The organism is Nonomuraea cavernae (assembly GCF_040655715.1).
Taxonomy (GTDB): Bacteria; Actinomycetota; Actinomycetes; order Streptosporangiales; family Streptosporangiaceae; genus Nonomuraea; species Nonomuraea cavernae_A.
In genome coordinates this window covers 127,774-176,656 of the sequence record NZ_JBFAKL010000019.1, presented here as the reverse complement: position 1 = coordinate 176,656, position 48,883 = coordinate 127,774, and the positions used below count along the sequence as shown (strand labels likewise).

Here is a 48,883-nt window from a genome sequence, read left to right as displayed (position 1 = left end):
ACGTCGCCCGCGAGGTCTACTCCATCATCAAAAAAGCGACAGCCGATCATCCCCCTGCCCCAGCCTGACCACTTGACGAACATAGGGGCATCCAAACGATCGCCGTGGAAGACCTGGCCGTCCGCACCATGGTCAAGAATCACAGGCTGGCGCGCGCCATCTCGGACGCGTCCTGGCGGGAGCTGCGCGGCATGCTGGAGTACAAGAGCCGCTGGTACGGGCGACGGCTTGTGGCGGTGGATCGCTGGTTTCCCTCCTCCAGGCTGTGCTCTGTGTGCGGGACACTCCAGCCGTCCATGCCGCTCCACGTGCGGACCTGGGTATGCGTCTGCGGCGCCTCCCATGACCGGGACGTCAACGCGGCCACCAACATTCTCGCCGCCGGGCCGGCGGAGAGCTGAAACGCCTGCGGAGCCGGCGTAAGACCTCAAGGGAAGTCCTCCTTCCTGGCGGGCGACCGGCGATGAAACAGGAAACCTCACGGGCGACCGTGGGAATCCCCCTCGTTCACGAGGGGGAGGAGGTCAAGGCAGCACCGTACTAAGCACACACAGCACCGTACTAAGGGAGGAGAGCATGATGGCCCAAAGGTGGATGACGGCGTGCCGAGCGTCAGGGAGGATGATTCCATGCCCGATCACCGCCCCATCCGCGAGGATCTCCAAGCGACGCTCGACGCCCGCCGCGACCTCGGCCCCGACTACGAGGCGGCGCTGGTCGACTCGTTCGCCGAACGGCTCGACGCGACGATCGCGGCCCGTGTGAGCGCCGAGCTGCAGCGCCATGGCCCCGCGCCGCACCCGTCCAAAGGCAACCCCGGCGCCGCCATGATCCCCATCGCGCTGGGCTCGATGGGCCTCGGCATCCCGCTGACCGCCATCGCCTCGGCCAACGCCGGTCTCCTCGGCCTCGCCATCACCTGGTTCGCCATCGCGGTCATCAACATGGCCGCCGCAGGGGCCATCATGCGCCGCGGCTGACCCAGCGGATCTCAGGTGTCGCGCTGACCTCGCGGACCTCAGGTGTCGCGGCCGTGGCGGAGCCGGACCTCGCCCGCGAGCGCCTCGTCCTCATGGTCGAGACCGTAGGCCCAGACGCGGTCGGCATCATCGAGCCGGCCGCGCAGCGGCAGCGTGCGGGCCAGCAGCTCGATGGCCAGGCCACTGGTGGCGGCGTCGCCGCCGTCGTCGACCGCCTGGGCGAACTCCGCGCAGGCGAGCTCCAGATGCGCGATGCCGAGCTGGACCCGGAGCCGGGCCACCATGTCGCCCGGGGCGCTCTCCAGAGCCTCCAGCAGCACCTCAGCCGCCGCTCCGGGCTCGCCTCGCTCCAGTAGCAGGTCGGCGAGCTGCTGCGCCGCGTGCACGCGCACCTCGTCGTCGCCGCCCGCCACCTCGGCGGCCGAGCGCAGCGCGCTCTCCGCCTCGTCGTAGTCCTCGGCCTCGGCAGCGAGCCTGGCCAGCGCGAGATGTGCCAGCGGGACGTAGGCGGGGGTGCCGACGCCGAGGACCGCCTGCCACGCGCCTCTGGCCTGCTCGGCCCGTCCCTCGCGTTCGAACCCCTGCGCCAGGTGACAGGCCGCCTGGGCGGCGAACTCGGGATGACCGGTGGCCAGCGCGGCCCTGGCCGCGGCGCGGGCGCCCTCGACGTCGCCGCGCTCCTCCAGGACCACGGCGAGACCGACGGCCGCCTGTGCCCGGTCGGGCCCGTCGGGGTCGGCGGCGAGCTCGGTGAGGATGGCCGCGGCCCCTTCCAGGTCGCCGTCCTCGGCCAGGCGGCGGGCGGTGTCGAGAGGCGGGGTCTCCAGCTCGGAAGACGTCAAGAGAGCTCCTTCGGCGGCGATCGCACCGAGCCTAACGACTCCGGCTGATCATGTCTGCCGACTTGACACTCCCGGACCGGAACGCCCCGCGGCCCTCCCCGGACGGGTGGGAAGGGCCGCGGGACGACGCGGAGGTCAGTCCTCGTACGCCTCGAGCGGCGGGCAGGAGCACACCAGGTTGCGGTCACCGTAGGCCTGGTCGATGCGGCGTACCGGAACCCAGTACTTGCCGTCGCGCAGCGAGGGCAGCGGGTAGGCCGCCTCGGCCCGGGAGTAGGGGTGCGCCCAGGTGTCGGACGTGACGGCCTCGGCGGTGTGCGGGGCGTTGCGCAGCGGGTTGTCGGTCCTGTCGTAGTCGCCGGAGGCGACCCGCGCGATCTCGCCCCGGATGGCGATCATCGCGTCGGCGAACCGGTCGAGCTCGGCCAGGTCCTCGCTCTCGGTGGGCTCGATCATCAGGGTGCCGGCGACGGGGAACGACATGGTGGGCGCGTGGAACCCGTAGTCGATGAGCCGCTTGGCCACGTCGTCGACGGTGACGCCGGTCTCCTTGGTGATCGGGCGCAGGTCGACGATGCACTCGTGGGCCACCAGCCCGCCGCGCCCGGTGTAGAGCACCGGGTAGTGCGGGGCAAGGCGCCGGGCCAGGTAGTTGGCCGACAGAATGGCCTGCTCGGTCGCCGCGGTGAGGCCGTCGCCGCCCATCATCCTGATGTACGCCCAGGAGATCGGCAGGATGCCGGCCGAGCCGTAGGGGGCGGCCGACACCGGGCCGACCGGCGAGCCGTCGCGCAGCGGGTGACCGGGCAGGTAGGCGGCCAGGTGGCCGCGGACCGCGACGGGGCCGACGCCGGGACCGCCACCGCCGTGCGGGATGCAGAACGTCTTGTGCAGGTTGAGGTGGGACACGTCGGCGCCGAACTGGCCCGGCTTGGCCAGGCCGACCAGCGCGTTGAGGTTGGCCCCGTCGACGTAGACCTGGCCGCCGGCGTCGTGCACCTTGGCGCAGATCTCGGTGATGGTCTCCTCGTAGACGCCGTGCGTGGACGGGTAGGTGACCATGATGGCGGCCAGCTCGGCGCCGTGCTTGGCGATCTTGGCGTCGAGGTCGGGCAGGTCGATGTTGCCGTCGGAGTCGCAGGCCACGACGACGACCCGCATCCCGGCCATGACGGCGCTGGCCGCGTTGGTGCCGTGGGCCGACGACGGGATGAGGCACACGTCGCGCCCGGTGTCGCCGCCCGCCCGGTGGTAGGCGCGGATGGCCAGCAGCCCGGCGAACTCGCCCTGGGAGCCCGCGTTGGGCTGGATGGAGACGGCGTCGTAGCCGGTCAGCTCGGCCAGCCAGCCCTCCAGCGTCTCGATCAGCTCGCGGTATCCGGCGGCCTGCTCCTCGGGCGCGTAGGGGTGGATCGCGGCGAACTCGGGCCAGGTGATGGGCTCCATCTCGGTGGTCGCGTTGAGCTTCATCGTGCACGAGCCGAGCGGGATCATCGACCGGTCGAGCGCGATGTCCTTGTCCTGGAGTCTGCGCAGGTAGCGCAGCATCGCGGTCTCGGAGCGGTGGCTGTGGAAGACCGGGTGGCTGAGGTAGCCGGACTCGCGGGCCAGCGTGCCGGGCAGCCGGTCGAACCCGGCGTCGGCGGCCAGCCGGTCGAGTTCGGACCGCGTGACGGCCTGGTGGCCGAGCACCTGGCCGAAGGCCGCGAGGACGTGTTCGAGCTCGGCCGTCGTGGTCTTCTCGTCGCAGGCGGCGGAGACGTGATCGGCGTCGGCGCGCCAGAGGTTGACGCCGCGTTCGGCGGCCTCGCGCACGACGTCGGCCGCGCGGCCGGGCACGCGGGCCAGCACGGTGTCGAAGAACTCGTCGTGCACGACCTCGACACCGGCCCGGCGCAGCCCCTCGGCCAGCACGGCGGCGTGCCGGTGCACCCGGGAGGCGATGCGGCGCAGCCCGTCGGGGCCGTGGTAGACGGCGTACATCCCGGCGATGACGGCGAGCAGCACCTGGGCGGTGCAGATGTTGCTGGTCGCCTTCTCGCGGCGGATGTGCTGCTCGCGGGTCTGCAGGGCCAGCCGGTAGGCGGGGTCGCCGTCGGCGTCGATCGAGACGCCCACGAGGCGGCCGGGCATCTGGCGCTGCAACCCCTCGCGTACGGACATGTACGCGGCGTGCGGGCCGCCGAAGCCGAACGGCACGCCGAACCGCTGGGAGGAGCCGATGGCGATGTCGGCGCCCAGCTCGCCCGGTGCGGCGAGCAGGGTGAGCGCCAGCAGGTCGGCGGCGGCCACCACGAGGGCGCCCGAGTCGTGGGCGGCGGCGGCGACCGAGCGGAAGTCGCGGGCCCGGCCGGAGGCGCCCGGATACTGCACGAGCACGCCGAAGCACTCGGGCAGGTCGCCGTCGAGGGAGTGCTCGACGAGCGTGATGCCGAGCGGCTCGGCGCGGGTGGCCAGCACCGCCTTGGTCTGGGGCAGCGCGTCGGCGTCGACGACGAACACGGCGCTCTTGGACCGGCCGGCCCGCCGGGCCAGCGTCATGGCCTCGGCGGCGGCGGTGGCCTCGTCGAGCAGCGAGGCGCCCGCCACGTCGAGCCCCGTGAGGTCGGTCACCACGGTCTGGAAGTTCAGCAGCGCCTCGAGGCGGCCCTGCGAGATCTCGGGCTGGTAGGGCGTGTAGGCGGTGTACCAGCCGGGGTTCTCCAGCAGGTTGCGCCGGATGACGGCGGGCGTGATGGTGTCGTGGTAGCCCAGCCCGATCATGGAGGTCTGGACGCGGTTGCGGCCGGCCAGGGCGCGCAGCTCGGCGATGGCCTCGTGCTCGCTCGCCGCCGCGGGCAGCGTCAGCCGGTCCTTCGTCCTGATGCCCTCGGGCACGGCCACGGCCACCAGGTCGGCGACCGACTCGAAGCCCACGGTCTCGAGCATGCGCTGCTGCTCGGACTCCGATGGCCCGATGTGCCGGGTCGAGAACGGCGGAAGTGACAGGTCGGTCATGGAGATGCCTCCCGAGGCTGTGGAGACCGGCGCCGGGGCGCGGGCGCGTGCCGGATCTCCCCCTCTGTCATGTCGACCTGAGAGCTTCACCCCGGAGGGCTTGCACCGTCGGTGAGACGCGCCTGGCGGACGCGCCTGCTTTCCAGAGTTGCCTCGCCCGAGCGGTACGGGTGCCTGAGAGATTCCGGGGAGGTTGCTCCTTCGGCGCCCCGGTCTGGCCGGGGACTCTCCCGCACGGGGTTGCCAGCTTGTCCTAGATTACTACCCTGTGCGGCGAGCCCGTCGCCGCTGGGCCAGCTCGTCAGCGGGGTAGTCGGCCGGGACGGTGTCCGCGACCGCCGCGCGTTCCCCCGGCAGCTCCGCGAGCGAGCCCTCGACCTCACGCCAGACCCGGCCGAGCGCGATGCCGAACACGCCCTGGCCGCCCTGGAGCAGGTCGATCACCTCGTCGGCCGAGGTGCACTCGTAGACGCTGACGCCGTCGCTCATCAGGGTGATCTGCGCGAGGTCGCCCACCCCGCGGTCACGCAGGTGCTGGACGGCGGTGCGGATCTGCTGGAGGGAGACCCCGGTGTCGAGCAGCCGCTTGACGACCTTGAGCACCAGGATGTCGCGGAAGCTGTAGAGGCGCTGCGAACCGGAGCCCTGAGCGGCCCTTATCGTGGGTTCGACCAGGCCGGTGCGCGCCCAGTAGTCGAGCTGCCTGTAGGTGATGCCGGCCGCCGAGCAGGCCGTCGGGCCACGGTAGCCGATGTCCATCGGCAGCGTCGCCGGCTGCTCGTCGAAGAGCAGCCCCTGCTCTCCGGCACGCTGCCGCGCACTCTCACGCCGCACCGGATCTTCCTGGCCGGCCGTCTTTCCCTCGCCGCTGCTGACCGCCACGCGGACCTCCGGCTTTCTCTCATCCCATGGTCTGATCTGGGGGTTCGTAAAGGGCGACCACGGGTTTCACTTGCACCGTAGGACCGTGACCATGCCCAGTCAACGATCCGGCTCGGCGCGTCGTGAAGCGTAAATGCACTGAAATACCTACCCCGCCCTGCCGAAGTCCTCGGGAGTGATCGTGTCAAGAAACTCCCTGAACTTCTCCACCTCGTCCTCCTGGTCGTCAGGGATGATCACCCCGGCCTCCTGGACGACCTCTTCGCTGGCGAAGATGCGCGCTCCGGTGCGCAGGGCGAGCGCGATCGAGTCGGACGGCCGCGCGCTCACCTCCACGCCGTTGGAGAAGACGAGATCGGCGAAGAAGATGCCCTCGCGCAGGGCGACGATGTTGACGGCACGCAGGCCGACGCCCAGCGCGCTCAGCACGTCCCGGAAAAGGTCGTGCGTGAGCGGCCGGGGAGGTGGCTCCTCCGCTTGGGCCAACGCGATGGCCGTCGCTTCGGTCATGCCGATCCATATAGGAAGGAACCGCTCCCCGTGTGCCTCCTTGAGCAAGACGATCGGCTGATTTGTGGGCATTTCTACCCGAACGCCCACGACCTCCATCTGCAACACGGGCTGCTCCGTATCGACCGGCCGGTGACCCGGCACGGCTCATTTCTGGTCCGCTTCTGCAATTCAACGTAACACCCGGTGGGCCTCGAATGTCCCGCCGGTCCGGTTCATCGCCCCAGAACGCCGCGTACCCCCGCGCGCACAAGGGCGGCGTGCAGTTCGAGCAGCAGGGAGGACAACTCCCTGGCGACCTCGTCGGCCTCGCCGATAGCGCCCGGCGCGCGGCGTTTCAGGATCGGCGCGACCGCCTGCTCGACCAGGCCGCTCTCGCGCTCGGCCGCCGCCTTGACGGCGCGCAGGTGGCGGGCGTGCAGCCCGAACCGGGACAGCGCGCCGACGCTGCGCGCCACGTCGAGCGCGTCCTGGTCGTAGCGCCTGGCCCGCGCGGCGAGCAGGCCGTAGTCCTCGAGCTCGGCGAGGGTCTCCTCGTCGAGCCCGGCCGCCTCCAGCAACTCCGCGCGGCTGAGCAGCACCTCGCGGTTCTCCTGTACGGCACGCGGACGGCCTAGCTCCTCGGCCATCTTGTCCTTGATCACCCGCAGCGGGAGGTAGTGGTCGCGCTGCTCGGTGAGGATGTAGCGCAGTTGCTGCACGTGCAGATGGGTGAACTTGCGGTAGCCCGACGGACTGCGCTCGGGCTCGATGAGCCCCTCGCCCTCCAGGAAGCGGATCTTGGAGATCGTCACGTCGGGGAACTCGCCCTGCAGGAGCGCGAGCACCTCCCCGATGCTCATGTGCGAGCGTGCCGCCTGCGAGCTCATGCGCCGGCGGCGGTCCGCATCAGGAAGACCAGCCGGAACTTGCCGATCTGCACCTCGTCGCCGGAGTGCAGCGGCACCTCCTCGATGCGTTCCCTGTTGACGTAGGTGCCGTTGAGGCTGCCCACGTCACGCACCGAGAACTGGCCCCCGCGGTGCCGGTAGAACTCGACGTGACGCCGCGAGACCGTGATGTCGTCGAGGAAGATGTCGCTCTCGGGATGGCGCCCGGTGGTGGTCAGGTCCTTGTCCAGCCGGAACCGGCTGCCCTGGTTGGGCCCCCTGGTGACACTGAGCAATGCCGTGCCGGGCGGCAGCTGTTCCACCAGCGCCCGCTCGGCCAGGAGCATGTCTCCGGTCTCAGCCTCATACGCCTCGATTCCCGCGACGGAGATCGTCGAAGTGGTATCCCCGGCGACCTCGGGTCTGGTCAGCGGTGACCCACAACGGGAACAGAAACGGGCATCCTCGGGGTTGGCGTGCCCGCACTGCGTGCAGTAGACGCTCGGCATCGATCGGCTCGGCCTCCTACCGCGAAGACGCGGCGACGGTGCTCGGGGCGCGCCTCGCTTCGCTCTTCAAGTTTGCGAATGCCGCAACTTACGCTGCTGAACGGCAAAGGTCAAGGCGGGGCGCTGGACAACAGTTCGGACGGTGACAAAGCTACCGCCGCCCGAGCCTGAAGGTCCATGCCGCCGCGCGTTTCCCACAATACGATCATGCAAGCCCCGGCGCGAGCTACCGGTCAAGATCACAGACGGTGATATTACACTCAAGTGGCCGCGTCCTCGACGATCCTGGCCCATCGTTCCAGAAGCGACTGGGCGGTGTCGACGTCCTGAGCCTCGGCCCACAGGTCGGTGACGGGCTCGGTGGCGGCCGGCAGGATCAGCACCCAGCTGCCGTCGTCGCCCACGACCCGCACCCCGTCCGTGAGGTCGATCCGGTGCCCGTCGGAGCCCGCCTCGGCCGACTCGATGACCGAGCGCATCACCGCGCCCTTGGCCGCCCAGCGCGTCGGCACGGTCCGCTTGAGCAGCTTGGCCTCGGGGATGCGGGCGTCGATCTGGCTGAGCGAGAGCCGGGTGCGGGCGACCAGCCCGAGCAACCGCATGAACGCGGCCAGCCCGTCGATGGCCGGGGTGAACTCCGGCACGACGAAGCCGCCCCGGCCGTCGGCGGCGAAGATCATGTCTTCGCCCGCCGCCGCGGAGGTGAGCGCGTCGAGCGCGGTCGAGGTCCACTCCACCTGTACGCCGTGGAAGCGGCAGACCTGCTCGGCCACCCTGGTGGTGGTGACGGGCAGGGCCACCCGGCCGCCCCTGCGCTCGGCGGCGATCAGGTCGAGCACCACGAGCAGCGCCCGTTCCTCGCCGATCAGCTGGCCCATCTCGTCCACCAGCGCGATCCGCTCGCCGACCGGGTCGAAGCGGACCCCGAACGCCGCCCGTGAGGAGCTGACCAGCTCCGACAGCCGTTGCAGGTCGCGGCGGCGCTCGGCGAGCGTCTCAGTGGGCGAGGCCTCGTCGAGCCGGGCGTTGACCGTGAGCACCTCGACCCCGACGCGGCCGAGCAGGGTGGGCAAGACGAGCGAGGAGGTGCCGCCCGCGCAGTCGACCACCACTTTCATGTCGCGGATACCGGTCATGTCCACGCGGCGCAGCAGTTCGTACGCGTAGTCCTCGACGACCCTGGCCGGGTAGGCGAGCTCGGCGATCTCGCCGGGGAAGGCCCGGCGGAACTCCTGCCGGGAGAAGACCCGTTCGAGCTTGCGCTGGGCGGCGGCGGGCAGGTCGACCCCCCGGTCGTCCATGATCACGATGTCCACGCTCTGCGGGTCGCCGGCGCTGGTGCGCAGCGCGATGCCCCCGGCGGCCGACTCGCGGGAGGTGTGGAACCGGGCCACGGGCAGCGGCGCGGCCTGCAGGTCGAGCACGTTGATGGCGCTGGCGGTGAGCGCGCCGATCACGGCCCGCTTGAGCGCCCTGGCCGCCAGCGAGGAGTCGCGGGCGGTGACGACGTGCTCGCCCTTCTTCAGGGTCGTGGCGTAGGCGCTGGCCAGCCGTACGCACAGCTCGGGGGTGATCTCGACGTTGACCAGCCCGCTGACCCCCTTGGGCCCGAACAGGCTGCGCTGGCCGCGCGACTCCCAGATGACGCTGGTGTTGACGACCGAGCCCGCCTCGATGGTCTTGAACGGGTAGATCTTGACGCCGCTGGAGACGTACACCTCGGGCTCGATGACGCATTCGTCGCCGATGACCGCGTTCTCCTCGATGCGGGCACCGGTCATCACGTCGGTGTTCTTGCCGATGACGCAGCCGCGCAGGTGGGTGCCGGGGCCGAGGTAGACGTTGTCGTGCACGACCGCCCGGTGCAGGAACGCCCCCTCGCGGACCACCGCGTTGTTGCCCAGCACGGTGTATTCGCGCAGCTCGGCCCCGGCCTCGACCTTGGCGTAGTCGCCGATGAGCAGCGGGCCCTTGAGCACCGCGTCGGTGTCGATCGAGGCCGACTCGGCCACCCAGACGCCGGGCGAGAGCTCGAAGCCGCCGATGTCCAGCCTGACCCGGCCGGACAGGGCGTCGGCGTGGGCCTTGAGGTAGCTGTCGTGACTGCCGACGTCCTCCCAGTAGCCGTCGGCGATGTAGCCGTAGATGGGGGCGCCGGCGGCGAGCAGCTCGGGGAACACGTCGGCCGACCAGTCGACGGGCTCGCCGGCCGCGACCCGGTCGAGGACCTCGGGCTCCATGACGTAGACGCCGATGTTGACGGTGTCGGAGAAGACCTGGCCCCACGTGGGCTTCTCCAGGAAGCGCTGCACCCGGCCGGACTCGTCGACGATGATGATCCCGAATTCGAGCGGGTTCGGCACCCGTTTCAGGCCGATCGTGACAAGAGCCGAATTTTCACGATGAAACCGGACCATATCCGACAAATCGATATCGGTGAGAGCGTCGCCGGAGATGACGAGGAAGCGATCGTCGCGCAGCCGGTCGGCCGCGTTCTTGACGCTGCCCGCCGTGCCGAGGGGCAGCTCCTCCGTGGCGTACTGCAGGCTCATCCCGAGCTCGTCGCCGTCGCCGAAGTAGTTGCGCACGAGCGCGGCCAGGAACTGGACCGTGACGACGGTCTCGGTGACCGCGTGCCGCTTGAGCAGGCGCAACACGTGTTCCATGATCGGGCGGTTGGCTACGGGAAGCAGGGGTTTGGGCTGGTTGGCGGTCATCGGACGCAGCCGAGTCCCCTCCCCGCCCGCCATGACGACCGCCTTCACCCGATCACTCCTTAGAGGTCGCAGTTACGAGCTGACGCACCTGTATCACATACAGCAACCCCGCCCACCAGTACAGACCTGTTCCCCAGAGGGCGAAGGCCCACCCGACGATTCGGGCTATATCGGCATACCAACCAGTGTGCGAGGCGAGGAATAGGAGGGGGAAGGCGTACATGAGACTAAACATGGCGGCCTTGCCCAGGAAGTGCACTTGAAGTGCCTTATATCCGTGTTTGCGAAGCACGGGGATGAAACAGGCGACGAAGAGTTCGCGGCCCAGGATGGCGGCCACCAGCCACCACGGGATGATGTCGCGCACCAGCAACGCCAGGATCGTCGCGAAGACGTACAGCTTGTCGGCGGCCGGATCGATGAGCCGGCCGAGCCGGCTGGTCTGGTCGAATCTGCGAGCGATCACGCCGTCGAGCCAGTCGGTGATCCCGGCGAGGGCGAGGACGGCGATGGCCCAGCCGTCGGCCTTCGGCCCCAGAACCAGCCAGAGGAACACAGGCACGCCGAGGAGACGCAGGAAGCTCAACAGGTTAGGAATCGTCCAGATGCGGTCCTCGGCGGAAGTTTCGCTCACGCAGCAGACCCTACTGCGTCACCTGCGGCCCCAGCGGCCCGCCCGGTGGCCCATCACGGCCACCTCACCCACCCCGCGCGGGCACTCGGGACCCGCGCGAACGTCCTCGGCGGCGATCTCACTCCCCGGAGGCCGAAGCCGCTCAGCCCGAACCGCGGGCCGCCCGGACGAACTCCGCGATCAGCGTCGGATCCTTGACCCCGGGCGCCACCTCGACTCCGCTGGACACGTCGACCCCCCAGGGCGCGGCGGCGGCGACCGCCTCGGCCACGTTGGCCGGGCCCAGCCCGCCCGCGAGCATCCAGCGGCCGGAGGGACGGCCGCGCACGGCGGCCCAGTCCCACGGCTCACCCGAGCCGGGGCGGGGCGCGTCGACGATGAGCAGTTGCTCGTCGTAGGCGCCGCAGCGCAGGTCGGCCGCCGCGTCGACGGCCCTGACCAGGGTCAGGCCGAGGTCCTTCAGCGCGGTGAAGTCGTCGTGCGGATGGGCTCCGTGCAACTGGATCGCGCGCACCCCGGCCGCCAGGGCGACCGCCCGCACCGTCGCCGGGTCCTCGCCCCGGAAGACTCCCACGGTCAGCACGTGGCCGGGCACCGGCCGGGCCAGCTCGGCCGCCCGCTCGGGTGTCACCCGGCGAGGGCTCGCGGTCAGCACGAACCCGATGGCGTCGGCGCCCGCCTCGACGGCGGCCGTCACGTGGCCGGGCTCGCGAAGGCCGCAGATCTTTACGTACACACCGCCGAGGTTACTTGCGCCTGGCGGCCCGCGGCGACCAGACCCAGATCAGCACCGCGGTGATGAGCCCGAACATGACCACCCCATTGGGCAGGTGGGTGCCCAGTGACGCCCAGGTGACGTGCTGGGCCATCCCGGCCAGGAAGAGCGCGGTGCTGGCGAGCGCGGGCCAGCCCGCCCCGTGTCCGGGCCGCCAGACGAGCACGGCGAAGACGATCTGCGCCAGCCCGATCAGGTGCACGACCATTCCGGCCATGACGTGGGCCTCGGTCAGCGCCTCGCCGGAGGCCACCGACTGGCCGGCCAGCGAGGCGGCCACGAGAAGGGCCGCCGCGTGCGCGATGACCACGACGCGCAGGCCGTACAGGAGTCCGGCGGGCACCCGCCCGGCCTGTCCCTGCGTGGGGGTCGCGGCCGGAGCCGTGGTCTCGTGCATGGTGTGGTCCTTTCCTGGAACGGTGAGGACCACATGGTCGCGGCGCGGGGCCCCGCGGGTCGTCAGCCTGCCGGATTATCCGGCGGTCCGCCCCTGGGATGACGTACGGGCCGGAAGGCCTCGTCCACCAGACCGCTGCGGTGGGCGACGACGGCCGCCTGGATGCGGTTGCGCAGGCCCAGCTTGTCCATCGCGGCGCCGATGTGGGTCTTGACCGTGGTGACGCCGACGTGCAGTTCCTCGGCGATCTCGGCGTTGGACAGCCCGGTGCCGACCAAGACGAGCACCTCCAGCTCGCGCTCGGTCAGCCCGGCGGGCACGGACGTGGCGGCCCGCTCTCCGGCGGCCAGGAAGCCCTCGACGACCCGGCGCAGCGCGGACGGCCCGAGCAGCTGCTCGCCCGCCGCGGCCCGGCGCACGGCGTCGACCATGCGTTCGGGCTCGTCGTCCTTGACCAGGAACCCGACCGCGCCGGCGCGCAGCGCGGCGTAGACGTCGGCGTCCTCAGAGAACGTGGTGAGCACGACGATCCGGCTGCCCGGCCGGACGGCGAGCAGGCGCCTGATCGCCTCAAGGCCGTCGACCCCGGGCATCCGCAGGTCCATCAGGATCACGTCAGGCAGGTGCACTTCGGCCTGGCGCACGGCCTCGGCGCCGTCGTTGGCCTCGCCGACCACCTCCATGTCGCCGGCCGCCTGCAGCAGCATCCGCACGCCCGCCCGGACCAGGGCCTGGTCGTCGGCGACCAGCACCCGGATCACCTGGCGGCCCGGCCGGCGGGCACGCCGGTCGGCAGAGCGGCGGGCAGGCTCGCGGTCAGCCGCCAGCCGCCCTCCCCGTCGGGCCCGGCGGTCAGGGTGCCGCCGAGCGCCCGGACGCGTTCGCGCATGCCGGCCAGCCCGCGCCCCGAGGAGGGCAGGCGCTCGATGGCGGTGGGCGGGCGGCCGTTGCGGATCTCGATGGCCATCCCCTCGCCGGCGGCCGCGAGGGTGACCCGGACCTCGGTGCCGGGTCCGGCGTGTTTGAGCACGTTGGTGAGGCCTTCCTGGACGATGCGGGCGGCGGAGGCGCGCGCCACGAGCGGGGCCTGGTCGGCGGCCGGATCGAGGTCGAGGTCCACCAGCAACCCGGCGGCGGCCATCCGCTCGGCCGACTCGCGCACCACGTCGGCGGGGTCGGCGAGCAGGCCGGGCCGGCGTTCGGGGTCGCGCAGCACGTCGAGCAGGCCGCGCAGGTCCTGCAGCACCTGGTGGCCGGTGTCGCGGATGTCGCCCAGGGCGTCGGCGACCGGCCCCTCCGGCGCGGCGTAACGGGCCGCGCCGGCCCGCAGCACCATCGCGCCGACGTGGTGGGCGACGATGTCGTGCACCTCGCGGGCGATGCGCTCGCGCTCGGCCAGCTGGTCGGCGCGCACCTGCGCGACGGCCAGGCGGGCCGACTCGCCGGCGCGCAGCCGTTCGGCCGCTGCCACGGCCTGCCTGATGCCGAGGTAGCGGCCGATCGCGATGGGCGCGATCACCAGCGCCATCAGCACGGCCACCCGGAACGGCGTGACCTCGGTGCCGGCGTCGGTCACGACCGCCGCCGCGGTCAGCAGGCAGCCCGCGAGGTAGGCGGCGACGGTCCAGGTCCAGGAGGCCACGCGGAAGGCGAACACGCCGAGCGCGATCAGCGTCAGCACCAGGCAGGTGTTGACCACCTCGGCGAGGTAGCGGTCGGCGGCGATCAGCAGCGCGCCCTGGAAGAGGAAGACCAGCCCGGGCATCCTCCTGGCCACCCCGAGGGAGAGCCCGGCGATCACGGCGAACATCCCGGCCAGCCACACCGGCAGCACGTCACTGTGCCAGTCGGTCCAGGTGCTCAGCACGGCGACGGCCACCCCGCCACCGGCCAGCAGCACGTCGGGCGTGATGTCGTCGTTCTCCAGCCGCCCGGCGGGACCGCGCAGGTAGCCGCCGATCACGGCGGGCAGCAGGGGCACGAGCACCGTGAACAGCCAGCTGCTGGTGGTGAGCGCGATGCCGGGGTCGGCCAGGTTGATCGCGGTGGCGATGGTCGCGGCGGCCAGCGACAGGCCGACGGCGCGCCAGGCGCACCGGTGGGCGACCGATCCGACGGCGACGCAGAGCAGCACCTGGGCGGTGTTGGAGGTGAAGGAGTCGACCTGGTCGGTGAGGATCAGGAAGGCCGCTAGGTAGAGGCTCACCGCGAACGGCCACCGCCTGACCAACCCCATGGGAGCGCCGGCCAGGACGGCCATCGGGACCATCATGAAGACCGGCAGGTGCTGGTCGCCGCCCGCCTTGCCCGCCAGCAGCAGGTCGAGCACGACCCCAGAGACCGCCAGCAGGATGTCGAGCGGCACACCACGCCAACGCATGGTGCACACGCTATCTCGGGCGATAGGATTTCCCGATCCTCCGCCCGGAGGACCCGGCCTCCTCCTTGTGGCCGAAAGCACGTCCCCTTGGCGGAGTGGCCCCCTGCGATCTCCCCGCTACTTTCGGATCATGTCCAACGACACCGCATTGCTCTTCGGCCAGTTCCTGCGTGCTCCCACCCGCGTGGGGGCCATCGCGCCGAGCTCCCGGCGGCTGGCCGCGTCGGTCTGCGCCCCGGTTCCCGAGCGGGGCGAGCCGATCGTGGTCGAGCTGGGGCCCGGCACCGGGCCGTTCACCGCGGAGATCCAGCGCAGGCTCGGCGGGCGCGGCCACCATCTGGCCGTGGAGCTCAACGAGACGCTGGCGAGCCTGCTCGCCGGCCGCTTCCCCGACGTCGACGTGGTCCACGGCGACGCCGCCGAGCTGGCCCCGATGCTCGACCGGCGTGGGCTGGCCCACGCCGACGTGGTGATCAGCGGGCTGCCCTGGGCATCCTTCCCCGATGGGCTGCAGCACGACCTGCTCGGCGCGGTCGCCTCGGCGATGAGCCCGGCCGGGGCGTTCACCACCTTCTCCTACATCCACACGATCCCGATGAGCTCGGCGCGCCGCTTCCGCACGCTGCTCGGGGAGCGGTTCGAGGAGGTCGTGCAGGGCCGCACCGTGTGGCGCAACGCTCCCCCGGCCTTCGTCTTCCACGCGCGCAGACCCCGGCACTGAGCGCGCCCGCGGCTCGGACCCGGACGTGCGGGCCTCGACCGCGTACGCGTGCGCACCTCGATCCTGAGTGCGTGCGGTCCTCGACCCCGAACAGAACATGGTTCTACTATGGCGTGATGGATTTCACCCTTACCGAGAGCGCCCTGGCCGTGCAGCGCGGGGTCGGCGACATCTGCTCGCGCTACGACCTCGACTACTGGCAGCGGTGTGAGGCCGACAAGCGCTGGCCCGAGGAGGTCTGGGCCGACTTGGCCAAGGGCGGCTGGCTGGGCCTCGCCGTGCCCGAGGAGTACGGCGGAGGCGGCCAGGGCCTGCTGGAGCTGGCGGTGGCCACCGAGACGCTGTCGGCGTCGGGCGCGGCGGGCGGCTCGGCGTTCACGTACGTGCTCACCCCCGGGTTCGGCGCGCTCACCCTGGCCAGACACGGTTCGGCCGAGCAGCGAGCGGAGCTGCTGCCCAGGCTCGCCACCGGAGAGGTGGAGACCTGCTTCGCGCTGACCGAGCCCGACGCCGGCTCCAACTCGCTGGCCATCAGCACCTCGGCCCGGCGCGACGGCGACGACTACGTGATCAATGGGCAGAAGATCTGGATCACCGGCGTGCAGCGGGCCACCTGGATGCTGCTGGTCACCCGGACGATCCCGGCCGCCGAGGCCAGGCCGCGCACCAACGGGCTGACGGTGTTCCTGGTGAACGTGCCCGAGGCGGTCGCCGCCGGGCGGCTGACCTACCAGCCGATCCCGAAGATGGGCGCCAACACCACGCCGTCCAACATGGTCTTCGTCGACGACCTGCGGGTGCCCGCCTCCAGCGTGGTGGGCCAGGTCGACCAGGGCGCCGCCGTGCTCTGGGACATCCTCAACCCCGAGCGCGTCCTGCTGGCCGCCTCTGCGCTCGGCGGGGCCGAGGTGGCCCTGCGGGTCGCGGTCGCGTACGCCAAGGAGCGCGAGGTGTTCGGCCGCCCGATCGGCGCCAACCAGGCGGTCGCGTTCCCGCTCGCGCAGGTCAAGGCCAAGATCGAGCTGGCGCGTCTGATGCTGTACAAGGCGGCCTGGAGCTTCGACCGGCAGCTGCCCTGCGCCATGGAGGCCAACATCGCCAAGCTGACCGCGTCGCAGGCGGCCTGGGAGGCGGCCGACGCGGCCTTCCAGACGCACGGCGGGATGGCGTACTCGCTGGAGTATCCGGTGGCCAGGCTGCTCACCGACGCCCGCATCGGGAAGGTCGCACCTGTGACCGAGGAGCTGCTTCTTAACTACCTCGCGACCCAGGTGCTAGGGCTGCCCCGCAGCTTCTGACCTCCGGGCCCGGCCTGCCCACGGCCCTCGTGGTTTCGCGGAACGGCGTCGATGTCCGCGGTCATGGCGCCGTTCCCATCCCTGATCTCCCCCTCGCCGTCTCGTGCGCGGCCGGCGGCGGACCGTCTCTCAGCGCGCCCCCGTTCTGCCGCCGGGCCTGCCTTCTGGACCTCGGCCGACAGGCTTGCGTCACCGGAGGCCGGCGCAGCGGCAGGGCTGTGCTGACCTTGGCTCTCATGCTGACTGCGCCTACCCCGAGGCGCGGCCCAATCACCTCGTCACGAGAACGAGGGAGGTCGTTTCTCCCTCAGCGCACGCACACCTTCGGCCACGTCAGGGCCGGTGAACCCGAGAAACTCCATCGCCAGCGAGGCGTCGAACGAGGGCCCGGCCATCCGCAGCCAGTTGTTGAGCGCGTACTTGGTCAGCCTGATCGCCTCCTGCGCTCCGGAGGCCAGCTTGACGGCGATCTCCATCGCCGTCTCGTGCACCCGGTCGTCGTCGACGCACAGGCTGACCAGGCCCATCCGCTCGGCCTGCTCGCCCGTGACGGGCTCGCACAGCAGCAGGTGGTATTTGGCCTTGGCCAGCCCGCACAGCAGCGGCCAGACGATCGCGGCGTGGTCGCCGGCGGCCACGCCGAGCCTGGTGTGGCCGTCGATGATGCGGGCGGTTCGGCCGGCGACGGAGATGTCGGCCAGCAGCGCGACCGCCAGCCCGGCGCCGACGGCGGGGCCCTGGATGGCCGAGACGATCGGCTTGGAGCAGTTGAGGACGTTGTAGACGAGGTCGCGGGCCTCGCCGAACACGCGCAGCCGGGTGGCGTGGTCGCGGGTCATCTCCTCGATCATCGACAGGTCGCCGCCGGCGGAGAACGCCTCGCCCTCTCCCCTGACGACGACCGCCCTGACGGAGTCGTCGCGGTCGACGTCGCGCCAGATCTCGGCCAGCTCGCGGTGACCGGTCATGTCGACGGCGTTGCGCCTGCGCGGCTCGCTGATCGTGACGCGCAGCACGCCGGGCTCGGGCATGTCGGTCTTGAGCTTCTCGTACGTCATGCCGCCACCTTCGCGAAAGCCTCGCGCAGCCGTTCGGCCACGTAGGCGCGGGCCTCGATGGCCTGGTCGAACAGGCCGGGCAGACCGAAGAAGCCGTGCACGGCCCCCGCGTAGCGGCGCACCTCGGCGGGCACCCCGGCCTCGGCCAGCCGCTCGGCGTAGCGCTCGCCGTCGTCGCACAGCACGTCGCACTCGGCGGTCACCACGGTCGCGGGCGCCAGCCCGGCCAAGTCCGCGAGCCGCAGCGGCGACAGGCTCGGGTCTCCGGGATCGGCGTCGCGGGCGTACTGCTCGGCGAACCAGGCCATCTCCGCGGCGTCCAGGCCGAAGCCGGTGGCGAACGCGCGGTAGCCGGGGGTGTCCATCGCCAGGTCGAGCGCCGGGTAGACGAGCACCTGGTGGGCCAGGGCGAGCCCGGCGTCGCGGGCCTGCCAGGCGGCGACGGCGGCGAGGTTGCCCCCGGCGCTGTCGCCGAGCACCGCGACGGCGCCGTTGCTCTGGTAGAAGGCGGGGCGGGCGAACAGGTCGCGCACCACGGTCCAGGCGTCGTCGGCGGCGGCCGGGAAGGGGTGCTCGGGCGCCAGCCGGTAGTCGACCGAGACCACCACCGCGCCCGTGCGGATCGCCAGGTCGCGGCCGAGGGCGTCGTTGCGCTTGACGCTGCCGAACACCCAGCCGCCGCCGTGGAAGTAGACCACCACGGGCAGCGCGCCGTCGCCCCGGTCGGCCCGGTAGACGCGGATGGGCACCCCCTCGGCCTCCTCGTCGCGGACGAAGGGCAGGTGGGTGAGCGGCCCTCGGTGGGTGGCCAGCTCGTCGTGCGCCCGGATCTCCCGGATCCTCGCCAGGTCCAGCGTGGCCAGGTCGGCGCCGAGATCAGACGGATGGAGCGCGACGTACTCCCGCGCCTGGGGGTGCAGCGGCATGATCGCAGCCTAGCGGGCCGCCTCCACGAACGCATCGAACAAGCCGGTATCCTCGCCCCGCTCTGGATGCCACTGCACGCCCACACCGAACCGGTGCCCCTGCAACTCGACGCCCTCGACGATCTGGTCGTCGGCCCAGGCCACGGCGAGCAGCCCGCTGCCCAGCCGGCGTACCGACTGCACGTGCGGCGCGACCACCTCGACCCGGTCGCCCACGGCCTTGCCGAGCTTGCTGGAGACGCTCACCTGGATCACGTGGGGGGCGCCGGTCTCGCCGTGCCGGTCGTGGTCGAGCATCTCGGGCAGCCACGGGATCAGGGTGCCGCCCTGCGCGACGTTGAGCACGTGCATGCCCCGGGCGATGGCCAGGATCGGGACGTCGGCCTCCACGGCCGCCCGGGCCAGCGCCAGCTCGAACCGGTCGCGGTGGACCTGCGCCTCGGCCACCCGCTCGTCCTGCTCGTCGCCGTAGGCCGCGGCGCCCACCTCGACGCCTCCGGCCAGCACCACGCCCCGCAGCCCGCGCACGTAGTCGCCGACCGCGTGCAGGTTGAGCGGCGGCAGGACCACGGGGGCGCCGCCCGCCCGCTCGACCGCCTTGGCGTAGGCGGGAGGCGAGATCACCGCCTCGCGCACCCAGTCACCCCAGCGGGCGGCCTCGAAGTAGGCGGTGATGCCGATCAGCGGTCGGGACATGCGATCTCCAGGGGGCGTGCAGGAGGTGTGCCGCCATCTTGTCGGGCGACGGCCACTGTCCCATCATGGCGCACTCCATTTCGGTTATGTCACCTCTCTCGGAGATCCCCTTCCGTCACGGCCGTTCAAGACCGAAAACTGACCACAGATGACATTTCGTCAAATGATCCGGTCAGTGCCTCCCTGTGGCCGGAGACGCGGGACCGCCCACACGGCTCCGCGTGGCCCGAGCCGCGGAGCAAGGGACCGCCGGCCCGTACGGCCGCCGCGCGCCGGGCCCGATCGACCGGTCGGGCAGGGCGAGCAGGTCACCGGACCTGGGAAACCCGGTTGCCGGGCCCGGCGACCGGGTGCTGGGGTGAGCGGATGGATCAGGTGGATCGTGACGTGGTGCTGGCCCTGTTCGACCGGGAGATGCGGCGGGAGGTGCCGCCCGAGGGCTCCGGGGTCCGGGTCGAGCGCGCGGACGACGTGGTGCTGCAGACCGGCGACTGGAACGCGGTCGTCTGGTCGTGCCTCGACGAGGCGGGCGCGGACGCGGCGATCGCCGCGCAGGTGCGCCACTTCACCGCGCTGGGCGTCGAGTTCGAGTGGAAGCACTACGGACACGACCGTCCGGCCGACCTTGCGGAGCGGCTGCGGGCGGCTGGTTTCGTGCCCGAGCCGGCCGAGACGCTGATGGTGGCTCCGGTCGCCGCCCTGTCCACGGAGGTCCGGCCGCCGGACGGCGTCCGTCTGGCGCCGGTCACCGGCGCGGCCGGCGCGGAGCTGCTGGTACGGGCGCACGAGGAGGCGTTCGGCGAGGTCCGGCCCGAGATGGGGCGCCAGTTGCTCGACCGGCTGACGCGGGAGCCGGACACGGTGGTCGCGGTGGTGGCGCTGGCCGGGGATCGGCCGGTGAGCGGGGCGCGGATCGAGCTGACCCCCGGTGTCGCGTTCGCCGGCCTGTGGGGCGGGGGCACCGCGCCGGCCTGGCGAGGGCGCGGCGTCTACCGGGCCCTCGTCGCCTACCGGGCCCGCGTCGCCGCCGAGCGCGGTTACCGCTACCTCCAGGTGGACGCCTCCGACCAGAGCCGCCCGATCCTGGGCCGCCTCGGCTTCACCCCGATGACCACCACGACTCCGTACATCTACCAGCCTCGGCGCGTCCTCGAAGAATGATCCGGAGCCACGTCTCGCGGCGGCGGGACCGGCCTCAGCCGAACCGATCACGTTCGCGATACGTTCCGATAAACGTGATGGTGCGGATATTCGTGGCGTTTTCCCTGGTCGCGGCCCTGTTGATGGTTTCGGTGGATACGGTGGACGCCTGCTCGGGCTGCTCCTGCGCGACGCGTACGCCACAGCAGCACGTGAACGAGTCAGCGGCCGTTTTCTCCGGCACCGTCACGGACGTCCGCGTGGACGAACCGATCCTGAGCGGCGGCGTCACCGTCACGCTCCGCACCGACCACGTCTACAAGGGTGACCTCGACGCCGAGTTCGAGGTGTTCACCAAGGCGCAGGGCTCGGCCTGCGGATATGACTTCATGAAGGGCGCTCGTTACCTGGTGTTCGCCACCACGCGAAGCTCAGGGCTCGCCACGACGTTGTGCTCGGGCAACAGGCTCCTGCCCGCCGGTGACCGGCCGTTGCGGCTCTCCGACCAGACCCGGGGCATGGAGCCGCTCACTCCCGGGCTGATCACCGCTCTGGGAACACCGGTCCGAGTGAACGCCGGGCCCGCACCCGCCGCCGACCGGACCGGCCCCGCGGTGATCGCCATCGCCCTGGGGGCGGCCGTCCTGATGGGCGTCGCCTGGGCACGCAGGAGGACCCGGGCTCGCTGATCTCGGATCAGCGAACTGGCCGGCGGCGGCGCCAGCCTGCCGAACGGTGCGGGGATGAGGGACGCGTGCCCGGCGAATGAGCCGGACGGCCCGCCATGGCGTCGCGGCTCGATCTCCGAAGATGAACGATCCTCCCGAACACACCCTTAGTCATTTACTTGGATAAATGGCTGTAAATACGAATGCAACAAACATTCACTTATCGCCGATAATCGCCTGGACATTCGATCACCAAAAATAACGCTACCGTTACGCATAGCCCTGCTTAGCTCCCTATTAGGGTGAAACGGTTGTGGAGCCCAGGTGGGGGTGGAAGACTCGATTTCGAGCGCTCGGATGAGCCGGGGCCCGCCGGACGCTCGATACCCGGAACCGTCAGGGAGGTGGAACAACACGATCGGAAGCTGATTCCGGTCAATAGGGTGGGGTTGATTAGGCATATGTCGTTGAATCCGCGCCTGGTAAAGGAGAGTTTCTCCGCCATCGAACCGGTGGCGGACAAGGCCGCCGCCTACTTCTACGGCCGGCTGTTCGCCGAGAATCCGCACCTGCGGAGCATGTTCCCGCCGGCCATGGACGTCCAGCGCGACCGGCTCTTCGGCGCCCTGACCCGCATCGTGTGGAGCCTCGACAGCCCTGGCAGCCTCTCCTGCTTCCTCGGCCAGCTGGGACGAGACCACCGCAAGTACGGCGTGGTCGCCGAGCACTACACCGCGGTCGGCAACGCCCTGCTCGCGACCGTCAGGAGGTTCGCGGCCGACATCTGGACCAGCGAGATCGAGGCGGCCTGGGTGGCCGCCTACGGCTCCGCGGCCAACCAGATGATCGAGTCGGCCGACTCCGACGCCGGGGTGTCGCCCGCCTGGTGGCTGGCCGAGGTCGTCGACCACGAACGCCGCGCCCGCGACATCGCGGTCATCACCCTGCGGCCCACGCAGCGCCTGCCGTACACCGCGGGGCAGTACATCAACGTGCAGACCGCGCGCTGGCCGCGCGTGTGGCGGACCTTCTCCATCGCCAACGCGCCGCGCGTGGACAACACGATCCGGCTGCACGTGCGCTCGGTCCCGGGCGGCTGGGTCTCGACGACGCTGATCCGCGACACCCGCGTCGGCGACACGGTCATGGCCGGGCCGCCGATGGGCACGATGACGCCGCCGGAACGCGGCACCCGCGACCTGCTCTTCGTCGCGGGCGGCACCGGGCTGGCGCCGCTGAAGGCCATCATCGAGCAGGTCATCGAGTCCGGCCTCCGGCCCAACATCCATCTGCTGTACGGCGCGCGGACCAGCGAGGAGCTGTACGACCTGCCCGACCTGATCCGGATGGAGTCCTCCTTCCCGTGGCTGCGCGTGGTGCCCGTGGTGTCGCAGGACCCGGGTTACGAGGGGATGCGCGGCGCGCTGCCGGAGGTCACGCAGCGCTTCCACTCCTGGACCGAGCACGAGGTGTACGTGTGCGGGCCGTCCGCCATGGTCAACGAGACGGTCCGGCGGCTGCAGATGGACGGGGTGCCCCTGCCGCGCATCCACCGCGACATCGTCCACGGCGAACGGTAGGTGCCCGGCGCCGGCGCTAGCGGCTCAGATGCCGCCCGCCCGCCACCGACAGAACCTCACCATTGACGTGCCCGTTCGCGACCGAGCCGAGATAGGCGGCCGCGGAGGCGACGTCCTCGGGAGTGCAAATGCGGCGGGTCGGCGTCTTGGCGGCCTCGGCATCGACGACCTCCTGCCCGAATCCAGGTGTGGTCAATGCCCGCTCCGTCAGGGTGAAGCCGGGGCGGACGACGTTGGTGAGGATGCCATGCTGAGCCTCCCGGGAGGCGAGCACCTTGGCGGCCGTCTCCAATGCCCCCTTGGCGGCCGGGTAGGCCACAGCCGCCGGCATCGGCTGATCGACCACATCGGAGGAGATCAGCACCAGCCGCCCCCACCCGGCGGTCCTCATGCCAGGAAGGACGGCGTCGATCAGCGCCAGCGTCCCGATGGCGTTCGCGGTGAAACCGTCGGTCAGGGTGTCCCACGTCTCTGGAGCCCTCGTCGGCCAGGAGACGGCGTTGGCGACCAGGACCGCGATGTCACCGAGTTCCCGCTCGACCTGGCGCACCGCCGCCTGGATCGACTCCTGGTGGCGCTGGTCGAGCCGTACGGTCATCCCCTTCCCGCCCGCCTGGTTGATCGAGTCGACGAGGGTGCGAGCCCGGTCCTCGCTGCGGTGCCAGCCTGCGGCGACCAGTGCGCCTTCCTGCGCGAACGTGCTGGCGATCGCGCCGCCGATGTCACCGGACGCCCCCGTGACCAGGACGACTCGGCCGTTGAGTCCGAGATCCATTTTTCTCTCCAATGCTTAGCCGGCTATCTATTAGCCGACTATACACATAGTAGAATCAGCACGTGGATGCAAGCGAGGCGATGCGCGTCAACCGGGCGCTGAACAAGATGAGCAAGCTCTACCGCGCCGCGAAGGCACGCGAGCTCGCGGCTCTCGGGCTACACCCCGGCCAGGATGTGCTGCTGTGGATCCTGGCGCAGAAACCCGAGGGGATGACCGTCTCGGAGCTGGCGGCACGGCTCGGCATCGAGCCACCGACCGCGACCCGCAGTTTGACCCGGCTGGAGGGCGGCGGATGGTTCCGGCGCGAGACGGTCCCCACCGATCGCCGCCAGGTCCGCATCGTGGTCACAGACGCTGGACACAAGCTCGTGCCCGGCATCGAGCGTGCGTGGGCAGAGCTTGCCGAACAAGCCGTCGGAGAGGCGAGCCCAGAACAGCGTGAGATCACGCTCACCACCCTCGAGCAGGCCAATGACCGACTACGAGGTCTCGTCGGAGAAAGCGTCCTTACAGAGGAATGAGACCGGGGTCATGTCCGGGAGTGGGGACACCGTGTCAGCCGGGCGGCGGCGAGGCGGGCTGAGCTGGTTATCTTCCGGTCAGCGGAAGGCCGCCGCGGTCTCCTCGTCGTTGGGCCAGAACGTCTCGATGGCCAGCTCCGACACCGTCACGTCCACCGGCGTGCCGAAGGTGGCGATCGTGGTGAACATCGACAGGATCCGGTCGCCGTGCCTGATCCGCAGCGGCACCAGGATGTCGGCCGGCCCCGGCACGTGCACCACGTTCAGGTCCACCCCCGGATAGACGTAGCCGGCCAGCTCGTCGTGCAGCTCGGCGAGCCGCCCGTCGCCCGACACCTCCGCCTGCCTGCGCAGCCCGTGCAGCAGGTGGGCGCGCACCTCCGCCAGGTTGACCAGCCTGCCGCCCATCGCGTCGGGGTGCAGCGACAGCCGCATCGCGTTGACCGGCTCCGTCAGCAGCTCGGCGGGCACACCCTCCATGAACATCCCGGCCGCCCGGTTGGCCGCCACCAGGTTCCAGACCGCGTCCACCACCAGGGCGGGGTACGGCTCGTGGCCGGCGAGGATCTTGTCCAGCGCCTGCCGTACGGCGTGCATCTCGGGGGCGCGCACCTCGCGCTCGGGGAACATCGGCGCGAACCCCGCGGCGACCAGCAGCCGGTTGCGGTGCCGCAGCGGCACCTCCAGCTCCTCGGCCAGCCTCATCACCATCTCGCGGCTCGGCCGGGCCCGCCCGGTCTCCAGGAAGCTGAGGTGACGGGCCGACACGTCGGCCTCGATCGCCAGGTCCAGCTGGCTCACGCGGCGTCGCTGCCGCCACGACCGCAACAAATCACCAAAAGTCTCATCTTGTACGGCAAGTGCTCCCATGTCGCACCACCCTAGGACAAGGAGGGAAGCGTCACGATTACCTGGCGGGTAATCGGATCGGAAATCCCCCAGCACCCGGCGGCCTCCGCGATGCCGTGGCACGATGGCCGGAAAGCGAACACAGGAGCGATAGGAGCTAGGCATGAGTGATGTGATGCTCGCGATCGGCACCCGCAAGGGCCTGTTCCTGGCCCGCTCGGCGGGCGGCGGCGCGTTCGAGGTCGAGCCCATCCGGTTCTCCACGGTCGGTGTCCCCTCGGTGGCGATCGACACGCGTGCCCCCACCCCCCGGCTGCTCGCCGGGATCGAGTACGGCCACTTCGGCCCCTCGGTGACCTACTCCGACGACCTGGGCGCCACCTGGCAGGAGGCGCAACGGGCGCCCGTCGCCTTCCCCGAGAAGACGGGCGCCACGCTCACCCGGGTGTGGCAGCTGACGCCGTCGCCGTCGGAGCCCGACGTGGTGTGGGCGGGCGCGGAGCCGGCCGCGTTGTTCCGCTCCGAGGACCGCGGAGCCACCTACGAGCTCGTCGAGGGCCTGTGGGAGCACCCCCACCGGGAGCTCTGGCAGCCGGGCGGCGGCGGGCTCTGCCTGCACACGATCGTCCCGCACCCGGCCGACCCCAAGATCATGGGCATCGCGGTGTCCGCGGCCGGCTTCTACCGCACCGTCGACGGCGGCGTGTCGTGGGAGGCGGCCAACCAGGGGATCCGGGCGCCGTTCCTGCCCGAGGGGCAGCAGTATCCCGAGTTCGGGCAGTGCGTGCACAAGGTGGGCATGCACCCCTCGCGGCCCGACCGGCTGTTCCTGCAGCACCACTTCGGCGTCTACCGCAGCGACGACTTCGGCGGCTCCTGGCACGACGTCGGCGCGTCGCTGCCGTCCGACTTCGGCTTCCCGATCGTGATGCACTCCTCGCGGCCCGACACCGCGTACGTGCTGCCGCTGCGGGCCGACATGGACCGCACCCCCGTCGACCACCACCTGCGGGTCTACCGCACCGACGACGCGGGGGCGACCTGGCGGGGGTACGACCGGGGCCTGCCCGAGCCGCCGGTGCACGCGACCGTGCTGCGCGACGCGATGACCGCCTCCGAGGCGGGCGTCTACTTCGGCACCCGCGACGGCGAGGTCTACGCCTCACGCGACGACGGCGAGAGCTGGTCGCTGGTGGCCGCGCACCTGCCCGACGTGCTGTCGGTGCGCGCGGCGGTGCTGTAGCCGATGGCCAAGCCCGTGACGATGGTCGTGTTCGTGCTGCCCGGCTCGTTGCGCCGCTGGGTGAGCGGCCGGAGCGAGGTCAAGGTCTTCGCCGTCGGCGCCGACACCGAGACCCCGCCCACCCTGGGCGCCGCGCTCGACACACTCCGGCGCACCCACCCCCTGCTGGAGGAACGGCTGCGCGACGAGTACGGCCGCATCCGCCGCCACATCAGCATGATCATCTCAGGCGAGAGCGTCCGCGGCCTCGGCAGCCTCGACTGCGCGCTGCCGCCGGGCGCCGAGGTGTACGTGATGCCGACTCTTGCCTGAGCCCCGGCGCTGGGGCGGCACGTCCTGCCCCAGCGCCCTTTCGGCAGGTGTCAGGGGCAGACGCGGCCGTTGGCCTCGAAGGCCGCGTGGGTGAGGGGCATGAGCCCCGCCCACAGTTCTTCCATCTTCTCGGCGACCATCTCGATCTCGCGCTGCGGGAACGAGGGAAACGTGGAGTCCTCGCGCTTGGTCCGCAAGGACAGGAAGTTCATCAGAGCGCGGGCGTTGCAGGTGGCGTACATCGACGAGTAGAGGCCGACCGGGAGCACGGTGCGGGCCACCTCCCGGGCCACTCCTGCCTCGAGCATTTCCAGATAGCAGCGGTAGGACTGCCGGTAGCTCTCCTGGGTCGCCTCGGTGACCAGCTTGTGCTGCTCAGGAGTGCCGCTGGTAAAGACATATTTGCCGGGTTTGCCTTCTTGGACCAGCTTGCGGTCGGGCCCTGGCACATAGAAGACCGGGACCAGCTGCCGGTATCTGCCGGATTCCTCGTTGTAGGAGAACGTCCGATGCCGCATGAACTCACGGAACACGAAGATCGGCGCGCTGACGTAGAAGGTCATCGACGAGTGCTCGAACGGAGTGCCGTGCCGGTCCCTCATCAGGTAGTTGATCAGGCCCTTGGACCGCGCGGGGTCGGCTTCGATCTCGGCCAGCGAGCTCTCGCCCTTGGTGGAGACGCGGGCGGCCCACAACACGTCGGCGTCGGACGCGGCGGACTTGACCAACTCCACGTCCATGTCGCTACGAAACTTGATCTCGATCTCCGGTTCGACGGCGTGCACGGCGAGCCCCCGCTCGGTTCAGATGGTGTGACGGCCCCAAGCAAACCAGGTCAGGAGCTCGCCCGCGACTCGGGCCCGGGGATGGGGCCTCAGGTGATGTCGCGGCGCAACGTGGTGGCCGAGGCCACCGCCGCGAACACCAGCGCGTAGCCGAGCAGCACCATGCCACCGGCCCAGGCCGGCAGCAGCCAGTCGGTGCCGAGGCCGAGGTCGACACCGCTGTTGGTGAGCGCGGTGGCGGCGCCGCCGGGTGTCCACTTGCCCACCGGCCGCAGCGCGGGAATCGCGCTGAAGATGGCCTCGATGACGAAGACCCAGGCGACGGCCGCGACGATGGCGCCGAGTTGGTTGCGGATCAGCGCGCCGATCCCGATGCCGAAGAGCGTGTAGAGCATCAGCACGACCAGGGTGCCCACGACGATCCGGGCGGTCGATCCGGTGAAGGACAGCTCGCCGCCGGCGAGCGACACCGTGATCACCACCGCGACAGCGGTCAGCGCCAGCACGACCAGGCCGAACAGCAGGCCGACGACGACCCCGGCGCCGAGTTTGCCGGCCACCACCCGTTCCCGCCGGGGAGTGGTCAGGAACGTGCTGGTGATGGTCTGGTAGCGGTATTCGGCGGTCATCATGACCACCCCGAGGATCATCGGGAAGAGCGCCCCGCTCGCCCCGAGGCCCCACATGAGCTCCTGGAAACGCTCGGTGTCGCGGCCGGGGATCGCGGGCGCGCCGGGCTGGCCGCCGGTCACTCCCGCGAAGCCGATGGTGATCCCCAGCTGCAGCAGCGCGTAGGCGATGGTGACGGCCAGCATCACCCACCAGAGCCGGGTGGTGGTGAGTTTGAGCAGCTCGGCGCGGATCAGTCTCATGAGGTCTCCCCTTCACCGGTCAGCTCCAGGAAGACGTGTTGCAGGTCGCTGCGCTCCTGGCTGACCTCGGTGAGCACGACCCGTTCGTCCAGCGCGATCCGGCCGATGCGCTCGGCGTCGAGCCCGGTCACCCGCAGGACGCCGTCGGACTGTGTCACCGTGGCGCCTGCCCGTTCGAGGGCGGGCACCAGCTCGCCGGGGTCGGCCGCGCGCACCCGGATGGCTGTGTCGCCGTTGGAGACGAGCTCGGCCAGGCTCCCCTGGCGGACGAGCCGGCCCTTGGCGATGATCACCACGTTGTCGACGATCTGCTCGACCTCGGCCAGCACGTGGCTGGAGACCAGCACCGCGGCGCCCCGCTCGTGGGCCAGGTGACGCAGGAAGCCGCGCAACCACTGGATGCCGGCCGGGTCGAGCCCGTTGGCGGGCTCGTCGAGGATGAACACCCGGGGGTGGCCGACCAGGGCGGTGGCCAGCGCCAGGCGCTGCCGCATGCCGAGCGAGAAGGTCATCACCCGCTTGCCGGCGACCTCTCCGAGGCCGACCTGTTCAAGTGCCTCGGCCGCGCGTTCGGGGGGCAGCCCGGCCGCGGTGCAGATCACCCGCAGATGGTTGAGGGCCGTACGGCCCGGATGGAAGTTGGTGGCTTCGAGCACCGCGCCCACCTCGGTGAGCGGGTGCGGCAGCTCGACGTAGCGCCGGTCGTTGACCAGCGCCGTCCCGGAGTCAGCGGTGACAAGGCCCAGCAGGCAGCGCAGGGTGGTGGTCTTGCCGGCGCCGTTGGGGCCCAGATAGCCCGTGATCGTGCCCGGCTCGACCGTGAAGGACACCCCGTCGACCGCCCGCACCGCTCCGAACGACTTGCCAAGATCTCGAATCTCGATCGCACTCATTTGTCGGCGATTATGGCGAACTCTGGACGACTCGCGCCTCCTACCGGAGGAGGAATTCACAATCGGTAGACGCGGCGGGCGTTGCCGGAGCCGATCATGTGGGCCACGCGGGCCGCGTCGGCGGCGCTCCACTCGCCCGCGTCGAGCCGCGCCTTGAGCGCCCCGCCCAGCGAACGCCGGAAGAAGACCGCGCCCAGGTGGCAGGTCTCGGCCACACCGGCGCTGCCGGACCCGAACAACTGCTTGTGGAACGGCGCCAGCTCCAGCAGCTCGTCCATCACCCGCCACGCCCCGGCCGCGCCGCGGGCGAGCGCGGGCCCCACGTCGACGTGCACGTGGGGGTGGACGTCGGCGAGGTGGGCGGCCTGCCGGTGATAGGGGTAGCAGTGGAGCAGGACCACCGGCACCCCCATCGGCTGCAGCGCCCTGATGAACCCGCTCAGCAGCGACGGGTCGGCCAGGTGCGGGCCGACGCCGCCGTCGGCGAGCCCGGTGTGGACCTGCAGGGGCAGCCCGCGCTCTCTGGCCACGTCGACCGCTGTCCAGAGCAGGTGGCGCAGCAGGATGGGGTCGGTCGCCGGCTCCTTGGGCTCTGCCAGCCGCCGGTTGGCCGCGGCGAGCACCGAGCCGCGGGCCGGCCGGGACGGGTCGAAGCCGAGGCCGCAGCGGTGGGCGACGACCGTCTTCATCCCGACGGCCCCGGCGGCCCGGGCGGTGAGCTCCTCGGCGAGGCTGTCCGTGTAGTCGAGGGCCGCCTCGGCCACTTCCGCCACGTCCTGCTCGATCTGCTCGATCCGGATGATCTCGTCGGCCACGGCGGAGCCGAACCGGCCCAGCTCGGCGGCCGACAGCAGCTCACCGCTCTCCACCCCGGTGTCGACGAGGAACGTCAGCGCCCCCGCGGCGCGCAGCAGCCGCCGGTTGACCTCGTCGGCGCCGAGCTCCGCCCGCCGGGCCAGGTAGACGGTGGGGGCGACGTGCGGCTCCAGGTCGAGCACGGGGGCGCACCAGCGGCGGATCGCGGCGCCGATCGGGGTGTCGAAGTGGGTGGTGCCGGGGGGCGCCGGGGTGCCGCCCGTGCTGATCAGTGTTTCGAAGGGGGCCCTGGTCAGGTCGTCGCGGCGCACCCCGTGGCAGTGCTGGTCGACGAGCGGGGCCAGCAGGGCCTCACGCACCGTGTCCGGAAGGTCTACGGGGAGCATGCGGAGACTCTAGGGGGTCACCGCATGCTCCCGGGGTGGTTTTACCGACGCGAGAGCCGCAGCACGTTCGCGATGATCTTCGCGCCCGCGCCGCCCTCGGCGGTGAGGATCGACTCGGGGTGGAACTGCACCGCGAAGCGGCGGTTGCGGGTGTCCTCCATCGCCATCACGTTGCCGTCGGGCGTGAGGGCGGTGGCGGTGAAGCCGACGACGCCGGGCCGCTTGGCGTGCAGCGAGTGGTAGCGGGCCGCGGTGAACTCGGCGGGCAGTCCGTCGAGCAGCGCGCTGTCGCCGAGCCGCGTCACCTGACCGCGCTTGCCGTGCTCGGGGTAGTCGAGCAGCTCCAGCGAGCCGCCCGCCTGCTCGACCATGGCCTGCAGGCCGAGGCAGACGCCGAAGACGGGCAGCTCGCGGGCGTAGATCTGGTCGACCAGCGCCGACATGCCGAAGTCGGACGGCCAGCCGGGGCCGGGCGAGAGCACCACCAGGTCGGGCTCGACCTCGTCGATCGTCTCGGCCGGGAACCCGTGGCGCAGCGTCACCACCTCGGCCCCCTCCTGGCGGAAGTAGTCGGCCAGCGTGTTGACGAAGGAGTCCTCGTGGTCGACGAGCAGCACCTTCATGCCCTGGCCGGGCAGCTCACGGACGGGCTTGGCGGGCACGGCGTCCGGCTCGTTGACCGCGGCGAGCGCGCCGAGCAGGGCACTGGCCTTGAGCTCGGTCTCGCGCTCCTCGGCGGCGGGGTCGGAGTCGAACAGCAGGGTGGCCCCGGCCCTGACGGTGGCGACGCCGTTCTTGATCTGGGCGGTGCGCAGGGTCAGGCCGGTGTTCATGGAGCCGTCGAAGCCGATGAAGCCGATCGCGCCGCCGTACCACCTGCGGGTGGTGGCCTCGTGGTCCTCGATGAACTGCATGGCCCAGGTCTTGGGCGCGCCGGTGACCGTGACGGCCCACATGTGGGTGAGGAAGGCGTCGAGCGCGTCGAACTCGGGGCGCAGCCGGCCCTCGATGTGGTCGACGGTGTGGATCAGGCGGGAGTAGAGCTCGATCTGGCGCCGGCCGATGACCTGGACGGAGCCGGGCACACAGATGCGCGACTTGTCGTTGCGGTCGACGTCGGTGCACATGGTCAGCTCCGACTCCTCCTTGACGCTGGTCAGGAGGGTCCGGATGGCCTCGGCGTCCTCGACCGGGTTGCTGCCGCGGGCGATGGTGCCGGAGATGGGGCAGGTCTCGACGCGGTCGCCGCTGACCCGGACGTACATCTCGGGCGAGGCCCCGACCAGGTGCTCGCCCTCACCGAGGCTGATGATGAACTCGTACGGGGCCGGGTTGCTGTGGCGCAGGCCGCGGTAGAAGGCGGCCGGGTCGGCGCAGGTGGCGTGGAAGACCTGGCCGGGGACGACCTCGAACAGGTCGCCGCGCTTGAACTTCTCCTTGGCGGCGGCCACGACCTTGGCGTAGGCGCCCTGCACCGGGTCGGGCGGGATCGCGGCCGGGGTGACGGGCGGGGCGGTGTCGCCGGAGCGCTCCAGCCCGTGGGTGGTGGCTCCGTCGACGGCGAACTCGTAGCGGTGCTCCAGGCAGGTCTCGCGCTGCCGGTCGATCACGATGAGCCGGTCGGGCAGGTGCAGCACGAGGTCGCGCTGGTCGTCGGGCCGGACGAGCTCCTGCCGGATGGGCTCGAACTGGAAGGCCAGGTCGTAGCCGAAGGCGCCGTAGAGGCCGAGATGGGGGTCGTCTCCCCGGAAGGCGGCGATGACCTCGCGGATCGCGGTGAACACCGTGGGCCGGCGGCTGCGCAGCTCCTCGGGCACCAGGCCCTCCGACTCTGGCACGTGCACCTCGACCCGGTCGGCGGTCGGCTCCTCGACCGGCTTGCCCGCGGCCAGCAGGCAGGACACCACGGCCGGCAGCACCACCCGGCCGCGCGCGTTGAGCGCCCTGGCGGAGATGGTGCGGCCCCGGGCGACCAGCTCCAGGCAGGGGTCGACGTAGCCGAAGGCCCATCGGCTGTAGCGGCCGGGATAGTCCATGCCGGAGGAGAACGCGCCGCCGCGCCTCTCGCCGAGGGCCGTCACGATCTCTTCGAGGGCGTCCTCCGACACCTCGCGCGTCTCGCGCTCGACGCCGATGCCCCCGGCCGTGACGTATCCGCTGGTATATCCGCTCGTCTCCACGTGTTGCCCCTTGTCGAATGATGAGCCGTCAAATGATGAGCCCCGGGGGCGGACACGAAAAAGGCCGCCATCCGGGGCGGCCGTCCGTTGAAATGCGAGTATCGCGCCGCCTAGGAGCGGCGCCACCACTGGAGCTCGGCGCGACTTCGCATGCCCACCAGGGTAGCCGCCCGAACCAAGATCACGCAACGCGGCTCGCCAGGCCCGGCTTCACGCGGATGGCCTCGAACGGCTAGCTTCTCCGGTCATGGGGCTCCCCTTACCGGCGTGGCGATCGGTCACGTCCATCGCCGTCGCGTTGTTCGCCATTCTGCTGTCCGTCAGCCCTCGTTACGGCTATCACCGTGACGAGCTCTACTTCCGCTACCTGTCCGACCATCTCGACTGGGGGTACGTCGACCAGCCGCCGCTGACGCCGCTGCTGGTCAGGGCGTTCAGAGTGGTGTTCGGCGACTCGTTGCTCGCGTTCCGGCTGCTGCCCGCCCTGGCCGCGGCGGTCCTGGTGGTGCTGGTGGCGCTCATCGCGCGCGAGCTGGGCGGCGGCGGCCCGGCGCAGGTGCTGTCGGCGTTCGGCGTCGCCACCGGCGCCTACACCCTCATCCTGGGCCACACCGTGCTGACCGCCAGCCTCGACCTGCCGTTCTGGGCGGCGGGCATCCTGTTCGCGCTGAAGGCGCTGCTGCGCGGGCAGCCCCGGTGGTGGATGGCCGTCGGCCTGGTCCTGGGGCTGGCGACGTACAACAAGTATCTGATCGTGATGCTGGTGCTGGGGCTGGCCGCCGGGCTGGCGCTGGCGGGGCCGCGCCGGACGCTGATCAGCCCCTGGCTGTGGGCGGGAGCGGTGATCGCGCTGGCGCTCGCCGCGCCCAACCTGATCTACCAGGCCACCCATGACTGGCCGCAGGTGACGATGGCGGGGGCGCTCGGCGAGAACAAGGGCGGCGAGATGCGGGTGCTGTTCGTGCCCATGCAGCTGATCCTGTTCGGGCCGGTGGTGTCGGTGATCGGCGCCTTCGGCTGGTGGCGGCTGTGGCGCGACCGCCGGGTGCGGGCGCTGGCCGTGGCCTACCCCGTCATCGCCGTGGTGACGCTGGTCAGCGGCGGCCGCTTCGACTACCCGGCGGGGCTCATCCTGCTGCTGTTCGCGGCGGGGTGCGTGAGCGCGGAGCAGGCGGGGATCGACCGCGCGCGGCAGGCGAGGGCGTCGCTGGTGTTCAACGGCCTGGGCTCGGCGCTGCTCGCGCTGCCGCTCATCCCGGTCGGGGGCCTGGCCGCCACCCCCGTGCCCGCGATCAACGAGGTGGCGCGCGAGTCGGTCGGCTGGCCGGAGTTCGACGCCGCCGTGCTCGGCGTGCTGCGCTCGCTGCCGCCGGACGAGCAGGCGCGGGCGGTGATCGTGACCGGCAACTACGGCGAGCACGGCTCACTCGTACGCGCGGGCCTGCCGCGCGTCCACTCCGGGCACAACCAGCTCTGGGCGTACGGCCCGCCCCCCGAGTCGGGCACCGTCGCCATCCTGGTGAACACCGGCCGGCGCGAGTATTTCGACACCTGCGAGCCCCGGGCGCGGGTGGACAACGGCGTCGGGATCGACAACGAGGAGCAGGGCACGACCGTCTGGCTGTGCCGGGGGCTCCGGCAGCCGTGGAGCGTCCTCTGGCCGCACTTCCGGCATTTCAGCTGAACACCCCGGGCTATCGCATCCCTGGAGGCATCTGTTACTGGTAGGACATGCGACGCGTACGGCTCCAGCGTGACCTCCCCGTGCGGATGCCCGACGGTGTGACCCTGCTGGCCGACCGCTACGCCCCCGAGGGGGCGGAGCGGCCGCCGACCATCCTGATCCGCTCGCCGTACGGCAGGCGCGGCCTGTTCGGCTGGATGTACGGCCGGGGGTTCGCCCGCCACGGGTTCCAGGTCGTGATCCAGAGCTGCCGGGGCGGTTTCGGCTCCGGCGGGCGACTCGACCCGCTGGGCGACGAGCGCGACGACGGCCTGGCCACCCTCGCCTGGCTGCGCGGGCAGCCCTGGTACGGCGGGTCGCTGGCCATGTTCGGCCCCTCCTACCTCGGCTACACGCAGTGGGCCGTGGCGGCCGAGGCCGGTCCCGAGCTGAAGGCGATGGCCACCCAGATCACCGCCTCGCAGTTCAGGGACGCCGCCTACGTGGGCGGCGCGTTCGCGCTGGAGTCGGTGCTGAGCTGGACGACGCTGACCGACGTCATGTCGCGCCGGTTCGGCGGCACGGCCGTGCTGACCGCGCCCCGGCTGACCCGCCGGGCCGTGCTGTCGGGGCGGCCGGTGGCGGAGCTGGACCTGGTGTCGGCCGGGCGGCCGCTGCGCTTCTACCAGGATCTGCTGGCCCACCACGCCGAGCCGGCCGCGCCGTACTGGGATAAGCGTGACTTCTCGCCCAAGGTGGGTGAGGTCCAGGCAGCAGTCACCATGCTGGGCGGCTGGTACGACGTGTTCCTGCCGTGGCAGCTGAAGGACTACCTGGCGATGCGGGCCGCCGGGCACCGGCCCCACCTGACGATCGGCCCCTGGTACCACATCGACAGGCGGCACGGGCGGCCGTCGACGGCCGAGGCGCTGGCCTGGTTCCGGGCCCACCTGATGGGCGACTCCGGGCTGCGCGAGCAGCCGGTGCGGCTGTACGTGACGGGAGCCCAGGAGTGGCGTGACTACCCCGACTGGCCGGTGCCCGGCGTGCGGACCCAGCGCTGGCACCTGCGGCCGAGGTTCGGGCTGGGCGCCGGCGACCCCGTCGAGTCGGAGCCCGACCGCTTCCGCTACCACCCGGAGCATCCGACGCCGGTGATCGGCGGGCCGGTGCTGCTGGCCGACTCCCGGCCGCGCGACCAGCGGCGCCTGGAGGCCCGGCGCGACGTGCTGGTCTACAGCTCTCCCACCCTGACCTCCGACCTGGAGATGATCGGCCCGGTCTCCGCCGAGCTGTTCGTCCGCTCCAGCACCCCGTACGTGGACGTGGTGGTGCGGCTGTGCGACGTGCACCCGGACGGCAGGTCGTTCAACCTGGCCGAGGGCGTGCGGCGGCTCGGCCCCGGTGACACCGGTGACGCCGACGGCGTGCGCCGGGTCGCGGTGGACCTGTGGCCGGTCGGGCACCGGTTCCGGCGCGGCCACCGGATCCGGGTGCACGTCGCCGCGGGCGCCTACCCGACGATCGCCCGCAACCCTGGCACCGGCGCTCCGTTCGCTGACGGCGGCCCGATGGTGCCCGCCGACGTCGAGGTCTTCCACTCCCCCGCCCGCCCGTCCGCCGTGCTGCTGCCGCTGTGCGCGCCGCGCGGCTGATGTCGCTGGTCCTGCTGCTGCAGGGCCGGGGCGGGATGACGGCGGCCGAGCTGGCCCGGGAGCTGGAGGTGTCGGAACGTACCGTGCACCGCGACGTGCTGGCGCTGGCCGAGGCGGGCGTGCCGGTCTACGCCGACCGGGGACGCGGCGGCGGTTACCGGCTGCTCGACGGCTACCGGACCCGGCTGACCGGGCTGGACCGGGCCGAGGCCGAGGCGTTGTTCCTGTCAGGGGTGCCCGGGGCGCTGCGCGAGATGGGGCTGCAGGAGGTGGCGGCGACCGCCCGGCTGAAGGCCGCCGCCGCGCTCTCGCCCGGCCTGCGCGACGCCCCCGCGACCGCCGCGCAGCGCTTCCACCTCGACGCCCCCGGCTGGTTCGCGGGCGACGACCCGCCGCCTGCCGCGCTCGCGCCGCTGGCCAGGGCCGTGTGGAAGGACCGCCTGGTCACCGCCGCCTACAAGGAGCGGACGCGGACGCTGGAGCCGTACGGGCTCGTGCTCAAGGCGGGCGCCTGGTATCTGGCGGCCCGCTCGCGGTCGAGATTCCTGATCTTCCGGGTGGACCGGTTCGGGCCGGTCGAGGTCGGCGACACCGGCTTCGACCGGGACACCGGCTTCGACCTGGCCGCGTTCTGGGCCGAGCAGGCGAACTGGTTCACCCGGTCGCTGCTGCGGACCGAGATCACGCTGCGGCTCAGCCCGCGCGGGGTGCGCCTGCTCCGTCACATCGCCGACCCGGCCGCCCTGGCCGCCGCCCTGGACTCGCTCCAGCCCGACGGCACCGTACGGCTCGCGGTCGAGTCGGACGAGGTGGCCTTCGGGCAGGTGCTGAGGTTCGGCCCGGAGGCCGAGGTGCTCGCGCCGCCGGAACTGCGGGCTGCGGTCGCCGAGGCCGCCACCCGCATGGCCGGCCTGTACGGAACCGGTCAGGCCCGCACGGCCGGCTGGCGGTGGTCGTCCCGATCGCCGGGCCGGTCGCCAGGGCGGTCGGCTTAAGGCCTCATCGGTGGTCCCAGGCCGGTCGGCTTAGGGCCTCATCGATCGTCCGCCGGACCGGTCGGCTTCCGGCCTCATCGGTAGTCCGCCGGGTCGGGGGCGACGCCCTTCTCCGCGGTGTCCGTGAGGTAGCCGACGTCCGTGAGGTACCTCCACACCTGGGGCCGGCTGCCGTCCACGTCGGTGAACCCGTACGCCAGGGCCAGTTCCTCGCTGGAGACCGACCGGCCCGACCAGCGCCGCCGGTCGGGGTCGGCGGCGAGCGCGGCGACGGCCCGGCCGGTGTAGGCGGGGGTCTCGGAGACCGCGAACGCGGCGTCGGCGCCCTTGGCGACCGCGTCTCGCCAGGTGTCCTCGGTGACGCCGAAGTGCTCCAGCATCGCCTCGGAGCGCAGGAAGCCGGGCGAGACGGCCACCGCGGTGCCGCCGTGCGGGCGCAGCTCGTGGGCCTGGGCGAACGCCAGCCGGTTGACCGCCATCTTGGCCAGGTCGTAGACGAGCGACTCGCGGTAGCGGGTGACGTTGAAGTCCCAGGTGCCGTCGGTCACCTCCACGACCAGGCCGTCGCCGCCCTTGATCAGCAGCGGCAGCAGGTGGTGGCTGGTGATGATGTGGGTGTCGATGCCCAGCCTGAGCAGCCGCAGCCCCTTGTCCAGATCCTGCTCCCAGATCGGCGTGTTCCAGTTCCACAGGGAGTCGGCTCCCCAGACGTCGTTGACCAGCACGTCCAGGCGCCCCTGCTCACTCTCGATCCGCTCGGCCAGCGCCTTGACCTGGTCGCTTTCCAGATGGTCCACCTGGACCGCGATGCCGGTGCCGCCAGCCGCGGTGACCAGCTCGGCGGTCTCCTCGATCGTCTCGGACCGGTTCATCTCCGAACGCCGCTCGCGGGTCGTCCTGCCGGTGCAGTAGACGGTCGCGCCGATCGCGCCCAGCTCGCGCGCTATTCCTCGTCCCGTGCCGCGGGTCGCTCCCGCTACCAGTGCAATCATGCCGGCGATCCTGCCCGGTAAAGAGGACATCTCATGTCATGTTTTTTGCCTGCACCCTGTGATAAGTACGTAGTTACTATGAACAGCGAATTCGAGCTTCGCGGGGTCAACCACATCGCTCTGGTCTGCTCGGACATGAAGCAGACCGTCGACTTCTACTCCGGTGTCCTGGGCATGCCGCTCATCAAGACGATCGAGCTGCCGATGGGCTGGGGCCAGCACTTCTTCTTCGACTGCGGCGGCGGCAACGCGCTGGCGTTCTTCTGGTTCCCAGACGCGCCGGAGGGCGTGCCGGGCGTCTCCGCGCCGAAGAACCTGCCCGACCGGGGCGAGCTGGTGTCGGCCGTCGGGTCGATGAACCACATCGCCTTCGACGTGCCCCCCGAGCGGATCGAGGAGTACCGCGACCGCCTGCTCGCCAAGGGCATCGACGTGGGCGTACTGCTCAACCACGACGACAGCGAGTTCGGGGTGGCGCCGAAGATGCACGACGGGGTGTTCGTCCGGTCCATCTACTTCAAGGACCCCGACGGCGTGCTGGTGGAGTTCGCCGCCTGGACCCGCCCTGTCGGGCAGCCGGGCGACGTGCGGCACGAGCCCAGGACCGCCGCCGACAGGACCGTCTGATGCCGAGGCTGCGCCAGGTGCCGCGCGAGGAGATGACCGACCCGGTGGTCACCTTCTTCAACGACCGGCTGTTCGAGCCCGGCAGGCAGGGCACGGCGACCGGCTCGCCCGGCGACTGGTGGACGGTGTTCGCGCTCGACCCGGCGATCTTCCGGCACTGCGTCAAGGGCTTCCAGCTCTACCGCGAGTCCAGCCTCGACCCGGTGCTGCGCGAGCTCGGCCAGATCAGGGCCGGATGGGCGCGGCAGAGCCAGTTCGTCTACTCCCAGCACTGCAAGCAGCTGCGGGCCCTCGGCCAGCCCGAGGAGAAGATCGAGGCGATCGCCCACTGGGGGGTCAGCGACCTGTTCGACGAGCCGGAACGCGCCGTGCTCGCCTACACCGACGCGCTCGTGCTCGACGGCGGCCGGGTGCACGACGAGGTGTTCGCGGCGCTCAAACGGCACCTGCCGGACGAGCAGATCCTGGAGCTGACCTACATCACCTGCCTGTACGAGATGCACGCGACGATGGCGCGGGCCCTGCGGCTGGAGTTCGACGACCGGCCCGACCCGATCGTGGAGGTGCCGGCGCCCGACGGGTACGGCGCCCGCGACATCTCCGAAGACCTGACCGGCCGCCCGGCGACCTGACGCGTCACGCGCCCGCTCGGCCCGGGGCGAGGTGACCCGGATCAAGCGGGCGCGTCAGGGCGCCCGGAATCGAGGTGACCTCGGCCGCGGCGGGGCGCCTTCAGGGGCGGCCCGAGTCGAGGTAGCCGGGGTTGGCGACCAGCAGCTTGGCCCGCACGGCCTGCTTCAGCAGCGGGGCGAGCGTGTCGTCGCCGTCGAGTCCGCCCTCGCGGATCGCGGCGGCCAGCTCGGCGTCGGAGGCGACACCGAGCGCCTCCAGGCGGGCGGCGTGCTCCCCCGCCTGGGCGGGCCCGAGTTCGAGCTCCCGCTCGACCATGCCCAGCACGTTGATCGCCACCCGGGCGTGGAAGCGCACCCGGCCGTCCACCGCCGGCAGCACATCCGAGGCCAGGAAGTCGCGCACCGCGGCCACCAGCTGCGCGGCCGTCGGCACGTCGTGCGGCCCGCTCGCCGGGGACTCCGCGTCCAGCGCCATAAGGGACCCCTTATCCGTTGACCCAGCAACGATTTTCGGCTGAGATCCTCTCATGAGCTTCGCCGTTCCCGACAGCGTCCGCCCGATCCGCGACGCCGTCCACACGTTCATGACCGAGCGGGTCGAGCCGGCGGAGGCCGTGCTGCACGAGGGCGGCCCGGCCGCCGCCGAGGCGCTCGGCGAGCTGCAGCGGGAGGCGAAGAAGGAAGGCCTGTGGGCGCTCGGCCACCCGCGCGAGCTCGGCGGCGGCGGGCTGCCGTTCCTCGACTACGTGTACGTCAACGAGGTGCAGGGCCGCAGCGAGTTCGGGCAGCTCGCGCTCGGCACGTTCACTCTGCAGGACTCGCTCATGCTGAACGAGCACGCCTCCTCCGAGCAGCGCGAGCGCTACCTGGAGCCGCTGGTGCGCGGCGACATCTGGCCGAGCTTCGCGATGACCGAGCCGGCCGTGTCGAGCAGCGACCCCACCCAGCTGCGGACGTCGGCCGTGCTCGACGGCGACGAATGGGTGATCAACGGGCACAAGTGGTTCACGACCGGCGCGTCACGGGCCGCGTACACGACCGTGATGTGCCGCACCGAGCAGGACGCGCCACCGCACCTGGCCTTCTCCATGATCCTGGTGCCGACCGACACGCCGGGCTACACCATCGTGCGTGACACCCCGGTGCTCGGCCTCGACGGCGCGCACTGCGAGGTCCGCTACGAGGACGTCCGGGTGCCCGCGGGCAACCTGCTCGGCCCGCGCGGCCAGGGCTTCGTCATCGCGCAGAAACGGCTCGGGCCAGGCCGGATCTTCCACTGCATGCGCTGGCTCGGGCAGGCGCAGCGGGCCTTCGACCTGATGTGCCGCAGGCTGCACGAACGCACCGCCTTCGGCGAGCCGCTGGCCAAGAAGCAGCTCATGCGCCAGCACGTGTTCGACTCCTACACCGAGATCCAGGCGGCCCGGCTGCTCACCCTGCACGCCGCGCAGGCCGTCGACGCCGGCTCCGACGCCCGCGTCGAGATCGGCGCGATCAAGGTGGTGGGCGCGCGCACGCTGCACAACGTGATCGACCGGGCCATCCAGGTGTACGGCGCCATGGGGCTGACCGGCGACACCCCGCTCGACCGGATGTACCGCCACGCCCGGGCCGGCCGGATCTACGACGGCCCGGACGAGGTGCACATCGACTCGGTGGGCCGGCGCGTCCTCGGCGTCTACGCGGCGGGCGGCAACTGGGAGTTCGGCCTCCGTTGACCATCGCACGTGCTCGCCGGGGCCAGGCCGTGACGGCCGGTCGCGGGCGGGCGTTCGGAAGGGGAGGAGGCCGGCGTGGGTGACCTGGCGGACGCTCGGCCGCGCGACGACGGCTTCGACACCGAGGCACTGGTGCGCGAGGTGTTCGGGACGGGGGCGACGGTCGCCTTCGCCGCCCGGCTGCCCGGCGGGGCGTCCCGCGAGACGTGGGCGCTGGACGCGGTCACGCCGGACGGCCAGCGGCACGAGCTGATCCTGCGCCTCGACTCCCCCGGCGCGCCGCTCGACGCGGGCGCGCCCCTGGCCGCCGAGGCGACGCTGATGCGGGCCGCCCTCGACGCGGGCGTGCCGGTGCCCCAGGTCGTCGCGGCGGCGGGGCCGTACATCCTGATGACGCGCGTCGCCGGGGAGACCATCCCGCGCCGGATCCTCCGGGACGAGGCGTACGCCGAGGTCCGGCCGAGGCTGGCGGCGCAGTGCGGGCAGGCGCTGGCCGCGATCCACCGGATGCCCGTGTCGGCACTCCCCCCGCCCCCGGCGGGGACGCGGGAGGAGGACCCGCTGCGGCAGTGGCGGGATCTGCTGGACCTGACGGGTGAGCCACATCCGGTGTTCGAACTGGCGCTGCGGCGACTGGCGGCGAACCGGCCGCCGGGCGGGCGGCGGACGGTGGTGCACGGCGACTTCCGCAACGGCAACCTGATCATCGGCCCGGACGGCATCAGGGCGGTGCTGGACTGGGAACTGGCCCACGCCGGCGACCCGATCGAGGACCTCGGCTGGCTGTGCGTGAAGGCGTGGCGGTTCGGCTCGCCGCTGCCGGTGGGCGGGTTCGGCGGCTACGACGACCTCGTCACCGCGTACGAGAAGGCGGGCGGGCTGCCGGTGGACCCCGAGGCGCTGCGCTGGTGGGAGGCGTTCGGCGTGCTCAAGTGGGGGATCATCTGCGTCATGCAGACCATGCGGCACCTGCGCGGCGGCGCCGGGTCGGTGGAGCTGGCGGCGATCGGGCGCCGGGTCTGCGAGAACGAGTGGGACCTGCTGGAGCTGCTCGGGTGAAAACCCGTTGCGATCGGTGTGCGCGCCGCGCACGCTGACTGGAATCAGCCCGCTGTCCAGCGTGGAGTACCTGCTCGGGCTGATGCTGTTCTCGCTGGGCAAGGTGGTGTTCGCCGTCGCGGTGATGGCGGACTGACAGGGCTTGCCCGGCCACCGGGCGGGTGCGGCCGGGCGCCGTTCACCGCTTTCTGATCGATCTCAGGCGGTGCGGCGCGAGGGCCGAGAGGACCAGCGACACGCCGATGACGGCGTACAGGCCGGTCGCGCCCGCCAGGGTGCCCGGCGGCTCGCCCACGGACGCCTCCAGCCGCGGCAGGGCGTCCGCCAGGCCCGTCGCGGCGTCGAGGTCGAGCGCGAACAGACCGCCCGCGACGGCCAGCGGCAGCCCGCAGGTCAGCGCCGCCAGGGGCGACAGCCACGGCCACGCGGCGAGCACGGAGACGATGGCCGCCACCACCATGAGGTGGCCGAGCCCCGACGGCCCCGGGCTGAAGGCGGCGTTGGCGGCGCGCAGCCCTCGGGCGCCGGCCTCGGTCAGGTAGTAGACGAGGGGCAGCGCGGCCAGGCCTGCCACGACACCGATCAGATGGCGGATCTCACGGGACACGGCAGCATCGTCCCCCCTGCCGGGCCGTCGCGTGTCACGATCCGGGGACCTGATCCGGGTGCCACCATGACGTGGGGATGATAAGTGTCGCTTTATGGGGATCACACCGAACAGTGGTACAGGTTCTGGCGCCATCACTCCTGATGGGTCCGCGGTGGAGTTCTACCGGCTGATGCGGCCCGACGGCGAGCCCGAGGTCGTCGCCGGGGTGGTGCCGGCGGGGGGTTCGATCCTGGAGTTCGGCTCGGGGGTGGGCCGGGTGACACACCCGCTGGTCGAGCTCGGCTACCGGCTGGTGGCGGTGGACGAGTCGGCCGAGATGCTGGCGTACGTGCGCGGGGCGGAGACCGTACAGGCCCGGATCCAGGACGTGCGGCTCGATCGCCGCTTCGACGCCGTCATGCTGGCCTCCCAGCTCGTGCAGACGGCCGACGAGCAGGACCGGCGGGGGTTGCTGGACGCCTGCGCCCGGCACGTGGCCCCGGACGGCTCCGTGCTGATCCAGTGGATACCGCCGGAGCGGCACGACTCCTGGCAGGCCGGTCAGGGCCGGACCGAGGGCGACCTGACCATCGAGATGGCGGCGGTGGAGGAGGTCTCGCCCGGCCTGGTCAACGCGACCATGCGCTGCACGTACGACGGCAGGGTGTGGACCCAGTCGTTCGCCTCCCGGCGGCTGTCGGACGAGGACCTCTCCGACGCCCTGGCCAGGTCGGGGCTGCGGCTGGAGCGCTTCCTGACCGAGGACCGCACCTGGGTGCTGGCCGTGCCGGCCACCGGGTTTACGTTGTAGATTACTCCGGCGTTTTACTGAATTACTGGTAAATACTGGAACTCCTGTTACGCTCGCGGCCATGAGTGACCGGCTGGACGAGCTTGAGAGGCGGATCGACGAGCTCCGAGCCGGCGTGCGCACGGCGATGCGGGGCAGGGACACCGTCACGGCCAGGGCTCTGCGAGCCGAGCTGCGGGGAGTCGAGCGGGCGTGGGACTCGCTGGTGAGCGGCGTGCCGGAGCCCGGGCCGGACGGTCACGGCGGCACGACCGGCCGCGGCACGGGCTCCGCGCGGGGGGCGGAGTCCCGGCTCGTCACCGTGCGCGAGCAGGTGCACCAGGCGCTGACCCTGCTCGGCGCCCCCGCCCAGCCGAGGTTGATCGTCGCCGTGGGCGAGGCGTTCTTCGGCGGCACGCTCCGGGGCAACCAGCTGACCAGCCTGCGGCGGGACGAGGAGCGCTCGTTCCGTGCCTCGCCGTACGGCAGGCCCTACTACCTGTGCGCGGCGCTGACCGACCGCCTCTCCCCCGCCCGGGGGCTGCTCGCGGTCAGCGCGTGGCCGCCGGCCCGCCGGATGGTGGGCCCGCTCAGCCCCCGCGTCGACTTCCTGACCTGCGCCATCGCGGTGGCGCGGCGGCTGAACGACGATCCGCGAGCGGCCCGGCTGCTGACCAGGATGGCCCGCAACATCCCCGGCGGGAGCCAGGGCGACCTCGGCCCGCCCGACCCCGGCCGGGTGATCGAGGCGGCGGCGGCCGAGCTGGCCGTGCACGCCGAGCGCGACACGCGGGACCGCGACACGCTGGCGAAACGCGCGACCTCGCAGCTCGGTGACGCGGCGCGGCTGTTCGGCGCCGCTACGCTGAGCACCGTCGCCAGGGACACGACCACGGAAGGCGGCCGATGAACCGGCTTGACGCGTTGCGGGGCACCACGCCGCAGCAGCCGCACGACGCGCGGGCGATCGCCGCGCTCGCGGCCAACCCGGGCTGCACGCGCCGGGCGCTGATGGACGGCGCCGGCATCGACAAGGACGCCGCCGCCCGGCACCTGGGCTTTCCCGCGCCGTTCGGCCAGTCGCCGTTCGCGATCACGCGCGGCAACGTGTTCGAGGCGCTGGTCAAGGCCGACGGGTGCGCCGAGCTGCTGCGGATGCTGCGCGAGGTGCTCGGCCTGCCGATCGCCGAGGTGGCCTACCACGACGTGGAGAACGTCGGCGCGCACCTGCGCCACACCCACACGCGGACGCTGTTCGACCGGGCGGCCCGTGACGGGCTCGACGCGGGCACGGTCTACGACCACCCGCTGCTCAGCCTGGAGATCGCCGGGCACACCGCCTACCTGGAGCCCGACGTGGTCGCGTTCCAGGTGGGCGGGAGGTTTCACATCGTGGAGATCAAGTCGTTCGCGGTGATCGACGGGCAGGCCGACCCGGCGGCGGTGGCGGCCGCGGCCCGGCAGGCGGCCGTCTACGTGCTGGCGCTGCGGCGGCTGCTCGAGGAGCTGGGCCACGACCCGCTGCGGGTGGCGCACGACGTGGTGCTGGTCTGCCCGGAGAACTTCGCCAACCGGCCCGTCGCGACGCTGGTCGACGTGCGCAGGCAGCTGGCCGTGTTGCGGCGGCAGCTGTCGCGGATGACCGGGCTCGACCGCCTGGTGGCCGAACTGCCCGGCGATCTGTCGTTCGACCTGCTGCCGGGAGAGGACGGGCTGCCCACCCGCCCGGCCGCCGAGCTGGCCGACGCGCTGCGCCGGGCCACCGCCCGCTACGCGCCCGACTGCCTGTCCACCTGCGACCTGTGCTTCTTCTGCCGTGACGAGGCCCGGCAGGAGGGCGCCTCCGACCTGCTGGGCCGCCAGGTCCGCGACGAGCTGGGCGGCGTCGCCTCGGTCGCCGAGGCGCTCGGGCTGGCCGACGGCACCCGGGATCCGGCCGAGGGCCAGGAGGAGATCGCCCGCCTGCTCCGCAACGCCGAGCGGCTGCGCCGGGAGTGCCTGGCATGACGGTCGCGAGCGTCCGGGGGCGGCGCCTGTGAGCCTGCTCACCTCTCTGGCCCGGCTGCGGGCTCTCGACGAGGGCGTCGCGCAGCCGATCGCGACCGTCCGGCACTGCCACCTGTCGGCGCGGCCGATGGTGTTCATCCCGCTGAAGCTGTCCGGTGAGGCCGCCGCGCCGCTGGCCGCGATGCTCGGCACCGACCGCGCCGCGCCCCACCTGCTCGTCGTGACCCAGCCGCGCAACCGCGATCTGCGTTTCGCCTGGGCCGCCGAGCTGGCCGGGCTGCTGGTGCCGTACGTCGAGGGGTTCCTGAGCGCCACCGAGACGGTGGAGCGCCGGAGCGCCGACCCGTACGAGCGGGTGCTGGACGCGCCGCAGCTGATCGTGCCGAACCCGGCGGGCGTGGCGTTCACCCGGCTGCTCGGCCGGTCGACGCGCTTCCGCCGCCCCGACGGGCCCTATCCGGTGCCCGAGAGCGTGCCGGTGCTCGGCCGCTGGCTCACCTACTTCGCCGAGCGCGCCGCCTACCCGGGCTCGTCGCTCACCCTGACGGCGACCGAGGAGCTGGGCCGGCACTGGGCGAGCGGGCAGAGCGGGCTGGAGGACGCCAACCTGGCCGCGCTGACCGGCTGGATCACCGACGGGCCGAGCGACGAGGCGGAGGATCCGCTGATCTGGCCGCCGGCCGGTCCGGCGACGGATCCGGGGTTCGACGCCGAGGTGCTGGCGCCGGCGATCGAGAGCGGGGCGGCCGAGCGCGTCACCGAGGCGCTGCGCGGTCAGCTCGAACCCACCTGGCGGCTCATGTGGCGGGCGATCGACCTGCTGGGCGGCCTGCCCGCGGGCGCGGGTGTCGCGTCGCGATGGGAGCAGGACCGCGGTTCGTTCAGCGGCATGGCCGCACAGCTCGCCGAGGGCGCGCCGCCGCAGGCCCGGCGCGACGGCGCGATCGCCGCCGCCTCCCGGCTGGCCCGCATGGAACGCGCCCAGGCCGCCTACGACGTGCAGCGCGCCTACGACGACCCGCTGGTGATGGCCGAATACCGGCTGACCGGCGAGGCGTTCGCCGGTGAGGTGGTCGAGACCGACCCCGAGCGGGTCGAGGGCGAGGGCCGCTCCCGCAAGCTCCGCCCGTTGGTGGTGATCAAGACCGACGATCCCGTACGGCTCGCGCCGGGCACCGCCCTCGGCACCCCGCAGCGCCGCGAGCAGGGCGCCGAGCTGGTGTCGGCCCGCGACGGGCTGGTCACCGTGAAGATCACCAAGGGTATGGGCCGATCGAAGACGCCGGCCCCCGGCTCGGTGCCCGAGGTGGGCGAGCGGGTCTGCTACACGTCGCTGACCGACGACTTCAAGGGCTCCCCCGGGCTGCCCGAGGCGGAGGCGACGCCGTGGACGCACGGCGGGCCGCCGCCGGAGTACGTGCCTGCCGACGAGGACGCCGTGGAGGAGTGGTCGTGACCACAGGACCGGCCGAGGAGTCGCCCAGGAGCCCCGAGCAGGTGATCCGGGACGTGCTCGCCGACCTGCCCCGGCATCGGGGCGTGGTCGTCGACTCTCCGCCCGGTGCGGGCAAGTCCACGCTGGTGGTGCGGGCGGCGGCGCACCTGGCGGCGACCGGCGAGCCGCTGATGATCGTGGCGCAGACCAACGAGCAGGTCGACGACCTCATCGCCCGGATCTCGGCCGGGCATCCCCGGCTGACCGTGGGGCGGCTGTCGGCGAGCGGCTATGTCCCGCCGCTCCGGATGCTGGAGTTGCCCGGAGTCACGGTCGGCACCCGTGTGCAGGATCTGGGCGATCCCGACATCGTCATCGCGACGGCCGACAAGTGGGCGTGGATCTCCGGCCGGACCTGGCCGTGGGCGATCGTGGACGAGGCCTACCAGATGCGCTCCGACAAGCTGCTGCGCATCGCCGGGCTGTTCGAGCGGGCGCTGTTCGTGGGTGACCCGGGGCAGCTCGACCCGTTCTCGATCGTCGACGGCGACCGCTGGTCCGGCCTGTCGTGGGATCCGCTGCAGAGCGCGGTGTCGGTGCTGCTGCGGCACAATCCCGAGCTGCCGGTGCACCGGCTGCCGGTGTCGTGGCGGCTGCCGGCCTCGGCGGCCCCGGTGGTGTCGCGGGCGTTCTACCCGTTCACCGGGTTCCGTTCGGGCACCGGGCCGGGCGATCGGCGGCTGGAGCTGACCACGGGCGGCATGGGCACCGTGCACGACCGGGCGCTGGAGGAGGCGGCGCGTTCCGGGTGGGCGCTGCTGGAGCTGCCCGACCGGCACACCGTGCGGACCGACGGCGAGGCCGTACAGGCTGTGGCGCTGCTGGCAGCGCGGCTGCTGCAGCGCGGCGCGGTGGCGGGCTCGGAGCAGGGCGAGCGGCCGGTGACGGCCGACCGGATCGCGGTCGGCGCGGCGCACCGCGACCAGGTGGCCGCGATCAAGGCCGCCGGGCTGCCGCCGGAGATCACCGTCGACACCGCCAACCGGCTGCAGGGGCGCGAGTACGACGTGACGATCGTGCTGCACCCGTTGTCGGGGCGGCGCGACGCCACGGCTTTTCACCTGGAGTCGGGGCGGCTGTGCGTGCTGGCCTCGCGGCACCGGCACGCCTGCGTGGTGGTGGCGCGGGCGGGCATCGCCGAGCTGCTCGACGCCCACCCGTCATCCGAGACCGTGCAGCTGGGCGTGCCGGTGAAGTTCCCCGACGGGTGGGAGGCCAACCAGTCGGTGCTCGACCACCTGTCCGCCCACCGGGTCTAGCGGATTCGCCGGAAGCGCCGGCCGGGTGATGGCCATGCACGACGAACGCGGCGGAGCTCCGGCCAGGCTCCGCATCGCCGTCTACGACCTCAGCGGGGAACGGCGCGGGTTCTACACCGGCGTGGGCTCCTTGGACGAGTGGCACACCGTCACCCCGTTCTCGCCGTCGGGCAGGTTCTTCGCCACGTTCGTCCGCTCGGTTGAGAAGGGGGGGCGGATCGGCATCGTGGACGCGTCGACCGGGAAGATCGTCCATCGGATCGGCAAGGACATCCACGCCATCGCCGGTTGGTACGACGACGAGCACGTGATCGTGCGGCGCAAGCGTTCCCGCGAACAGGTCGTCTACCAGTGGGTCCCCCTGTCCGGCGGCGCCGGCTTCGACCTGATCAAGGAGAGGCTGATCCCCGGTCCCGCGGAATACGAGCCGCATCTCGACCGCGTGAACTTCGTCCGCCGCGGCTGACATCTGGCGCTGCCTAGACCCGGCGGCGCCAGATGTCGATGACGAGGATCAGGCGCATGCCCGCCGACAGGTAGAGGCCGAGGGCGGGCGTGGTGTTGTTGGAGTCGACGTGCAGGATCGTGCCCTTGCGGCCGCGTGCGGCGTCGGCGGCGAAGGCGTGCAGCAGCAGGAACCGGCCGAGGCCGCGGCCCCGGAAGGCGGGCAGCACGGCCAGCGTGTCGACGTAGCCGCAGCCCTCGTCGGGGACGAACTGGTCGTTGCCGATCACGAGTGCCGCCGGTCGGCCGTCGATCCTGGCGACGGTGAGCTGGCTCCAGTCGGTGGTGCTCTGCGCCTGCTTGCGCTCGTGCCACTGGTCGTAGCCGACCGGGGCGAAGCCGAAGTGCTCGGCGAATCCCTCCTGGTGGATCCGGTGGGCCTCGCGGCGCACGTCGCCGGTCTCGCCGGTGTGCAGGGTGAGGCCGGGCGGCGGGGCGGGCGGGTCGAGCGGGCCGTCGTGGTCGATGCGCAGCCGGTGGTAGCTGGTGCCGGGCTCGAACCCGTGCTCCCTGGCCACCGCCTGCCTGACCTCATCGGCCCGGTAGAGGCCGATGTCGACGGTGGCGCCGTCGTGGCCGCGTTCGCGCGCCAGCTCGCCCGCCCGATCGAGCACGGTGCGCCACAGCTCGCCGGTCAGGTCGCCGGAGGGGTCGGCGCCCGGCCGGACGAGCACGTCGACGTCG

At 71.9% G+C, this 48,883-nt stretch carries 50 protein-coding genes, 1 pseudogene and 2 riboswitches (1 of these 53 cut by a window edge); of the genes and pseudogenes, 24 read left to right on the top strand and 27 right to left on the bottom strand.

Annotated elements, in window-relative coordinates; translation table 11 throughout:
- Positions 1-92: 92 nt before the first annotated feature.
- Positions 93-544: pseudogene (locus tag AB0I38_RS26460) on the top strand (RNA-guided endonuclease TnpB family protein); the annotation flags it as partial.
- Between the two features lie 85 nt (positions 545-629).
- Complete coding sequence (locus AB0I38_RS26455) at positions 630-980, top strand: hypothetical protein (protein WP_358474262.1); 351 nt, start codon at positions 630-632, stop codon at positions 978-980.
- 38 nt (positions 981-1,018) lie between these two features.
- Here the strand turns inward: AB0I38_RS26455 and AB0I38_RS26450 are convergent, their stop codons facing one another.
- From AB0I38_RS26450 to AB0I38_RS26395, 12 genes are all read right to left on the bottom strand, one after another.
- Positions 1,019-1,822 carry a tetratricopeptide repeat protein gene (locus AB0I38_RS26450; protein ID WP_358474247.1) on the bottom strand — a complete coding sequence of 268 codons (804 nt, stop codon included), beginning with the start codon at positions 1,820-1,822 and terminating at the stop codon, positions 1,019-1,021.
- Between the two features lie 135 nt (positions 1,823-1,957).
- Entirely contained in the window at positions 1,958-4,819 is a 2,862-nt protein-coding gene (gcvP, locus tag AB0I38_RS26445; protein WP_358474236.1) for an aminomethyl-transferring glycine dehydrogenase, read from the bottom strand.
- A 54-nt stretch (positions 4,820-4,873) separates the two neighbouring features.
- Positions 4,874-4,971, bottom strand: a riboswitch (glycine riboswitch).
- Positions 4,972-5,062: riboswitch (glycine riboswitch) on the bottom strand. It lies immediately after the preceding riboswitch.
- A gap of 18 nt (positions 5,063-5,080) precedes the next feature.
- Entirely contained in the window at positions 5,081-5,701 is a 621-nt protein-coding gene (locus tag AB0I38_RS26440; RefSeq protein ID WP_358474219.1) for a MerR family transcriptional regulator, read from the bottom strand.
- Positions 5,702-5,848: 147 nt separating this feature from the next.
- Entirely contained in the window at positions 5,849-6,319 is a 471-nt protein-coding gene (locus AB0I38_RS26435; RefSeq protein ID WP_189122872.1) for a bifunctional nuclease family protein, read from the bottom strand.
- 107 nt (positions 6,320-6,426) lie between these two features.
- Positions 6,427-7,053 carry a transcriptional regulator FtsR gene (gene ftsR, locus AB0I38_RS26430; protein ID WP_358473657.1) on the bottom strand — a complete coding sequence of 209 codons (627 nt, stop codon included), beginning with the start codon at positions 7,051-7,053 and terminating at the stop codon, positions 6,427-6,429.
- A gap of 23 nt (positions 7,054-7,076) precedes the next feature.
- Entirely contained in the window at positions 7,077-7,589 is a 513-nt protein-coding gene (locus AB0I38_RS26425) for an FHA domain-containing protein (RefSeq protein ID WP_357679095.1), read from the bottom strand.
- A gap of 260 nt (positions 7,590-7,849) precedes the next feature.
- Entirely contained in the window at positions 7,850-10,354 is a 2,505-nt protein-coding gene (locus tag AB0I38_RS26420) for a mannose-1-phosphate guanyltransferase (protein ID WP_358473499.1), read from the bottom strand.
- A 4-nt stretch (positions 10,355-10,358) separates the two neighbouring features.
- On the bottom strand, positions 10,359-10,940 hold the full coding sequence (locus AB0I38_RS26415) for a CDP-alcohol phosphatidyltransferase family protein (protein ID WP_358473481.1): 582 nt from the start codon (positions 10,938-10,940) through the stop codon (positions 10,359-10,361).
- Positions 10,941-11,082: 142 nt separating this feature from the next.
- Positions 11,083-11,676: a phosphoribosylanthranilate isomerase gene (locus AB0I38_RS26410; protein WP_358473447.1), complete on the bottom strand. Its 594-nt coding sequence runs from the start codon at positions 11,674-11,676 to the stop codon at positions 11,083-11,085.
- Between the two features lie 10 nt (positions 11,677-11,686).
- Positions 11,687-12,112, bottom strand: coding sequence for a hypothetical protein (locus AB0I38_RS26405; RefSeq protein WP_358473426.1), 426 nt, complete (start codon positions 12,110-12,112; stop codon positions 11,687-11,689).
- A 62-nt stretch (positions 12,113-12,174) separates the two neighbouring features.
- Positions 12,175-12,873 carry a response regulator transcription factor gene (locus AB0I38_RS26400; RefSeq protein ID WP_358473178.1) on the bottom strand — a complete coding sequence of 233 codons (699 nt, stop codon included), beginning with the start codon at positions 12,871-12,873 and terminating at the stop codon, positions 12,175-12,177.
- Complete coding sequence (locus AB0I38_RS26395) at positions 12,870-14,492, bottom strand: sensor histidine kinase (protein WP_358473000.1); 1,623 nt, start codon at positions 14,490-14,492, stop codon at positions 12,870-12,872. Before AB0I38_RS26395 ends, AB0I38_RS26400 begins: the two co-directional genes overlap by 4 nt.
- A 130-nt stretch (positions 14,493-14,622) precedes the next feature.
- On the opposite strand from AB0I38_RS26395, the gene AB0I38_RS26390 reads away from it, so the two are divergent.
- Both AB0I38_RS26390 and AB0I38_RS26385 read left to right on the top strand, forming a co-directional pair.
- Positions 14,623-15,213 (top strand): class I SAM-dependent methyltransferase, encoded by a 591-nt coding sequence (locus AB0I38_RS26390; protein ID WP_358472782.1) that lies wholly within the window; start codon positions 14,623-14,625, stop codon positions 15,211-15,213.
- Positions 15,214-15,329: 116 nt separating this feature from the next.
- Positions 15,330-16,511, top strand: coding sequence for an acyl-CoA dehydrogenase family protein (locus AB0I38_RS26385; RefSeq protein WP_358472768.1), 1,182 nt, complete (start codon positions 15,330-15,332; stop codon positions 16,509-16,511).
- A 278-nt stretch (positions 16,512-16,789) separates the two neighbouring features.
- Here the strand turns inward: AB0I38_RS26385 and AB0I38_RS26380 are convergent, their stop codons facing one another.
- Genes AB0I38_RS26380 through AB0I38_RS26370 form a run of 3 tightly spaced genes read right to left on the bottom strand, consistent with a single transcriptional unit; the run spans position 16,790 to position 19,191 of the window.
- Positions 16,790-17,569, bottom strand: coding sequence for an enoyl-CoA hydratase/isomerase family protein (locus tag AB0I38_RS26380; protein WP_358472755.1), 780 nt, complete (start codon positions 17,567-17,569; stop codon positions 16,790-16,792).
- Positions 17,566-18,495, bottom strand: coding sequence for an alpha/beta hydrolase (locus AB0I38_RS26375; protein WP_358472724.1), 930 nt, complete (start codon positions 18,493-18,495; stop codon positions 17,566-17,568). The genes AB0I38_RS26380 and AB0I38_RS26375 overlap by 4 nt, the downstream gene beginning before the upstream one ends.
- Positions 18,496-18,504: 9 nt before the next feature.
- Positions 18,505-19,191 carry a gamma-glutamyl-gamma-aminobutyrate hydrolase family protein gene (locus AB0I38_RS26370; protein WP_358472703.1) on the bottom strand — a complete coding sequence of 229 codons (687 nt, stop codon included), beginning with the start codon at positions 19,189-19,191 and terminating at the stop codon, positions 18,505-18,507.
- Positions 19,192-19,557: 366 nt separating this feature from the next.
- Between AB0I38_RS26370 and AB0I38_RS26365 the strand changes: the two genes are divergently transcribed.
- On the top strand, positions 19,558-20,352 hold the full coding sequence (locus tag AB0I38_RS26365; protein ID WP_358472685.1) for a GNAT family N-acetyltransferase: 795 nt from the start codon (positions 19,558-19,560) through the stop codon (positions 20,350-20,352).
- A gap of 34 nt (positions 20,353-20,386) precedes the next feature.
- Here the strand turns inward: AB0I38_RS26365 and AB0I38_RS26360 are convergent, their stop codons facing one another.
- Entirely contained in the window at positions 20,387-20,581 is a 195-nt protein-coding gene (locus AB0I38_RS26360) for a hypothetical protein (protein WP_358472671.1), read from the bottom strand.
- Positions 20,582-20,591: 10 nt separating this feature from the next.
- Here AB0I38_RS26360 and AB0I38_RS26355 point away from each other — a divergent pair, with 10 nt between their 5' ends.
- Both AB0I38_RS26355 and AB0I38_RS26350 read left to right on the top strand, forming a co-directional pair.
- Entirely contained in the window at positions 20,592-21,020 is a 429-nt protein-coding gene (locus tag AB0I38_RS26355; RefSeq protein WP_358472667.1) for a hypothetical protein, read from the top strand.
- A gap of 440 nt (positions 21,021-21,460) precedes the next feature.
- Complete coding sequence (locus tag AB0I38_RS26350; protein ID WP_358472651.1) at positions 21,461-22,579, top strand: globin domain-containing protein; 1,119 nt, start codon at positions 21,461-21,463, stop codon at positions 22,577-22,579.
- A 16-nt stretch (positions 22,580-22,595) separates the two neighbouring features.
- Here the strand turns inward: AB0I38_RS26350 and AB0I38_RS26345 are convergent, their stop codons facing one another.
- Positions 22,596-23,354: an SDR family NAD(P)-dependent oxidoreductase gene (locus AB0I38_RS26345; RefSeq protein ID WP_358472635.1), complete on the bottom strand. Its 759-nt coding sequence runs from the start codon at positions 23,352-23,354 to the stop codon at positions 22,596-22,598.
- 62 nt (positions 23,355-23,416) lie between these two features.
- Here AB0I38_RS26345 and AB0I38_RS26340 point away from each other — a divergent pair, with 62 nt between their 5' ends.
- Positions 23,417-23,878 carry a MarR family winged helix-turn-helix transcriptional regulator gene (locus AB0I38_RS26340; RefSeq protein WP_358472619.1) on the top strand — a complete coding sequence of 154 codons (462 nt, stop codon included), beginning with the start codon at positions 23,417-23,419 and terminating at the stop codon, positions 23,876-23,878.
- 78 nt (positions 23,879-23,956) lie between these two features.
- On the opposite strand, the gene AB0I38_RS26335 is transcribed toward AB0I38_RS26340, so the two are convergent.
- Positions 23,957-24,748, bottom strand: coding sequence for a helix-turn-helix domain-containing protein (locus AB0I38_RS26335; RefSeq protein WP_358472609.1), 792 nt, complete (start codon positions 24,746-24,748; stop codon positions 23,957-23,959).
- Positions 24,749-24,890: 142 nt separating this feature from the next.
- Between AB0I38_RS26335 and AB0I38_RS26330 the strand changes: the two genes are divergently transcribed.
- Positions 24,891-25,970 (top strand): WD40/YVTN/BNR-like repeat-containing protein, encoded by a 1,080-nt coding sequence (locus AB0I38_RS26330; RefSeq protein ID WP_358472601.1) that lies wholly within the window; start codon positions 24,891-24,893, stop codon positions 25,968-25,970.
- A gap of 3 nt (positions 25,971-25,973) precedes the next feature.
- Positions 25,974-26,282 carry a hypothetical protein gene (locus AB0I38_RS26325; RefSeq protein ID WP_358472595.1) on the top strand — a complete coding sequence of 103 codons (309 nt, stop codon included), beginning with the start codon at positions 25,974-25,976 and terminating at the stop codon, positions 26,280-26,282.
- 50 nt (positions 26,283-26,332) lie between these two features.
- Here AB0I38_RS26325 and thyX read toward each other — a convergent pair whose 3' ends face one another.
- From thyX to AB0I38_RS26300, 5 genes are all read right to left on the bottom strand, one after another.
- Positions 26,333-27,067, bottom strand: coding sequence for an FAD-dependent thymidylate synthase (gene thyX, locus AB0I38_RS26320; RefSeq protein WP_358472584.1), 735 nt, complete (start codon positions 27,065-27,067; stop codon positions 26,333-26,335).
- Positions 27,068-27,156: 89 nt separating this feature from the next.
- Positions 27,157-27,939: an ABC transporter permease gene (locus AB0I38_RS26315; protein ID WP_358472573.1), complete on the bottom strand. Its 783-nt coding sequence runs from the start codon at positions 27,937-27,939 to the stop codon at positions 27,157-27,159.
- A complete protein-coding gene (locus AB0I38_RS26310) occupies positions 27,936-28,832 on the bottom strand; it encodes an ABC transporter ATP-binding protein (protein ID WP_358472550.1) in 897 nt (298 codons plus the stop codon). The genes AB0I38_RS26315 and AB0I38_RS26310 overlap by 4 nt, the downstream gene beginning before the upstream one ends.
- A 56-nt stretch (positions 28,833-28,888) precedes the next feature.
- A complete protein-coding gene (locus tag AB0I38_RS26305; protein ID WP_358472536.1) occupies positions 28,889-30,034 on the bottom strand; it encodes an amidohydrolase family protein in 1,146 nt (381 codons plus the stop codon).
- A 41-nt stretch (positions 30,035-30,075) separates the two neighbouring features.
- Positions 30,076-32,214, bottom strand: coding sequence for an anthranilate synthase component I (locus AB0I38_RS26300; protein WP_358472526.1), 2,139 nt, complete (start codon positions 32,212-32,214; stop codon positions 30,076-30,078).
- A 247-nt stretch (positions 32,215-32,461) separates the two neighbouring features.
- Here AB0I38_RS26300 and AB0I38_RS26295 point away from each other — a divergent pair, with 247 nt between their 5' ends.
- From AB0I38_RS26295 to AB0I38_RS40435, 3 genes are read left to right on the top strand one after another with little or no spacing between them, the layout of a single operon-like run.
- Positions 32,462-33,898: a glycosyltransferase family 39 protein gene (locus AB0I38_RS26295; protein ID WP_358472522.1), complete on the top strand. Its 1,437-nt coding sequence runs from the start codon at positions 32,462-32,464 to the stop codon at positions 33,896-33,898.
- 47 nt (positions 33,899-33,945) lie between these two features.
- The gene (locus AB0I38_RS26290; protein ID WP_358472504.1) at positions 33,946-35,532 is read left to right on the top strand and encodes a CocE/NonD family hydrolase; all 1,587 of its coding nucleotides are present in this window, start codon (positions 33,946-33,948) and stop codon (positions 35,530-35,532) included.
- The gene (locus AB0I38_RS40435; RefSeq protein WP_436838782.1) at positions 35,514-36,527 is read left to right on the top strand and encodes a helix-turn-helix transcriptional regulator; all 1,014 of its coding nucleotides are present in this window, start codon (positions 35,514-35,516) and stop codon (positions 36,525-36,527) included. The genes AB0I38_RS26290 and AB0I38_RS40435 overlap by 19 nt, the downstream gene beginning before the upstream one ends.
- Before the next feature lie 74 nt (positions 36,528-36,601).
- Here AB0I38_RS40435 and AB0I38_RS26270 read toward each other — a convergent pair whose 3' ends face one another.
- Entirely contained in the window at positions 36,602-37,519 is a 918-nt protein-coding gene (locus tag AB0I38_RS26270) for an SDR family oxidoreductase (protein ID WP_358472499.1), read from the bottom strand.
- 78 nt (positions 37,520-37,597) lie between these two features.
- Between AB0I38_RS26270 and AB0I38_RS26265 the strand changes: the two genes are divergently transcribed.
- Positions 37,598-38,146, top strand: a complete 549-nt coding sequence (locus AB0I38_RS26265; RefSeq protein ID WP_189122899.1) for a VOC family protein — start codon at positions 37,598-37,600, stop codon at positions 38,144-38,146.
- Complete coding sequence (locus tag AB0I38_RS26260; RefSeq protein ID WP_358472493.1) at positions 38,146-38,778, top strand: carboxymuconolactone decarboxylase family protein; 633 nt, start codon at positions 38,146-38,148, stop codon at positions 38,776-38,778. Before AB0I38_RS26265 ends, AB0I38_RS26260 begins: the two co-directional genes overlap by 1 nt.
- Positions 38,779-38,878: 100 nt before the next feature.
- On the opposite strand, the gene AB0I38_RS26255 is transcribed toward AB0I38_RS26260, so the two are convergent.
- Positions 38,879-39,253: a DUF6285 domain-containing protein gene (locus AB0I38_RS26255; protein WP_358472490.1), complete on the bottom strand. Its 375-nt coding sequence runs from the start codon at positions 39,251-39,253 to the stop codon at positions 38,879-38,881.
- Between the two features lie 52 nt (positions 39,254-39,305).
- Here AB0I38_RS26255 and AB0I38_RS26250 point away from each other — a divergent pair, with 52 nt between their 5' ends.
- From AB0I38_RS26250 to AB0I38_RS26240, 3 genes are all read left to right on the top strand, one after another.
- Complete coding sequence (locus tag AB0I38_RS26250; RefSeq protein WP_358472484.1) at positions 39,306-40,496, top strand: acyl-CoA dehydrogenase family protein; 1,191 nt, start codon at positions 39,306-39,308, stop codon at positions 40,494-40,496.
- Between the two features lie 75 nt (positions 40,497-40,571).
- Complete coding sequence (locus AB0I38_RS26245; protein WP_358472479.1) at positions 40,572-41,555, top strand: phosphotransferase family protein; 984 nt, start codon at positions 40,572-40,574, stop codon at positions 41,553-41,555.
- A gap of 7 nt (positions 41,556-41,562) precedes the next feature.
- Positions 41,563-41,691: a hypothetical protein gene (locus AB0I38_RS26240; RefSeq protein ID WP_358472474.1), complete on the top strand. Its 129-nt coding sequence runs from the start codon at positions 41,563-41,565 to the stop codon at positions 41,689-41,691.
- A 42-nt stretch (positions 41,692-41,733) separates the two neighbouring features.
- Here the strand turns inward: AB0I38_RS26240 and AB0I38_RS26235 are convergent, their stop codons facing one another.
- On the bottom strand, positions 41,734-42,162 hold the full coding sequence (locus tag AB0I38_RS26235; RefSeq protein WP_358472471.1) for a hypothetical protein: 429 nt from the start codon (positions 42,160-42,162) through the stop codon (positions 41,734-41,736).
- Positions 42,163-42,316: 154 nt separating this feature from the next.
- On the opposite strand from AB0I38_RS26235, the gene AB0I38_RS26230 reads away from it, so the two are divergent.
- From AB0I38_RS26230 to AB0I38_RS26205, 6 genes are all read left to right on the top strand, one after another.
- Positions 42,317-42,955, top strand: a complete 639-nt coding sequence (locus AB0I38_RS26230; protein ID WP_358472466.1) for a class I SAM-dependent methyltransferase — start codon at positions 42,317-42,319, stop codon at positions 42,953-42,955.
- Between the two features lie 61 nt (positions 42,956-43,016).
- Positions 43,017-43,844 (top strand): hypothetical protein, encoded by an 828-nt coding sequence (locus AB0I38_RS26225; protein WP_358472462.1) that lies wholly within the window; start codon positions 43,017-43,019, stop codon positions 43,842-43,844.
- The gene (locus AB0I38_RS26220; RefSeq protein WP_358472459.1) at positions 43,841-44,941 is read left to right on the top strand and encodes a hypothetical protein; all 1,101 of its coding nucleotides are present in this window, start codon (positions 43,841-43,843) and stop codon (positions 44,939-44,941) included. Before AB0I38_RS26225 ends, AB0I38_RS26220 begins: the two co-directional genes overlap by 4 nt.
- Positions 44,942-44,969: 28 nt before the next feature.
- Positions 44,970-46,397, top strand: a complete 1,428-nt coding sequence (locus tag AB0I38_RS26215) for a hypothetical protein (RefSeq protein WP_358472456.1) — start codon at positions 44,970-44,972, stop codon at positions 46,395-46,397.
- Positions 46,394-47,695, top strand: coding sequence for an AAA family ATPase (locus tag AB0I38_RS26210; RefSeq protein WP_358472454.1), 1,302 nt, complete (start codon positions 46,394-46,396; stop codon positions 47,693-47,695). The genes AB0I38_RS26215 and AB0I38_RS26210 overlap by 4 nt, the downstream gene beginning before the upstream one ends.
- Positions 47,696-47,729: 34 nt before the next feature.
- Complete coding sequence (locus AB0I38_RS26205) at positions 47,730-48,161, top strand: hypothetical protein (protein ID WP_358472451.1); 432 nt, start codon at positions 47,730-47,732, stop codon at positions 48,159-48,161.
- A gap of 13 nt (positions 48,162-48,174) precedes the next feature.
- Here the strand turns inward: AB0I38_RS26205 and AB0I38_RS26200 are convergent, their stop codons facing one another.
- On the bottom strand, positions 48,175-48,883 hold the 3' portion of the coding sequence (locus tag AB0I38_RS26200) for a GNAT family N-acetyltransferase (protein ID WP_358472447.1). 230 nt of this gene lie beyond the right edge of the window; only the last 709 of its 939 coding nucleotides appear in the window; its start codon lies off the right edge, out of view; the stop codon is at positions 48,175-48,177.

Bases quoted from the DNA above. Each gene is read 5' to 3' on its own strand.
- AB0I38_RS26455 (WP_358474262.1), top strand. From the start codon at position 630: ATGCCCGATCACCGCCCCATCCGCGAGGATCTCCAAGCGACGCTCGAC.
- gcvP (WP_358474236.1), bottom strand. From the start codon at position 4,819: ATGACCGACCTGTCACTTCCGCCGTTCTCGACCCGGCACATCGGGCCA.
- ftsR (WP_358473657.1), bottom strand. From the start codon at position 7,053: ATGAGCATCGGGGAGGTGCTCGCGCTCCTGCAGGGCGAGTTCCCCGAC.
- AB0I38_RS26425 (WP_357679095.1), bottom strand. From the start codon at position 7,589: ATGCCGAGCGTCTACTGCACGCAGTGCGGGCACGCCAACCCCGAGGAT.
- AB0I38_RS26405 (WP_358473426.1), bottom strand. From the start codon at position 12,112: ATGCACGAGACCACGGCTCCGGCCGCGACCCCCACGCAGGGACAGGCC.
- AB0I38_RS26395 (WP_358473000.1), bottom strand. From the start codon at position 14,492: ATGCGTTGGCGTGGTGTGCCGCTCGACATCCTGCTGGCGGTCTCTGGG.
- AB0I38_RS26390 (WP_358472782.1), top strand. From the start codon at position 14,623: ATGTCCAACGACACCGCATTGCTCTTCGGCCAGTTCCTGCGTGCTCCC.
- AB0I38_RS26385 (WP_358472768.1), top strand. From the start codon at position 15,330: ATGGATTTCACCCTTACCGAGAGCGCCCTGGCCGTGCAGCGCGGGGTC.
- AB0I38_RS26380 (WP_358472755.1), bottom strand. From the start codon at position 17,569: ATGACGTACGAGAAGCTCAAGACCGACATGCCCGAGCCCGGCGTGCTG.
- AB0I38_RS26375 (WP_358472724.1), bottom strand. From the start codon at position 18,495: ATGCCGCTGCACCCCCAGGCGCGGGAGTACGTCGCGCTCCATCCGTCT.
- AB0I38_RS26370 (WP_358472703.1), bottom strand. From the start codon at position 19,191: ATGTCCCGACCGCTGATCGGCATCACCGCCTACTTCGAGGCCGCCCGC.
- AB0I38_RS26365 (WP_358472685.1), top strand. From the start codon at position 19,558: ATGGATCAGGTGGATCGTGACGTGGTGCTGGCCCTGTTCGACCGGGAG.
- AB0I38_RS26350 (WP_358472651.1), top strand. From the start codon at position 21,461: ATGTCGTTGAATCCGCGCCTGGTAAAGGAGAGTTTCTCCGCCATCGAA.
- AB0I38_RS26345 (WP_358472635.1), bottom strand. From the start codon at position 23,354: ATGGATCTCGGACTCAACGGCCGAGTCGTCCTGGTCACGGGGGCGTCC.
- AB0I38_RS26335 (WP_358472609.1), bottom strand. From the start codon at position 24,748: ATGGGAGCACTTGCCGTACAAGATGAGACTTTTGGTGATTTGTTGCGG.
- AB0I38_RS26330 (WP_358472601.1), top strand. From the start codon at position 24,891: ATGAGTGATGTGATGCTCGCGATCGGCACCCGCAAGGGCCTGTTCCTG.
- AB0I38_RS26325 (WP_358472595.1), top strand. From the start codon at position 25,974: ATGGCCAAGCCCGTGACGATGGTCGTGTTCGTGCTGCCCGGCTCGTTG.
- AB0I38_RS26315 (WP_358472573.1), bottom strand. From the start codon at position 27,939: ATGAGACTGATCCGCGCCGAGCTGCTCAAACTCACCACCACCCGGCTC.
- AB0I38_RS26310 (WP_358472550.1), bottom strand. From the start codon at position 28,832: ATGAGTGCGATCGAGATTCGAGATCTTGGCAAGTCGTTCGGAGCGGTG.
- AB0I38_RS26305 (WP_358472536.1), bottom strand. From the start codon at position 30,034: ATGCTCCCCGTAGACCTTCCGGACACGGTGCGTGAGGCCCTGCTGGCC.
- AB0I38_RS26295 (WP_358472522.1), top strand. From the start codon at position 32,462: ATGGGGCTCCCCTTACCGGCGTGGCGATCGGTCACGTCCATCGCCGTC.
- AB0I38_RS26290 (WP_358472504.1), top strand. From the start codon at position 33,946: ATGCGACGCGTACGGCTCCAGCGTGACCTCCCCGTGCGGATGCCCGAC.
- AB0I38_RS26270 (WP_358472499.1), bottom strand. From the start codon at position 37,519: ATGATTGCACTGGTAGCGGGAGCGACCCGCGGCACGGGACGAGGAATA.
- AB0I38_RS26265 (WP_189122899.1), top strand. From the start codon at position 37,598: ATGAACAGCGAATTCGAGCTTCGCGGGGTCAACCACATCGCTCTGGTC.
- AB0I38_RS26260 (WP_358472493.1), top strand. From the start codon at position 38,146: ATGCCGAGGCTGCGCCAGGTGCCGCGCGAGGAGATGACCGACCCGGTG.
- AB0I38_RS26255 (WP_358472490.1), bottom strand. From the start codon at position 39,253: ATGGCGCTGGACGCGGAGTCCCCGGCGAGCGGGCCGCACGACGTGCCG.
- AB0I38_RS26250 (WP_358472484.1), top strand. From the start codon at position 39,306: ATGAGCTTCGCCGTTCCCGACAGCGTCCGCCCGATCCGCGACGCCGTC.
- AB0I38_RS26225 (WP_358472462.1), top strand. From the start codon at position 43,017: ATGAGTGACCGGCTGGACGAGCTTGAGAGGCGGATCGACGAGCTCCGA.
- AB0I38_RS26220 (WP_358472459.1), top strand. From the start codon at position 43,841: ATGAACCGGCTTGACGCGTTGCGGGGCACCACGCCGCAGCAGCCGCAC.
- AB0I38_RS26205 (WP_358472451.1), top strand. From the start codon at position 47,730: ATGCACGACGAACGCGGCGGAGCTCCGGCCAGGCTCCGCATCGCCGTC.